At 70.8% G+C, this 56,739-nt stretch carries 46 protein-coding genes and 1 pseudogene (1 of these 47 running past the window's edge); 23 read left to right on the forward strand and 24 right to left on the reverse strand.

All coding sequences use genetic code 11. The features are described 5' to 3' along the window. The first annotated feature begins 132 nt into the window (after window positions 1-132). A complete protein-coding gene (locus tag RTA_RS12960) occupies window positions 133-621 on the forward strand; it encodes an acyl-CoA thioesterase (RefSeq protein ID WP_013901862.1) in 489 nt (162 codons plus the stop codon). Between the two features lie 272 nt (window positions 622-893). Here the strand turns inward: RTA_RS12960 and RTA_RS12965 are convergent, their stop codons facing one another. The 3 genes from RTA_RS12965 to RTA_RS12975 are packed head-to-tail and all read right to left on the reverse strand — an operon-like array spanning window position 894 to window position 5,823. Continuing rightward, entirely contained in the window at window positions 894-1,853 is a 960-nt protein-coding gene (locus tag RTA_RS12965; RefSeq protein WP_013901863.1) for an alpha-E domain-containing protein, read from the reverse strand. A gap of 2 nt (window positions 1,854-1,855) precedes the next feature. Next, window positions 1,856-3,352, reverse strand: a complete 1,497-nt coding sequence (locus tag RTA_RS12970; RefSeq protein WP_013901864.1) for a circularly permuted type 2 ATP-grasp protein — start codon at window positions 3,350-3,352, stop codon at window positions 1,856-1,858. Between the two features lie 50 nt (window positions 3,353-3,402). Continuing rightward, a complete protein-coding gene (locus tag RTA_RS12975; protein ID WP_143762970.1) occupies window positions 3,403-5,823 on the reverse strand; it encodes a DNA internalization-related competence protein ComEC/Rec2 in 2,421 nt (806 codons plus the stop codon). Between the two features lie 74 nt (window positions 5,824-5,897). On the opposite strand from RTA_RS12975, the gene RTA_RS12980 reads away from it, so the two are divergent. The 6 genes from RTA_RS12980 to RTA_RS13005 all read left to right on the forward strand — a co-directional run bounded on the left by RTA_RS12980 (window position 5,898) and on the right by RTA_RS13005 (window position 19,225). Beyond that, window positions 5,898-9,281, forward strand: a complete 3,384-nt coding sequence (locus tag RTA_RS12980; protein ID WP_013901866.1) for a transglutaminase family protein — start codon at window positions 5,898-5,900, stop codon at window positions 9,279-9,281. Window positions 9,282-9,341: 60 nt separating this feature from the next. Beyond that, complete coding sequence (locus tag RTA_RS19830) at window positions 9,342-11,636, forward strand: ATP-binding protein (protein WP_013901867.1); 2,295 nt, start codon at window positions 9,342-9,344, stop codon at window positions 11,634-11,636. A gap of 93 nt (window positions 11,637-11,729) precedes the next feature. After that, window positions 11,730-12,092, forward strand: a complete 363-nt coding sequence (locus RTA_RS12990) for a DUF4148 domain-containing protein (protein ID WP_013901868.1) — start codon at window positions 11,730-11,732, stop codon at window positions 12,090-12,092. Window positions 12,093-12,252: 160 nt separating this feature from the next. Next, window positions 12,253-13,512, forward strand: a complete 1,260-nt coding sequence (cls, locus tag RTA_RS12995) for a cardiolipin synthase (RefSeq protein ID WP_013901869.1) — start codon at window positions 12,253-12,255, stop codon at window positions 13,510-13,512. Between the two features lie 148 nt (window positions 13,513-13,660). Further along, window positions 13,661-15,409: an autotransporter assembly complex protein TamA gene (locus RTA_RS13000; RefSeq protein WP_226986074.1), complete on the forward strand. Its 1,749-nt coding sequence runs from the start codon at window positions 13,661-13,663 to the stop codon at window positions 15,407-15,409. Window positions 15,410-15,418: 9 nt separating this feature from the next. Continuing rightward, entirely contained in the window at window positions 15,419-19,225 is a 3,807-nt protein-coding gene (locus RTA_RS13005) for a translocation/assembly module TamB domain-containing protein (RefSeq protein WP_049871282.1), read from the forward strand. Window positions 19,226-19,349: 124 nt separating this feature from the next. On the opposite strand, the gene RTA_RS13010 is transcribed toward RTA_RS13005, so the two are convergent. Together RTA_RS13010 and RTA_RS13015 are read right to left on the reverse strand one after the other, a co-directional pair. Next, window positions 19,350-21,491 (reverse strand): hybrid sensor histidine kinase/response regulator, encoded by a 2,142-nt coding sequence (locus tag RTA_RS13010; RefSeq protein ID WP_013901872.1) that lies wholly within the window; start codon window positions 21,489-21,491, stop codon window positions 19,350-19,352. A 123-nt stretch (window positions 21,492-21,614) separates the two neighbouring features. Beyond that, complete coding sequence (locus RTA_RS13015; protein ID WP_143762971.1) at window positions 21,615-21,992, reverse strand: hypothetical protein; 378 nt, start codon at window positions 21,990-21,992, stop codon at window positions 21,615-21,617. 303 nt (window positions 21,993-22,295) lie between these two features. Here RTA_RS13015 and RTA_RS21005 point away from each other — a divergent pair, with 303 nt between their 5' ends. The 6 genes from RTA_RS21005 to RTA_RS13045 are packed head-to-tail and all read left to right on the forward strand — an operon-like array spanning window position 22,296 to window position 31,035. Beyond that, a complete protein-coding gene (locus tag RTA_RS21005) occupies window positions 22,296-22,874 on the forward strand; it encodes a biliverdin-producing heme oxygenase (protein WP_049871283.1) in 579 nt (192 codons plus the stop codon). Beyond that, entirely contained in the window at window positions 22,855-25,068 is a 2,214-nt protein-coding gene (locus tag RTA_RS13025) for an ATP-binding protein (protein ID WP_081466274.1), read from the forward strand. The genes RTA_RS21005 and RTA_RS13025 overlap by 20 nt, the downstream gene beginning before the upstream one ends. Then, window positions 25,061-25,519: a response regulator gene (locus RTA_RS13030; protein ID WP_013901876.1), complete on the forward strand. Its 459-nt coding sequence runs from the start codon at window positions 25,061-25,063 to the stop codon at window positions 25,517-25,519. The genes RTA_RS13025 and RTA_RS13030 overlap by 8 nt, the downstream gene beginning before the upstream one ends. 14 nt (window positions 25,520-25,533) lie before the next feature. After that, a complete protein-coding gene (locus RTA_RS13035) occupies window positions 25,534-27,483 on the forward strand; it encodes a hybrid sensor histidine kinase/response regulator (RefSeq protein WP_013901877.1) in 1,950 nt (649 codons plus the stop codon). Window positions 27,484-27,541: 58 nt separating this feature from the next. After that, complete coding sequence (locus RTA_RS13040; RefSeq protein WP_013901878.1) at window positions 27,542-30,127, forward strand: circularly permuted type 2 ATP-grasp protein; 2,586 nt, start codon at window positions 27,542-27,544, stop codon at window positions 30,125-30,127. Further along, window positions 30,127-31,035, forward strand: a complete 909-nt coding sequence (locus tag RTA_RS13045) for a transglutaminase family protein (RefSeq protein ID WP_013901879.1) — start codon at window positions 30,127-30,129, stop codon at window positions 31,033-31,035. The genes RTA_RS13040 and RTA_RS13045 overlap by 1 nt, the downstream gene beginning before the upstream one ends. On the opposite strand, the gene RTA_RS13050 is transcribed toward RTA_RS13045, so the two are convergent. After that, window positions 31,032-32,105, reverse strand: coding sequence for a GNAT family N-acetyltransferase (locus RTA_RS13050; RefSeq protein WP_013901880.1), 1,074 nt, complete (start codon window positions 32,103-32,105; stop codon window positions 31,032-31,034). The genes RTA_RS13045 and RTA_RS13050 overlap by 4 nt on opposite strands. A 199-nt stretch (window positions 32,106-32,304) precedes the next feature. Between RTA_RS13050 and RTA_RS13055 the strand changes: the two genes are divergently transcribed. Then, the gene (locus RTA_RS13055) at window positions 32,305-32,760 is read left to right on the forward strand and encodes a RidA family protein (protein ID WP_013901881.1); all 456 of its coding nucleotides are present in this window, start codon (window positions 32,305-32,307) and stop codon (window positions 32,758-32,760) included. On the opposite strand, the gene RTA_RS13060 is transcribed toward RTA_RS13055, so the two are convergent. The 9 genes from RTA_RS13060 to RTA_RS13085 form a co-directional block, all read right to left on the reverse strand. Next, window positions 32,757-33,911, reverse strand: a complete 1,155-nt coding sequence (locus RTA_RS13060) for an SAM-dependent methyltransferase (RefSeq protein WP_013901882.1) — start codon at window positions 33,909-33,911, stop codon at window positions 32,757-32,759. The genes RTA_RS13055 and RTA_RS13060 overlap by 4 nt on opposite strands. A gap of 40 nt (window positions 33,912-33,951) precedes the next feature. Then, a complete protein-coding gene (locus tag RTA_RS13065; protein ID WP_013901883.1) occupies window positions 33,952-34,806 on the reverse strand; it encodes a DUF1295 domain-containing protein in 855 nt (284 codons plus the stop codon). A 119-nt stretch (window positions 34,807-34,925) separates the two neighbouring features. After that, window positions 34,926-35,222 (reverse strand): YciI family protein, encoded by a 297-nt coding sequence (locus RTA_RS13070; RefSeq protein ID WP_013901884.1) that lies wholly within the window; start codon window positions 35,220-35,222, stop codon window positions 34,926-34,928. A gap of 31 nt (window positions 35,223-35,253) precedes the next feature. Beyond that, the gene (locus tag RTA_RS13075) at window positions 35,254-35,481 is read right to left on the reverse strand and encodes a hypothetical protein (protein WP_041675533.1); all 228 of its coding nucleotides are present in this window, start codon (window positions 35,479-35,481) and stop codon (window positions 35,254-35,256) included. Between the two features lie 61 nt (window positions 35,482-35,542). Beyond that, window positions 35,543-35,911: a hypothetical protein gene (locus RTA_RS20760; protein ID WP_013901886.1), complete on the reverse strand. Its 369-nt coding sequence runs from the start codon at window positions 35,909-35,911 to the stop codon at window positions 35,543-35,545. A 264-nt stretch (window positions 35,912-36,175) separates the two neighbouring features. After that, on the reverse strand, window positions 36,176-36,475 hold the full coding sequence (locus RTA_RS20355; RefSeq protein ID WP_081466275.1) for a helix-turn-helix domain-containing protein: 300 nt from the start codon (window positions 36,473-36,475) through the stop codon (window positions 36,176-36,178). Further along, window positions 36,468-36,782 carry a transcriptional regulator gene (locus RTA_RS20360; protein ID WP_013901887.1) on the reverse strand — a complete coding sequence of 105 codons (315 nt, stop codon included), beginning with the start codon at window positions 36,780-36,782 and terminating at the stop codon, window positions 36,468-36,470. Before RTA_RS20360 ends, RTA_RS20355 begins: the two co-directional genes overlap by 8 nt. 190 nt (window positions 36,783-36,972) lie before the next feature. Continuing rightward, a complete protein-coding gene (locus tag RTA_RS20765) occupies window positions 36,973-37,710 on the reverse strand; it encodes a hypothetical protein (RefSeq protein WP_143762973.1) in 738 nt (245 codons plus the stop codon). 33 nt (window positions 37,711-37,743) lie between these two features. Continuing rightward, complete coding sequence (locus tag RTA_RS13085; protein ID WP_143762974.1) at window positions 37,744-38,172, reverse strand: hypothetical protein; 429 nt, start codon at window positions 38,170-38,172, stop codon at window positions 37,744-37,746. Between the two features lie 532 nt (window positions 38,173-38,704). Between RTA_RS13085 and RTA_RS13090 the strand changes: the two genes are divergently transcribed. After that, window positions 38,705-40,000, forward strand: coding sequence for a hypothetical protein (locus RTA_RS13090; protein WP_013901888.1), 1,296 nt, complete (start codon window positions 38,705-38,707; stop codon window positions 39,998-40,000). A 102-nt stretch (window positions 40,001-40,102) separates the two neighbouring features. Here RTA_RS13090 and RTA_RS13095 read toward each other — a convergent pair whose 3' ends face one another. After that, window positions 40,103-40,495, reverse strand: coding sequence for a hypothetical protein (locus RTA_RS13095; RefSeq protein ID WP_143762975.1), 393 nt, complete (start codon window positions 40,493-40,495; stop codon window positions 40,103-40,105). Between the two features lie 173 nt (window positions 40,496-40,668). On the opposite strand from RTA_RS13095, the pseudogene RTA_RS13100 reads away from it, so the two are divergent. After that, a pseudogene (locus tag RTA_RS13100) lies at window positions 40,669-41,724 on the forward strand (IS110 family RNA-guided transposase). A gap of 270 nt (window positions 41,725-41,994) precedes the next feature. Here RTA_RS13100 and RTA_RS13105 read toward each other — a convergent pair. The 5 genes from RTA_RS13105 to RTA_RS13125 form a co-directional block, all read right to left on the reverse strand. Further along, on the reverse strand, window positions 41,995-42,717 hold the full coding sequence (locus RTA_RS13105; RefSeq protein WP_041675538.1) for a hypothetical protein: 723 nt from the start codon (window positions 42,715-42,717) through the stop codon (window positions 41,995-41,997). A 321-nt stretch (window positions 42,718-43,038) separates the two neighbouring features. After that, window positions 43,039-45,408, reverse strand: coding sequence for a DNA topoisomerase IV subunit A (gene parC, locus RTA_RS13110; RefSeq protein WP_049871284.1), 2,370 nt, complete (start codon window positions 45,406-45,408; stop codon window positions 43,039-43,041). Between the two features lie 28 nt (window positions 45,409-45,436). Beyond that, on the reverse strand, window positions 45,437-46,603 hold the full coding sequence (locus RTA_RS13115) for a GGDEF domain-containing protein (RefSeq protein WP_143762976.1): 1,167 nt from the start codon (window positions 46,601-46,603) through the stop codon (window positions 45,437-45,439). A gap of 18 nt (window positions 46,604-46,621) precedes the next feature. Then, window positions 46,622-47,182 carry a GNAT family N-acetyltransferase gene (locus RTA_RS13120; protein WP_013901894.1) on the reverse strand — a complete coding sequence of 187 codons (561 nt, stop codon included), beginning with the start codon at window positions 47,180-47,182 and terminating at the stop codon, window positions 46,622-46,624. Window positions 47,183-47,189: 7 nt separating this feature from the next. Continuing rightward, window positions 47,190-49,157, reverse strand: coding sequence for a DNA topoisomerase IV subunit B (locus tag RTA_RS13125; RefSeq protein ID WP_041675542.1), 1,968 nt, complete (start codon window positions 49,155-49,157; stop codon window positions 47,190-47,192). Between the two features lie 159 nt (window positions 49,158-49,316). On the opposite strand from RTA_RS13125, the gene RTA_RS13130 reads away from it, so the two are divergent. Genes RTA_RS13130 through RTA_RS13155 form a run of 7 tightly spaced genes read left to right on the forward strand, consistent with a single transcriptional unit; the run spans window position 49,317 to window position 54,940 of the window. Continuing rightward, window positions 49,317-50,534, forward strand: a complete 1,218-nt coding sequence (locus RTA_RS13130; RefSeq protein ID WP_041675544.1) for an MFS transporter — start codon at window positions 49,317-49,319, stop codon at window positions 50,532-50,534. Between the two features lie 58 nt (window positions 50,535-50,592). Then, on the forward strand, window positions 50,593-50,733 hold the full coding sequence (locus RTA_RS21010; RefSeq protein WP_013901897.1) for a hypothetical protein: 141 nt from the start codon (window positions 50,593-50,595) through the stop codon (window positions 50,731-50,733). Between the two features lie 4 nt (window positions 50,734-50,737). Further along, the gene (locus RTA_RS13135; protein WP_013901898.1) at window positions 50,738-51,544 is read left to right on the forward strand and encodes an SDR family oxidoreductase; all 807 of its coding nucleotides are present in this window, start codon (window positions 50,738-50,740) and stop codon (window positions 51,542-51,544) included. Between the two features lie 11 nt (window positions 51,545-51,555). Further along, complete coding sequence (locus RTA_RS13140) at window positions 51,556-52,089, forward strand: class I SAM-dependent methyltransferase (protein WP_013901899.1); 534 nt, start codon at window positions 51,556-51,558, stop codon at window positions 52,087-52,089. A gap of 32 nt (window positions 52,090-52,121) precedes the next feature. Continuing rightward, entirely contained in the window at window positions 52,122-53,009 is an 888-nt protein-coding gene (gene dapA / locus RTA_RS13145) for a 4-hydroxy-tetrahydrodipicolinate synthase (protein ID WP_041675547.1), read from the forward strand. A 29-nt stretch (window positions 53,010-53,038) separates the two neighbouring features. Continuing rightward, complete coding sequence (gene bamC, locus RTA_RS13150) at window positions 53,039-54,115, forward strand: NlpB/DapX family lipoprotein (protein ID WP_013901901.1); 1,077 nt, start codon at window positions 53,039-53,041, stop codon at window positions 54,113-54,115. A gap of 51 nt (window positions 54,116-54,166) precedes the next feature. Continuing rightward, a complete protein-coding gene (locus RTA_RS13155) occupies window positions 54,167-54,940 on the forward strand; it encodes an MBL fold metallo-hydrolase (RefSeq protein ID WP_013901902.1) in 774 nt (257 codons plus the stop codon). Window positions 54,941-55,003: 63 nt separating this feature from the next. Here RTA_RS13155 and RTA_RS20365 read toward each other — a convergent pair whose 3' ends face one another. From RTA_RS20365 to RTA_RS13165, 3 genes are all read right to left on the reverse strand, one after another. Beyond that, on the reverse strand, window positions 55,004-55,267 hold the full coding sequence (locus tag RTA_RS20365; RefSeq protein WP_013901903.1) for a hypothetical protein: 264 nt from the start codon (window positions 55,265-55,267) through the stop codon (window positions 55,004-55,006). 137 nt (window positions 55,268-55,404) lie between these two features. After that, window positions 55,405-55,908 (reverse strand): hypothetical protein, encoded by a 504-nt coding sequence (locus RTA_RS13160; RefSeq protein ID WP_013901904.1) that lies wholly within the window; start codon window positions 55,906-55,908, stop codon window positions 55,405-55,407. Beyond that, window positions 55,908-56,739: the 3' portion of a cupin domain-containing protein gene (locus tag RTA_RS13165; RefSeq protein WP_013901905.1), read on the reverse strand. 296 nt of this gene lie beyond the right edge of the window; 832 of the gene's 1,128 nt are visible here — the last part of the coding sequence; its start codon lies beyond the right edge, outside the window — the gene reads right to left on this strand; it ends in the stop codon at window positions 55,908-55,910. Before RTA_RS13165 ends, RTA_RS13160 begins: the two co-directional genes overlap by 1 nt.

Raw genomic sequence — 56,739 nt, forward strand, 5'->3', positions numbered from 1 at the left:
AGGAAGTGAGCAAGCTGCGCTGCGTTCTGACATGGCATGACCCTCCCGAAGGCGGCCATCCTACCGACGGCTGGATCCGCCCTCAAGCCATGCCGCGCATACCATCGCCCCATCCCACTCCCCTTGTGCCCCATGGACCTCGCCTCGCACCAGCTCAGCATGACCGTGCTCATGACCCCGGACACCGCCAACTTCTCGGGCAACGTCCATGGCGGCACCCTGCTCAAGCTGCTGGACCAGGTGGCCTATGCCTGCGGCAGCCGCTATGCCGGCCGGTACGTGGTGACGGTGTCGGTGGACCAGGTGACCTTCCGCGAGCCGGTCTTCGTGGGCGAGCTGGTCACCTTCCTGGCCAGCGTCAACGACACCGGCACCTCGTCCATGGAAATAGGCATCAAGGTGGTGGCCGAGGACATCCGCCGCCGGTCGGTGCGGCACGTCAACAGCTGCTTCTTCACCATGGTGGCGGTGGATGACGAGCGCAAGCCGGTCCCGGTGCCGCCACTGGAGCCGCGCACGCCCGACGAGGTGCGGCGCCGCGCGGCAGCCAAGCTGCGCAGGTCGCTGCGCCAGGAGATGCGCCAGCGCTTCGACGCGCTGCAGCGGCCGGCCGGCAGCTAGGGAAGCTCTGGACAAGTCGCGCCGTGCGCGACGGGACTTTTCCGGGATGAGCCGCAAGGCGCCGGACCCAGGGCAAGCCTGGACGGCTTGCCTGGTCCGGCAACGCCGCGGATCGCCCGGAAAAGCCCGTCCCCGGAGGGGCTCGGCCCAAAACCGGCGTCTTGCCCACCAAGTTTCTTGCCCGTGCGTGCAGCACGGGCTGCGAAACGTTGGCGGCCAATCCATCCGGTTTTGGGCTCGAGCGCGCATGGCGGGACTTGTCCAGAGCTTCCCTAGGCCGTCGCCGGCACCAGGAAGTCGCGGCTGATGCGCCCGCCCAGGTCGTTCACGCGGTCCAGGAACTGCGTGAGGAAGGCATGCAGGCCGGTGGCCAGGATCTCGTCGATGTGGCCGTACTGCAGCTCGGCGCGCAGCCGGCCGGCCCGGCGCTGCGTCTCGGCCGACTGGTCGTTGCCGACCACGGCCAGGTTGCCCACCACCTCGTTCATGCTGGCGTGCAGCGAGCGCGGCATGTCCGGCCGCAGGATCAGCAGGTCGGCCACGCGCTCGGGCTTGATCACGTCGCGGTACACCTTGCGGTAGATCTCGAAGCCGGAGACGCTGCGCAGGATGGCGCTCCAGTGGTAGAAGTCGTACTCCTGGTCCTGCTCGGTCGCGGTGCCGAAGAAATCGCTCTGCACCGCGTGGAACTTCACGTCCACCAGCCGGGCCGTGTTGTCGGCGCGCTCGAGGAACGTGCCCAGCCGCATGAAGTGCAGCGCCTCGTCCATCAGCATGGTGCCCACGGTCACGCCGCGCGAGAGGTGCGAGCGGAACTTCACCCACTCGAAGAACAGCCCGGGATCGCGCTCGAACTCGCCGCTGCGCAGCATGCGGCCCACCTCCAGCCAGGTCTGGTTCTGCGTCTCCCAGGCCTCGGTGGTCAGCGAGCCGCGCACGGCGCGCGCGTTCTCGCGCGCGGCCTTGAGGCAGGACACGATGGACGAGGGGTTGTTCTCGTCCTTGACCATGAACTCCATCACGCACCTGGCCGTGATCTCGCCGTGCTTGGCGGTGTAGGCCGGCACCAGCTCGCTGATGGACAGCAGGCCCTGCCAGCCCACCTGCGCCACTGCGGCCGACTGCGGCAGCAGCGAGGTCTGGTAGTTCACGTCCAGCATGCGGGCGGTGTTCTCGGCCCGCTCGGTGTAGCGGGCCATCCAGAAAAGATGGTCTGCGGTTCTCGAGAGCATGGTCAGACTTCCAAAATCCAGGTGTCCTTGGTGCCGCCGCCCTGGGACGAATTCACCACCAGCGAGCCCTGCTTGAGCGCCACGCGCGTCAGCCCGCCCGGCACCATCTGCACCTCCTTGCCCGACAGCACGAAGGGCCGCAGGTCGATGTGGCGCGGCGCGATGCCGGCATCCACGAAGGTGGGGCAGCTCGACAGGCTGAGCGTGGGCTGGGCGATGTAGCCGCCGGGATGGGCCTCGACCGCCTTGCGGAAATCCTCGATCTCCTGCTGCGTCGAGGCCGGGCCCACCAGCATGCCGTAGCCGCCCGCGCCGTGCACCTCCTTGACCACCAGGTCCTTCAGGTTGGCCAGGATGTACTTCAGGTCCTCCGGGTCGCGGCCCACGTAGGTCGGCACGTTCTTCAGGATGGGCTGCTCGCCCAGGTAGAACTCGATCATCTTGGGCACATAGGGATAGATGGACTTGTCGTCCGCCACCCCGGTGCCGATGGCATTGCAGATGGTCACGTTGCCGGCGCGGTAGGCATCCACCAGGCCCTTGGTGCCCAGCGTCGAATTGGGCCGAAAGACGTCCGGATCCAGGAAGTCATCGTCCACGCGCCGGTAGATCACGTCTACCCGCTTCGGGCCGCGCGTGGTGCGCATGTAGACGTAGCGGTCCTTGACGAAGAGGTCTTGCCCCTCCACCAGCTCCACGCCCATCTGCTGCGCCAGGAAGGCGTGCTCGAAGTAGGCGCTGTTGTACATGCCGGGCGTGAGCACCACCACCGTCGGGTCGGGCGCGCCGGGCTGGGCCGAGGCGCGCAGCGTCTCCAGCAGCAGGTCGGGGTAGTGCATGACCGGCGCCACCCGGTGCTGGCTGAACAGGTCGGGGAACAGCCGCATCATCATCTTGCGGTCTTCCAGCATGTAGCTCACGCCGCTGGGCACGCGCAGGTTGTCCTCCAGCACGTAGTACTCGCCCTGGCCCTGGGCGTTGGGCGCGCGCACGATGTCGACGCCGGCCACGTGCGAGTAGACGTGGTGCGGCGTGTACACGCCCATCATCTCCTTGCGGTATTGCGCATTGCCCAGCACCTGCTCGGCCGGGATCACGCCGGCCTTGAGGATCTCCTGCCCGTGGTAGACGTCGTGCAGGAAACGGTTGAGCGCGGTCACCCGCTGGACCAGGCCTTTTTCCAGGCTGCGCCACTCGTGCGCGGGGATGATGCGGGGGATCAGGTCGAACGGGATCAGCCGCTCGGTGCCGGCGCCGTCCTCGTCCTTGGCGCCGTAGACGGCGAACGTGATGCCCACGCGGCGGAAGATCATCTCCGCCTCCTCGCGCCGCGCCTTCATGGTTTCCTGCGGTTGGCGTCCCAGCCAGCGGGCATAGCCTTCGTAATGCGGGCGCACGCCTTGCACCTGCACCTGCGACTGCCCGCCTTGCGACTGCCCCTGGAACTGGATGGCACCGGTTGCCGGCAGCTGGGCGAACATCTCGTCGAATTTGTGCATGCGCATCTCCTGCCGACAGGATAGCAACAACCAGGCCTGCGCTGAGGCACTCAAGAGGGCTGGTGGCGCCAATAACGCGGCGTTTGCTGGCGCCGGCAGGCGACCTCCGCCGGCCGCGCCGAGGCCCAGGCCGCCGCGCCGCAGGCCGCCGACTCGACCAGCCGCACCCCCCGGCGGCGGTACCGCTCGGCCACGGCCGCCGCCGGATGGCCGAAGCGGTTGCGGTAACCCGCCTGGACGAGCGCGATGCGCGGCTGCACCGCCTGCAGGAAGGCCTCGCCCGAGGAGGTCTTGCTGCCATGGTGCGGCACCAGCAGCAGGTCGGCGCGCAGCGGCGCCCCCCGCCGCAGCAGCGCCGCCTCCTGCGGCAGTTCGATGTCGCCGGCCAGCAGCGCGGTTGCGGTGCCGTTGGCGATGCGCAGCACGCAGCTGACGGCATTGGGCCGGCGCGCCGCGGCGAAGTCGTCCGGCCTTGGGTGCAGCACCTCGAACGCCACCCCGTCCCAGCTCCAGCGCTGGCCCGCGGTGCAGGGCTCCGGCCGGCGCAGGGCGGCCAGTGCGTGGTCCGCGGCGATGGAGGTCAGCAAGGCCGCCTGCGGCTGCATCGCCAGCACGGCGGCGGCGCCGCCGCTGTGGTCGCTGTCGCGGTGGCTGACCACCAGGGTGTGCACCCGCTCGTCCCAGGCCCGCAGCAGCGGCACCAGCACCCGGTGCCCGGCGTCGGCCTCGGCGCTGTAGCGCGGCCCGGCGTCGTACACCAGGGTGTGGCGGGCGGTGCGCACGATCACGGCATTGCCCTGGCCCACGTCGGCCGCCAGCAGCTCGAACTGGCCGTGCGCCGGCCGCGGCGGCTGCCACAGCAGCGCCGGCAGCAGCAGCGGCAGGCCCAGGGCCCGCAGCGCCGGCGGCAGGCGCATGGCCAGCAGCAGCCCGCCCGCCACGCCGGCGGCGCCGGCCCACGGCGGCGGCGCGGCCGTGGACAGCACCGCCCCCGGCAGCGCCGCCAGGGCCTGCAGCCCGGCCGCCAGGCCCTGCACGGCCCAGGCCGCCGCGTCCCACAGCGGCGGCAGCAGCACACCCGCCAGCGCCAGCGGCGTCACCACCAGCGTGACCCAGGGGATCGCCACCACGTTGGCCGCCAACCCCACCAGCGACACCTGGCCGAACAGCAGCAGCGACAGCGGCGCCAGGGCCAGCGTCACCACCGCCTGCTCGCGCGCCACCGAGGACAGCCAGGCGCCCGGACGCCAGCCCTGGGCGGGCAGGCCGCGATCGGTCGCGAACAGCACGCCGACCGCCACGAAACTCAGCCAGAAGCCGGCCTGCAGCAGGGCCCAGGGATCGACCGCCACCACCACGGCGGCGGCCAGCAGCCACAGCGCCGGCCAGGGCCAGCGCGCCCCGGCCAGGCGCAGCACGGCCACCGCGGCCAGCATCCACACCGTGCGCTGCGCCGGTACGCCCCAGCCGCTGAACACGGCATAGGCCGCCGCCAGCAGCACGCCGCCGGCCAGCGCCGCATGCTGCGCCGGCAGCGCCAGGCACAGGCGCGCGCTGCGCCGCCAGAGCGCGCCCACGGCCCAGGCCGCCGCCCAGGCGAACATGGTCACGTGCAGGCCGGAGATGCTCATCAGGTGCGCCACGCCGGTGGCGCGGAACACGTCCCAGTCGGCCCGCTCGATCGCCTGCTGGTCCCCCACCACCAGGGCCGCAAGGATGCCGGCGACACCGGAGGACGGCACGCGCTCGAAGATCGCCTCGCGCACCCGCTGGCGGGCGAGCTCCACCGGGTGCCGCCAGGTCGCGCCGAGATGCCGCGGCGCCGGGTCGCGCGGCCCGGCCCGCACGTAGCCGGTGGCTTGCAGGCCCTGCTCCCACAGCCACAGCTCGTAGTCGAAGCCGTGCGGGTTCTGGTTGCCATGCGGCGCCTTCAACCGGACGTTGAAGCGCCAGCGGTCGCCGGCGCGCAGCCCCGCGCCGGCGGGGCGCTGCAGCTCCATCCGGTCTTCGGCCACGGGCCAGGGCCCGCCATACCAGCCCAGCAGCAGCCGCGGCGGCAGGCGCACCGGTTGGCCGTCCAGATGCGCCGATTCGACCTGGAAGCGCAGGCGCTGGCCCAGCTCGGTGGGCTGCGGCATGGCCGCGATCACCCCGGTCACGGCGATGTCGCGCCCCTCCAGGGCCGCATCCAGCCCCTGGGCGGCGAAATGCGCGGCGCGCAGGCCGGTGGCGGCGAACGCAAGGATGCCGGCCGCCAGCAGGGCCGACGCCGCGCGCATCCCGCGTCCGAAGGACGCCTTACTGACTGCACGACAACCGGCGGCCGCCAGCGCCAGCACCGCGAGCGCCGCATAGGCCGGCCAGGGCCACAGGGCGGCTTGCTGCAGCTGCAAGGCCGGCCCCAGCACCGCGCCCAGCAGCGCCGGCACCATCCCCGCCCCGCCTTGTCCCTGGTCGTCGTGGTCATCCATGTCGCTGCACAACGGCGCACGCGGGCCGCCCGCCGACACCCGGCGCGGGCCCTGCTCTTGCTAGCATTGCCCGCATGTCCATCCATGCCGCCCTGAGCCACGTCACCCACTACCAGTACGACCGACCGGTGCAGCTGGGGCCGCAGGTGGTGCGCCTGCGGCCGGCGCCGCATTGCCGCAGCAAGGTGGTCTCCTATTCCCTGCGGGTGGAACCGGCCCTGCATTTCATCAACTGGCAGCAGGACCCCTTCGCCAACTACCAGGCGCGCCTGGTGTTCCCGGAGAAGACGCGCGAGTTCAAGGTGACGGTGGACCTGGTGGTCGAGATGGCTGTGTTCAACCCGTTCGACTTCTTCCTGGAGCCCAGCGCCGAGAAATTCCCCTTCGCCTACGAGCCCGCCGTCGCCCAGGAGCTGGCACCTTACCTGGCCACCGAGCCGGCCACGCCGCTGCTGCGGGCCTACCTGGACAGGGTAGACCGCACGCCGCGCGCCACCATCGACTTCCTGGTGGCGCTGAACCAGCAGCTGCAGCGCGACGTGCGTTACCTCATCCGCATGGAGCCCGGCGTGCAGCCGCCGGAAGAGACGCTGCGCCAGGCCAGCGGCTCCTGCCGCGACTCGGGCTGGCTGCTGGTGCAGCTGCTGCGGCACCTGGGCCTGGCCGCCCGCTTCGTCTCGGGCTACCTGATCCAGCTCACGCCCGACGTGAAGTCCCTGGACGGCCCCAGCGGCACCAGCGTGGACTTCACCGACCTGCATGCCTGGTGCGAGGTCTACCTGCCCGGCGCCGGCTGGATCGGCCTGGACCCGACCTCGGGCCTGCTGGCCGGCGAGGGCCACATCCCGCTGGCCTGCACGCCGCAGCCTTCGGGCGCCGCCCCGGTCGAGGGGCTGGTGGACGAGGCCCAGGTGGAGTTCAGCCACCACATGGCGGTCACGCGCATCCACGAATCGCCGCGCGTCACCAGGCCCTACACCGATGACCAGTGGCGCCAGGTGCTGGCACTGGGGCAGGCGGTGGACCTGGAGCTGCAGGCCGGCGACGTGCGCCTGACCATGGGCGGCGAGCCCACCTTCGTCTGCGTGGAGGACCGCGAGGCGCCGGAGTGGAACACCGACGCGCTGGGGCCGACCAAGCGCGGCTACGCCACCGAGCTGGTGCACAGGCTGCGCGCGCGGTATGGGCACGGCGGCTTCCTGCACTTCGGCCAGGGCAAGTGGTACCCGGGCGAGCAGCTGCCGCGCTGGGCGCTGTCCATCTTCTGGCGCGCCGACGGCCAGCCGTGCTGGCGCGACCCCTCCCTGTTCGCCGACGAACGCCAGCCCGCGCACTACACCGGCGAGGACGCGCGCCGCTTCACCCACCGCCTGGCCGCCACGCTGGGCGTGACGGACAGGTACGTGCAGCCCGGCTACGAGGACGTCTTCTACTACCTGTGGCGCGAGCGCCGGCTGCCGGTGAACGTGGACCCGTTCGACGCGCGGCTTGACGACGAACTCGAGCGCGCCCGCCTGCGCCGGGTGTTCGACCGCAAGCTCGATACGGTGGTCGGCTACGCCCTGCCGCTGGCGGCCGGCGAGGAGGCGGCGCAGCAGCCGGCGTGGAGCACGGGCCCCTGGTTCCTGCGCGACCAGCGCCTGTACCTGGTGCCCGGCGATTCGCCCATGGGCTACCGGCTGCCGCTGGACTCGCTGCCCTGGGCCAGCAAGGCCGACCACCCCCACCTGATCGAGCAGGACCCGATGGCGCCGCGCGAGGCCCTGCCGAGGACACCGACGCTGCAGACCCCGGTGGCCGATGCCGAAGGGCCGGCCCCCGCGGCTGTGCGGCAGGTCACGCCGCCGCGCCGCTTCCAGTCGGCCGGCGAGCTGACGCGCACCGCGCTGTGCGTGGAGGTGCGCGACCCCTCGCGGGCCAACGGACCGCAGGCCGAGCAGGTGGGCGAGAAATCGGGCGTGCTCTACGTCTTCATGCCGCCGCTGGCCCGGCTGGAGGACTACCTGCACCTGCTGGCCGCGGTGGAGTCCACGGCGGCCGAGCTGGGCGTGAAGATCGTGCTGGAAGGCTACCCGCCGCCGCGCGACCACCGGCTGCGGGTGCTGCAGGTCACGCCCGACCCGGGCGTGATCGAGGTCAACATCCATCCCGCGCACAGCTGGGGCGAGCTGGTCGAGAACACCGAGTTCCTGTACCAGGCCGCCTTCGAGACGCGCCTGGCGGCCGAGAAGTTCATGACCGACGGGCGCCACACCGGCACCGGCGGCGGCAACCACTTCGTGCTGGGCGGCGCCACGCCGGCCGACTCGCCCTTCCTGCGCAGGCCCGAGCTGCTGGCCAGCCTGCTGCTGTACTGGCACAACCACCCCTCGCTGTCCTACCTGTTCTCCGGCCTGTTCATGGGCCCGACCAGCCAGGCGCCGCGGGTCGACGAGGCGCGCAACGACCAGCTGTACGAGCTGGAGATCGCGCTGCAGGAGATCGAGCGCAACCAGCAGGTGCATGGCCAGGAGGTGCCGCCGTGGCTGGTGGACCGCGTGCTGCGCAACATCCTGGTCGACGTGACGGGCAACACCCACCGCAGCGAGTTCTGCATCGACAAGCTGTACTCGCCCGACACGGCCTCCGGCCGGCTGGGCCTGCTGGAGCTGCGCGCCTTCGAGATGCCGCCGCACGCGCGCATGAGCATCGTGCAGCAGCTGCTGATCCGCGCCCTGGTCGCCCGCTTCTGGAAGCAGCCCTACCGCGCGCCGGTGACCCGCTGGGGCACCGAGCTGCACGACCGTTGGCTGCTGCCCACCTTCGTGCGGATGGACCTGCACGACGTGCTGGCCGAGATGCGCCAGGCGGGCTACGCGTTCGACGCGTCCTGGTTCGCGCCGCACTTCGAGTTCCGCTTCCCGCTGGTCGGCCAGGTGCAGTCGCATGGCATCGAGCTGACCCTGCGCAACGCGCTGGAACCCTGGCACGTGATGGGCGAGGAAGGCGCGATCGGCGGCACGGTGCGCTTCGTCGACTCGTCGCTGGAGCGCATCGAGGTCCAGGTCAGCGGCCTGAACGACAGCCGCCACGTGGTCACCGTCAACGGCCGCGCGCTGCCGCTGCAGCCCACCGGCACCGCGGGCGAATTCGTCGCCGGCGTGCGTTACCGGGCCTGGAACCCGCCCGCGGCGCTGCATCCCACCATAGGCGTGCACGCGCCCCTGACCTTCGACATCGTGGACACCTGGATGAACCGCTCGCTGGGCGGCTGCCAGTACCACGTGGCGCATCCGGGCGGCCGCAACTACGTGACCTTCCCGGTCAATGCCTACGAGGCCGAGAGCCGGCGCCTGGCGCGCTTCTTCCGCATGGGCCACACGCCCGGCACGCTGGCCGTGGCGCCAGCCACCCTGGGGGTGCCGGGCAGCCGAGAATTTCCGTTCACGCTGGATTTGCGACGGCCATCCCGCGCGTGACAGGCCCTGGGCGGCGCGTGTGGTAGAAGGCCGCAGGAACGCAGTTCAAAAGGGGGGGCCATGCATGCAGAAGTCACGTCGCGGGGGCGCCGGCCGGCCTGGAGCCCGCTGCGGGCCATGGCCCGGTCGCTGCGCACGCTGCGCGGGCGCCTGGGCCTGAGCACAGGCCTGCTGACGTTGGCGCTGGCCCTGGGCCTGTCCTGGGCGCTGGCCCAGTACGCCAAGCGCGACCTCGTCATGCTGGCGGGCGCGAATGTGGAAATCCTGGCGCAGCAGATGGCGCGCGAGCTGGCCGGCGGCATGGACGTGGCCGCCCGCGAGATCCAGCTGCAGGCGGGCCGCGCGCTGTTCCGCGATCCTGGCAGCAGCCGAACGGAGCTGCGCGCGGCGGTGGAATCCATCAGGCAGTTCCATCCGCACTTCACCTTCGTGGCGGTCGCGGATGCCGACACCGGGCGGGTGCTGGCCGCCACCGACGGCATCTTCGAAGACGGCAGCGTCCTCGGACGCCCCGTGTTCGACAACGGCAAGAAGGGCCTGTTCCTCGGCGAAGTGCACGATGCCGTGCGCCTGGCGCAGCTGCTGCCGGCGCCGGCCGACGGAAGCCCGCTGCGCTTCGTGGACGTCGGCGCGCCGGTGCTGGACCCCGGCGGCCGCGTCAGCCGCGTGCTGGTGGCCCACATCGGCTGGGACTGGGCGGCGGCGCTGCGCGCCCAGGTGCTGGCCGCGATCGAGGACGAGCGGCAGGTCGAGATCATGGCGGCCGACTCGCAGGGGCGCATCGTGCTGTCCTCCAACCCGCGCCTGGCCTATGGCAGCGACGTGAACGACATGCTGCGGCAGGGCCCCGGCGACGCGCAGCCCTGGTCGGACGGGCAGCGCTACATCACGCGGGTCGTCGATGCGCGCACGCGCGGGCCGTTCCCGGACTTCGGCTGGCGCATCCTCGCGCGCCAGCCCGAGGCCGCCGTGCAGGTCCACACCGACCGGCTCGCCGGGCTGTTCCTGCTGGGCGGGCTGCTGCTCGGCACCCTGGGCTCGGTGGTGGCCTGGCACCTGGCCGGCCGGGTGCTGCGGCCGGTCACCGCCCTGGCCGACCAGGCCGACCAGCTGCGGTCCGGCGGGCAGCCCAGCGCGCCGGACAGCACGCTGCCCACGGAGGTAGCACGGGTTCATCACGCCTTCGCACGGGTGTCCCGCGACGCGGCCGACCACGCCCGCCAGAGCGCGGCGCGGCTGGCCGCCATCAGCAACGCGGTCCCGCAGATGCTGTGGGTCGGCGATGCGCAGGGTTGGATCGTGCATGCGAACGACCGGTTGCTGGCCTACATGGGCGTGGGCGAGGCGGCCTTGCTGTCGCAGCGGTCGCTCATGGCATGCATGCACGAGGAAGATGCGGCACGGTACGGCCAGGACTGGGCGGCCGCGGCGGCGGGCGGCCACGGCTTCGAGCAGGAGGCGCGCATGGGCGACGGCCAGGGCGGCTGGCGCTGGCACCTGCATCGCGCAGTGCCGCAGCACGGAGCCGACGGCGTGGTGCTGGGATGGTTCGGTTCCGTGACGGACATCGACGCGCTCAAGCAGGCCCAGCTCAGGCTGCTGGCCATGGACCGCCGCAAGGACGAGTTCATCGCCACCCTCTCGCACGAGCTGCGCAACCCGCTCGCGCCGGTGGCCAATGCGGTGGCCCTGATGCGCCGGCAGGCGCCCACCGAGGCCCAGTCGAAGCTGCTGGAGATGATGTCGCGCCAGGTCGGCCACCTCGGCCGCCTGGTGGACGACCTGATGGATGCCGCGCGCATCCGCCACCGGCGCGTGGCGTTGAGGATGTCGTCCTGCGAGGTCGCCGTCGCCTGCGAGGACGCCGTCGAGGCCACCCGCGGGCTGGCCGAGGACAAGGGCCACACGCTGGAGGTGCGCCTGCCGGACCAGCTCCCGCCGGTGATGGCCGATCCGACCCGGCTGGCGCAGATGGTCACCAACCTGCTGCACAACGCGTGCAAGTACACCGAGCCGGGCGGGAATATCCTCCTGGAGGCGCGGCCACTGGCCGGCTGCATGGAGATTTCGGTGACGGACAACGGCTGCGGCATCGACCCGCAACTGCTGCCGTGGCTGTTCGAGACCTTCGCCCAGGGCCCGATGCCGCTGGACCGCGCGGCCGGCGGCCTGGGGCTGGGCCTGTCCATCGTGCGCGAGCTCGCGCTGCTGCACGGCGGGCAGGTCCGCGTGGACAGCGACGGGCCGGGCCGTGGCAGCCGGTTCACCCTGAGCCTGCCGCTGGCCGCACACGCGCTTGCGGACGAGGCGGCGTCGGCGCATCCCGGCGGCCGCGGCGGGCTAACCGTCAGCTAAGAAGATCCTCAACGCCAGCTAAGTGCGCTTTCCTACAGTGGCTGCACGGGCCGGGAACGACCCGCCAAGCAACCCCACTGAAAGGAATCCGCCATGAATGCCAAGATCGCCGCCTCCCTCGTCCTCGCAGCCGCCGCCGGTGGCGCCTGGGCCGAAACCCCCACGGTCGTCACCGAGCCTTTCTTCCCCAGCCGCACCCGCGCCGAGGTGCAGGCCGAGCTGGGCACCTACCGCCAGGCCGGCGTAAACCCCTGGTCCACCTCGTACAACCAGCTGCGCGGCTTCCAGCGCAGCGCCAGCCGCGAGGAGGTGGTCGCCGACTACCTGCGTTCGCGCGACGAGGTCGCCGCCCGCACCGGCGAGGACAGCGGCTCGGCCTGGCTCGCCCAGCACCGCAGCCAGCCCGAGCTGGGTGGCACCTTCGCCGGCCAGCCGTCCGAAGCCGGCCGGCAGTAAGCCGGCCCGGCCCGGCCGGCGCGGGAAGGAACGGATGGGCATGACGGTCTTCATGCCGGCACCGTAGGCCGCCGCCGGACTCCGGCCACCCGGACGGGCCCGAGGCAACTGTGGGGGCCGTCCTACGCTGAGCCAGCAGCCGCCCTGCCATGCTCGGCGCGTGCTGCTCATCGCCACCATTTTCGCCGCCGTGCTGATCGCGCTGCTCGTGGTCAATTTCGGCGCGGCCGAGCGCCGCGTGGAACACGAGATCGAGCACCTCTACCCGCTGGACGACCCGCAGTTCTTCCGCGCCATGGGCATGCTGCTGGGCCCGGGCATCGTGCAGGGCAACCGCGCCACCGAGCTGATCAACGGCGACCAGATCTTCCCCGCCATGCTGCAGGCCATCCGCGCGGCGCGCCGCACGGTGCTGTTCGAGACCTTCATCTACTGGTCGGGCGAGATCGGCACCGAGATGGCCGAGGCGCTGTCGGAGCGGGCGCGATCCGGGGTCAAGGTTCACGTGCTGCTGGACTGGGTGGGCAGCACCAAGGTGGACAAGGACCTGGTGCACCGCATGCGCGGCGCCGGCGTGGAGGTGCGCATGTACCACCCGCTGCGCTGGTACAACCTCGGCCGCATGAACAACCGCACCCACCGCAAGCTGCTGATCGTGGACGGCACGGTGGGCTTCACGGGCGGCGTAGGGATCGCGCCCACCTGGACCGGCCACGCCCAGGACCCGGACCACTGGCGCGACTCGCACTACCGCGTCGAGGGGCCCGTGGTGGCGCAGATGCAGAGCGTGATGCTGACCAACTGGAGCAAGACCACCGGCCGCGTGCTGCACGGTGCCGAGTATTTCCCGCCGCTGCAGCCGGCCGGGGACATGCCGGCGCAGATGTTCCACAGCTCGCCCAGCGGCGGCAGCGAATGCATGCTGATGATGTACCTGATCGCCATCACCGCGGCGGTGCGCAGCATCGACCTCGCCAGCGCCTACTTCGTGCCCGACCCGGTGGCGCTGAAGTCGCTGGCTTCGGCGGTCAAGCGCGGCGTGCGGGTGCGCATCATCACCCCCGGGCGCCACACCGACCAGCACACCGTGCGGCGCGCATCGCGCGGCATGTGGGGCCCGCTGCTGGAAGCCGGCGTGGAGATGTACGAGTACCAGCCCACCATGTTCCATTGCAAGATGCTGATCGTCGACCAGCTGCTGACCTCGGTGGGCTCGACCAACTTCGATCCGCGCTCCTTCCACCTCAACGACGAGGCCAACCTCAACATCTACGATGCCGGTTTCGCGCGCCGCATGACCGAGGTGTTCGAGGCCGACCTGGCGCGCAGCCGGCGCATCACCCTCGACCAGTGGCGCCGCCGTCCGGCCGGCGAGAGGGTGCGCGAGCGCGCGGCCAGGCTGCTCGCTCCCATCATGTAGCCGCGCCTGCAGCTGATCCTTTGTCAGCCTCGGCCTACGCGACCGCCGTGCCGGAGATTGCATAGTCATGGGCTTGCGAACAAGCAGCGGTCTCTTCTGCGCGCGGCAGGCGCCGCGCTGGTGCGCGGCCCTGGCTGCCGCGTTGTGCATGGCCACGGCCGGCGCCCAGGCACCCGCTGCCGCGGCTCGCCCCTCCTTCGATCTCGAGGTACGGGCCCCCGACGACGCGCGCGAGCTGCTGGAGCGCCACCTCGAGCTGCGGCGCTACCGCGAGGTCAGCGACCTGGACGAAGCCGAACTCGCGCGGCTGCTGGTGCTGGCCGAGCGCGACGCGCGCGAGCTGCTGGCCACGCAGGGCTGGTTCAACCCTCAGGTCACGCTCACGCTGGAGAACAACCGCCAGCCGCCCCTGGTGGTGGTCGCGGTGGCGCTGGGCGAGCCGGCGCGGGTCAGCGAGGTCGGCATCGCCTTCGAGGGCGACATCGCCAGCCGCACCTCGCGCGGCGCCGCCGCGCAGCGCGAGGCCATCCGCGACAACTGGGGCCTGCCGGCGGGCCAGCGCTTCACCCAGGAAGCCTGGGACGATGCCAAGGACGACGCGGTGCGCCGGCTGACGGCCCGGCGCTACCTGCGCGGCAGGATCAGCTACAGCCTGGCCGATGTCGATGCGGCAACCGGCCAGGCGCGGCTGGGCCTGCGGCTGGACTCCGGGCCGCTGTTCCGCCTGGGGGAGCTGCAGGTCACCGGCGTGGAGCGCTACGACCCGGTGCTGGTGCCGCGCCTGGCGCGCCTGCGGCCGGGCAGCCTGTACGACCAGGACCGCATCCAGCAGGCGCAGCTGCGGCTGGCCAGCAGCGGGTACTTCGATTCGGCCTTCATCTACGTGGACCCGGCCGGCGACCCGGCCGCCGTGCCGGTCCAGGTGACGGTGCGCGAGGCCCCGGTGCAGCGCCTGGTGCTGGGCCTGGGCCTGACCACCGACGCCGGGCCGCGCGCCTCGATCGAGCACCGCCACAACCGCCTGCCCGGCATCGGCTGGCAGGCCGCCACCCGGCTGCAGCTCGACCGCAAGACGCCCTTCCTGGAAACCGAGTGGACCGCCATCCCCGACGAGAAGGGCTGGCGCTGGGGCACGCTGGCGCGCGCCGAGCGGCAGGAGGACGACGACCAGATCACCCACGCGCGCCGGCTGCGCTTCGGCCGCTCGTGGTCGGGCGAGCGCATCGACCGCAACGCCTACCTGCAGTACGACGACGCCAACGTGCAGCTGCGCCCCGGTGCGCCGCCCGCCGCCGACAACGGTGACGGCACGGCGGTGTCGGCCAACTTCGTCTGGACCGGGCGCTACTTCAACCGCGCGCCCGTCGCCACGCGCGGCTTCGGTCTCGGCTTCGAGCTGGGCGGCGGCCTCACCCTCACCGGCAGCAGAAGCCCGTTCCAGCGCACGGTGCTGCGCTGGCTGCAGCTGCGGCCGCTGGAGCGCGGCCGCATCCAGTTGCGCACCGAGGGCGGCGCCGTGCTGGCGGCCGACGATGCGCGGGTACCGGCCACCCAGCTGTTCCGCGCCGGCGGCGACAACAGCGTGCGCGGCTACGGCTATCGCGACATCGGCGTGGAGCTGCCCGGCGGCGTGGTCGGGCCGGGCCGCTACCTCGCGGTGGCCAGCATCGAGTGGCAGCGGCCGGTCCGCCGCAACGGCGTGGACACGCCGCTGGAGCAGACCTTCTTCATCGACAGCGGCGCGGTGGCCGACCGGCCGGAGGATCTGCGGCCGGTGTTCGGCATCGGCACCGGCGTGCGCTTCAACAGCCCGATCGGCCCGCTGCAGGCCGACATCGCCTGGGGCCTCAAGCCGCAGCGGCTGCGCCTGCACCTGAGCGTGGGCGTCACCTTCTAGGACGGCGGCATGCGGATGCTGAAATGGCTTTCCATCGTCCTGGCCGGGCTGCTGCTCCTGATGGTGCTGGGGGCCGTGGCGCTGTGGAGCTGGGCCGGCACCCAGCACTCGCTGGACTGGGCGCTGCGCCGCGCGGCAGCCGCGCTGCCGGCGCTGCAGGTCGAGCAGGCCACCGGCTCGCTGCGCACCGGGCTGCGGGCGGCCCGCCTGGTGTGGCAGCAGGAGGGCCTGCGCGCCGAGCTCACCGGGGTGGACATCGCCTGGGAGCCGGCCGCCCTGCTGCGCCGCACGCTGCGCCTCACGCACGCCCGCGCCGAGTCGGTGCAGGTGCAGGACCGCCGGCCGCCCTCGGGCGAGCCCCCGCGCCCGCCCGCCCAGCTCACGCTGCCGCTGCAGGTGGCGGTCGACGAGCTCCGGGTGGGCCGGCTGCAGTGGGACGGCGCCACCGTGGTGGAGGCCAGTGACCTGGCGGCGCGCTATGTCCATGACGGCGCGCGGCATCGCCTGGACCTCAACAGCCTGAAGGTGCTCGGCGGCAGCTACCGCGGGCGCGCCACGCTGGAGGCGCGTGCGCCCATGGCGCTGGACGCCACGCTGGAGGCCCGGCTCGACGCGCCGGTGCCGGGCAGCGGCGGCCAGACCGTGCCCCTGCGGCTGAATGCCACCGCCCAGGGCCCGCTCACCGAGCTGCAGGCCAGTGCCCTGCTCGAAGCGCAGGAGGCCGGGCGCAGCGGCGAGCTGCCGCGCGCCAGCGCCACGGCGCGCCTGACGCCCTGGGGCGCGTTCCCGGTACCGCAGGCGCAGGTGCAGCTGCGCGAGATCGATGCCGGCGCCTTGTGGCCGCAGGCGCCCGCCACGCGGCTGGGCGGCGAGCTGCGCATCGCGCCGGCCGGTGCCGGCCGCTGGGCGCTGGTGGCCGACCTGCGCAATGGGCTGCCCGGCCCCTGGGACGACGGCCGGCTGCCGCTGGAGCGCCTGCGCACCGAGGCTGAATGGCGCAGCGGCGGCACGGCGCTGGTACGGCAGCTGGACGCCACCCTGGGGGGCGGCCGGCTGCAGGGCCAGGGCGAATGGCGGCAGCAAGGCGGCTGGCGCGCCCAGGCCCAGCTGCGCGGTGTCAACCCCGCGGCCCTGTACAGCGAACTCGCGCCGCTGCCGCTGGGCGGCACGCTGCAGGCCAGCAGCCCGGGCAGCGGTGCGGCCGCTCCGGTGGCCTTCGAGGTGGACCTGCAGGCCCAGGGCGACCCGGCGCGCCCGGCCAGCGGCCCCGTACGCGGCGCGCTGGCCGAGGCGCTGCAGGCGCTGGAGCTGCGCCGGCTGCAGGCGCGGGGCCGCTGGGAAGACGGCCTGCTGTCCCTGCCGCAGCTGCAGCTGCGCACCAGCGACGCAACGCTGGAAGGCAGCGACCTGGAGCTGCGGCCGCGCGCGCCGGCCGGCGGCGGCCGCCTGGGCCTGACGGCGCCCGGCCTGCGCGCGCAGGCCGAGGGCCGGATCGCCGAGACCCGCGGCCAGGGCTCGGCCCAGGTGGTGGTGGCGGACGCCGGCCGCGCGCTGGACTGGGTGAGCCGCCTGCCGCGCGTGCCGGACGCCGTGGGCGAGTGGATCGCGCAGGGCCGCGCCGAGCTGCAGCTGGCCTGGGACGGCGGGTGGCAAGACCCCCAGCTGCGCGCGCGCCTGTCGGTGCCGACGCTGCAGCTGGCGAAAACCGAAACGGCGCCGGGCGCCGGGGCCGGCACTCCCCCGGACGCCGACACCGCCTGGCGCCTGAGCGGGGTGCAGCTGCAGCTGGACGGCCGCCTGCGCGACGCGCAACTGCAGGCGCGCGGCCAGGCGCAGTCGGGCACGCGGCGGCTGGAGCTCGAACTCGCCGGCCGCGGCGGCCGTGCCGGCACGGCCGCCGCCCCCGTGTGGCAGGGCGAGGTCGGCACGCTCGCCGCCACGCTGCGCGACAGCGCGCTCTCGCCCGGCCCGTGGACCCTCGCGCTGCAGCGGCCGCTGTCGCTGCGCTGGTCCGGCGGCCGCCTGGAATCCAGCGCGGGCCAGGCCCTGCTGACGGCGCCGGTGCGGCGCGGGCCGGCGCAGGCGGTGCTGGCCTGGGAGCCGGTGCGCTGGGGCGGCGGCGAGCTGCACACCGCCGGCCGCCTCACCGGCCTGCCGCTGGCCTGGGCCGAGCTGCTGGGCGGGGCGCGGGCCGCCGGCGCCGCGCTGGCCGGGGACCTGGTGTTCGACGCGCAATGGGAGGCGCGCCTGGGCCCGGCGGTGCAGCTGCGCGCCGCGGTGACGCGCAGCCGCGGCGACCTGGCGGTGCGCACCGAGACCGCGGGCGGCGCGCCGGCGCGGGTGCCCGCCGGCGTGCGCGAGGCTGCGCTGACGCTGGAAAGCAATGGCGAGACCGTGACGCTGGCGCTGCGCTGGGACAGCGAGCGCGCCGGCCGCGCCGCCGGCCAGCTGCAGACGCGCCTGTCGCGCGACCCCCGGACCGGCTGGGCCTGGCCGGCCGACGCGCCGCTGTCCGGCGTGCTGCGGGCGCAGCTGCCGCGCGTCGACGTGTGGTCACTGCTGGCGCCGCCCGGATGGCGCCTGCGCGGCTCGCTGGAGGCCGACCTCACGGTGGAGGGCACGCGCGCCGACCCGCGGCTGGAAGGCACGCTGGCCGCCGACGACCTGGGGCTGCGCTCGGTGGTGGACGGGCTGGAGCTGCAGGGCGGCCGGCTGCGCGCGCGGCTGGACGGCCGGCGGCTGCTGATCGACGAGTTCCTGCTGCAGGGGGCCGGTGCGCCGGGCACCGGCGGCACGCTGCGGGCCAGCGGCGAAGGCGCCTGGGTGGAGGGCCAGCCGCAGCTGCGCGTGCAGGCGCAGCTGGACCGCCTGCGCGCCAGCACGCGCAGCGACCGCCAGCTCACGCTCTCGGGCCAGGCCGCGGCCCGGGTGGACGCCGCCGGCACCGAGCTCACCGGCAGCCTGCGCGTGGACCAGGCGCTGATCGTGCTGCCGGAGGAGACTGCGCCGCGGCTGGGTGAGGACGTGGTCGTGCGCAACGCGCCCGGCCTGGCACACCTTCGGCCCGCCCGCGATCCGGACCGGCCGGACGAGCCGCCGCAGGGCGTGGTGCGGCCGGTGCGGCTGAAGGTCGCCATAGCCCTGGGCGACGACTTCCGGCTGCGCGGCCGTGGCATCTCGACCCGGCTGGCGGGCGAGCTGGTGCTCAGCGGCGAGTCGCTCGCGCAGCCGCGGCTGGTGGGGGTGATCCGCACCATCGGCGGCGAGTACAACGCCTACGGCCAGCGCCTGGACATCGAGCGCGGCGTGCTGCGGTTCACCGGCCCGCTGGACAACCCGTCGCTGGACGTGCTGGCCGTCCGTCCGCGCCTGGTGCAGCGGGTGGGGGTGCAGGTCACCGGCACGGCGCAGGCGCCCTTCGTGCGGCTGTACTCCGAGCCGGAGCTGTCCGAAGCCGAGAAGCTGTCCTGGCTGGTGCTGGGCCGGGCTTCCGCCAGCGGCGGCGCCGAGGCCGCGCTGCTGCAGCAGGCCGCGGTCGCGCTGCTGGCCAGCCGCACCGGCAGCGGCGGCGGCCGCGGCATCGCCGGCCGCCTCGGGCTGGACGAGCTGTCGGTGCGACGCGATGGCGAGGATGGGGCGGCGGTGCGGCTGGGCCGGCGCTTCGCGCAGAACTTCTACGCCGCCTACGAGCGCAGCCTGTCGGGCGCCCTGGGCACCCTCTACGTCTTCTACGACCTCTCGCGCCGGCTCACGGTGCGCGCCGAGGCCGGCGACCGCACGGCCATCGACCTGATCTACAGCTTCTCGTTCGACTGACGGGTCTTTTCCCCCCTTCTCCCCCCGCCCCTCTTCGCCCCCGCCGGGGCGAAGAGGGGCGGGGGGGGAGAAGGGGGGGGGAAGGCGAGGAGCTCCTACAGCCCTACAAGCAAGCCGGCACCGGCTAGCCGCCGGCCGCGCCCGACAGGGACAGCCGCGCCAGGCGCGCCACCGCCGACACTACCTCGAACGGGTCCGCCGGCTTGGCCACGTGCACGGCGAAGCCGCTTTGCAGCACGCGCAGCCGGTCGGTCGGCCGCACGAAGGCGGTCAGCGCCACCGCCGGCACCTGGCCGCCGGCCCGGGCGGGACGCTCGCGCAGGCGGCGCAGCAGCTCGTAGCCGTCCACCCCGGGCATGCCGATGTCCGACACCAGCACGTCGAAGGGCTGCTGGGCCAGCATCTGCAGCGCGGCCAGCGCGCCGCCCGCGGTGGACACCTGCGCGCTGCATTCCTCCAGCACGCGCCGCATCAGGTCCAGCGTGTCGGGCTCGTCGTCCACCAGCAGCACGCGCACGCCGGCCAGGCTGATGCCCTCCCCGGCCCGGCGCGCCGGCGGCACGGCCGCCTCGCTGCTCTCGCGCACCGCCCACGCCGGGGCCGGGGACCGCGCCGGCAGGCGCACCGTGAAGCAGGCCCCGGCGCCCTCGCCCGCGCTGTCGGCCTGCACCTCGCCGCCATGCAGCTCCACCAGGTGGCGCACGATGGACAGGCCCAGGCCCAGCCCGCCGAAACGGCGGGTGGTCGAGGCATCGGCCTGGCGGAAGCGGTCGAACAGGTGCGGCAGGAATTCCGGCCGGATGCCCACGCCGGTGTCGCTGACGGCGATCTCCACCCAGCCGGCGTGCTGCGCCAGCCGCACGCGCACCGTGCCGCCGGCCGGCGTGAACTTCACGGCGTTGCCCAGCAGGTTCCAGACCACCTGCTGCAGCCGCGCCGGGTCGCCCGCCACCGGGCCGACCGTGCCATCGAGCTGCACGTCCAGCCACACGCCCGCCGCCGCGGCCTGCGGCCGCACGGTGTCGACGGCGGCCTCGACGAAGGCGACCGGCGCCACCGGCTGCAGGTCCAGCCGCAGCTTGCCCGAGGCGATGCGGCTCATGTCCAGCAGTTCGTCGATCAGCCGGGTCTGGGCGCGCGCGTTGTGCTCGATCACGTCCACGCCCTTGAGCAGCTCGGGCGCGTGCGGCGGCAGCTTGTGCCGCAGGATCTGGGTCCACCCCAGGATGGCGCCCAGCGGCGTGCGCAGCTCGTGCGACAGCGTGGCCAGGAAATCGTTCTTCACCGCATTGGCGCGCTCGGCCTCGCCGCGCGCCGCGCGCTCGCTGTCCAGCAGCAGCAGCTTCTCCTCGGCCTCGCGCTGGCGCCGGCTCACGTCCTGCACCACGCCGGTCATGCCCCGGAAAGCGCTGTCGGCCGTCTGGGTGGGCTTGCCTTGCACCGAGATCCAGCGCCACTGGTCGCCCACCTGCACGCGGCAGGTGATGCTGCAGGGCCGGCCCTGCGCGGCGCAAGCCTCCATGGCCTGGCGGGCGCGCTCGCGGTCGTCCTCGTGCAGCCGCTGGTCCAGGGCGGCCCAGGGGATGGGGGCGCCGTGCGGCAAGCCCAGGATGTCGGCGGCGCGCTCGCCCATGACCAGCTCGTCGGTGCGGGCGTCCCAGCTCCAGTCGCCCAGCTCGCCCGCCTCCAGCGCCAGGCTCAGGCGCTGGTGCGCCTCGCGCAGCTCGCCCTCGGCGCGCAGCCGCTCCAGCGACTCCCAGCAGCGCGCCACCACGCGCTGCACCAGCGCCACCTCGTCCGGCCGCCACCGGCGCGGCACGTCCTGGTGCACCGCCATGCCGGCCACGAAGCGGCCGTCGCGCAGCAGCGGCACGCTGATCACGGCCCGGATCTGCGTCACGCGATAGGCGGTCAGGTCGGTGCCGGCGGTGCGCGGGTCGTTGTCCACGTCGTCGTTGACGTAAGGCTCGCCGCGCCGCATCAGCGCCACGAACGGCCGCCCGAAGTCGGACAACGCATAGCGGCCGAGGATGCTGCGCACCCCTCGCGTGTAGTCGCCGACCAGGTCGAAGTGCTCCCCGTCGTCGCTCACCGGCGCGTAGGCGCAGCGGCTCGCGCCCAGGTGTTCGCCCAGCAGCCGCGCCGTGGTGCGCATGATCTCGGCCGCATCGTGCAGCGGCCAGGTGGCCTCGGCCAGCTGGTCCAGGAAACGCAGGCGCCGCTCGCTGGCGGCGAGATCGGCGGCGTCGGGGGCAGGCGGCATCATGGCGTGGTCGCGCCCATCGTGTTCATGGCGTGGTCAGTCCCGCGGTTGTAGCACGCGGCCGTCCCCTGGCAGAACGCCAAGGCACGACCGCGCCGCAGCAGCGAGGCCACCGGCGCGCTGCTGCTACTGCGGCTTGCTGCGGTGCTGGCGCAGGTGGGGCAGCACGCTGTGCGCGCCGTGCCCCGACAGACCGCCGCCGGCGGGCGCCCGCGCGGACTCGCCCTCCAGGGGCCGGTCACCGTCCACCGTCAGGCTCAGCAGTTCGCAGGCCGAGCCCAGTTCCTCGCTGGCCTCGTGGACCTTGGTCTTGGCCAGGCGGTTGTGCACCAGCACCTCCTGGACCTGCGCAGCGCCCGGGTGCGCCGCCGCCTCCGCCAGCAGTTCGTTGGCCACCCTCAGCTCGGATTCGGCAACACGCAGCCGGCGGCGCGCCTTGAGCGTTTTCTTGCTGGCCGCGACGGCGATGGCGCCGTGCGTCAATGCGGGAGGATGTGGTTTCATGGCGGGCGCGAGCTTAGCGGCGCATTCCGGGGCTTGGCCCATCTGCGCGACGGCCGCTCAACTGTTCAGAACCCCTGTGACAAAATCCCCTGTCGAGCCTTGGCAGAATACAGCCGCAGCCGCTCCACGCAGCATGACAGCAACTTTCGTTGTAAGAACGGCGTCGGATTCTTCCTACGCCGCGTTTGCATGCTATCGGTCATGCTCGCCGGTTCGGCCAAAATGGCCGTTTTCCTGAATTCGATGCAAGCAGTAAGGTCGTTGGAACAACAGCCCCACGGACATGCCTCCGCACTGGCCGCCTTGCGGGAAGCAACGCGCGCCGGCCATGATGCGCTCGAATCCCTGCTGCGCCTGGACGGGGCCTTCGGCCTGGACCACTATGCCGGCGTGCTGTGGGGATTCGCCGCTTTCCTGCCCCCCTGGGAACAGCAGCTGAGGGCGGCGCTGCCTGCGCCGCTGCGCGCCTGGTTCGATGCGCGGCGGCGCGCTCCCCTGGTGCAGCAGGACCTGCGGGCCCTGGGCCTGGAAGCCGCCGGGGCGGCCAAGGTCGCGCCCCTGGTGCCGCTGCCCACCGCGGCGGCGGCCTTCGGATCCCTGTACGTGATGGAGGGCTCGGCCCTGGGCGGCCAGCTGATCTCGCGCGGGCTGGCCGAACGGCACGGCATCGTGCCCACGAACGGGGGCGCCTACTTCTTCGGCGCCGGCCCGGGCACCGGCGCCCTGTGGCGCGAGTTCCGCGGGCTGCTGGAACGCAACGTGACCACGCCCGAGGCGTGCGAGCAGGCGTGCACCGCCGCTGTCCAGACCTTCGACGCCCTGGCCGCCACCTTCCGCCTCCACCTGCCGTCTCCTTTGCCGCATGAACCTTCCGCCGCCTGACCTGGCGCAGTGCGCGGACGAACCGATCCGCGTGCCCGGCGCGATCCAGCCGCACGGCCGGCTGGCCGTGCTGCGGGACGACGGCCGGCTGGTCGCCTACAGCGAGAACTGGGAATCACCCGGCCAGGTGCAGGCCGCCCTGGCCGGGCTGCCGCTGCACGATACCCACTTGGCGGCCGGCGAGTCGCCGGCCGCGCTGGGCACCAGCGCCATCGACGAGCAGCCGTGGGACGCCATCGCGCACCGCAGCGGCCAGCACCTGGTGGTGGAGTTCGAGCCGGCCACACCCGACACCGGGCTGCGCGCGCCCATCTACTCGCTGGCCCGCCATTTCCTGCCGCAGCTGCAGGCGGCCGAGTCGGTGGTGCAGCTGGCCCAGCTGGCCGCCACCGAGATCAAGCGCCTGACGGGCTTCGGCCGCAGCCTGGTCTACCGCTTCGACGGCAACGGGCATGGCGAGGTGCTGGCCGAGGCCATCGACCCGGGCTACGACTCGTACCAGGGCCACCGCTTCCCCGCCGCCGACATCCCGGCGCAGGCGCGCGAGCTGTACCGGCTCAACCACATCCGGCTGATCCCGGATGCCAACTACCAGCCGGTGGGGCTGCGCGGCCTGGATGCGGCCTGGCAGCCGGCCTCGCTGGACCTGTCGTTGGCCAGCCTGCGCAGCGTCTCGCCCATCCACCTGGAGTACATGCGCAACATGCGCACGCTGGCCTCTATGTCGGTGTCCATCGTCGTGGGCGGCCAGCTCTGGGGCCTGATCTCCTGCCACGACCACGAGCCGCGCGGGCTGCCTTTCCAGACCCGCGTGGCCTGCGAGCACCTGGGCCGGCTGCTGTCGATGCAGGTCGAAGCCAAGGAGATGAACGCCGAGGTCGCGACGCGGCTGGAGCTGCGCAAGCTGACGCTGGAGATCGTGTCCCACCTGGCCAACAGCGACGCCACGCTGAAGATGCTGGTGAACGAGCCGGCGCCGCTGCTGCGCCTGGCCAGCGCCGCCGGCGCCGCCGTGGTGCTGGACGACGACTGCTGGAGCGTGGGCGAGGTGCCGCCGCGCGAGCAGATCGCGCAGCTGGCGCAGTGGATCGGCGGCCTCGGCCAGCCGGTGTGGCACTCCGACCAGCTGGCGCAGGACGTGCCGGGTGCCAGCGCCTGGGCCGATGCGCCGGCCGGCGTGGTGGCGGTGTCGATCTCGCAGGTGCACCGCCATGTCATCCTGTGGTTCCGCCCCGAGCTGGTGCGCACCATCCAGTGGGCGGGCGATCCGCGCAAGCAGGTGCAGGCCAGCGACGGGCGCATCCACCCGCGGCGCAGCTTTGCCAGCTGGCAGGAGCAGGAACGCGGCCGCTCCGCGCCCTGGAACGCCGGCGAGCTGGCGGCGGTGGCCGAGCTGCGCCAGGCGCTGATCGGCATCGTGCTGCGGCGCGCCGAGGAGATGGCCGAGGTGGCCACCGAGCTGGGCCGCGTCAACAAGGAGCTGGAAGCCTTCTCCTACACCGTCTCGCACGACCTGCGCGCGCCCATGCGGCACATCGCCGGCTACGTGGACCTGGTGATGGACACCGAGGGCGGCCAGCTGTCGGACCGGGCGCGGCGCTACCTGGCTCACGTGAAGGAGGCCTCGGCCTTCGCCGGCCACCTGGTCGATGCGCTGCTGGATTTCTCCCGCATGGGCCGCTCGGCCATCAAGCGCTCGCCGGTGAACGTGCAGACCCTGGTGGAGGACCTGGTGCACGAGTTCAAGCGCCAGGAGCCCGGGCGCGCCGTCGACTGGCAGGTGGACACGGGCCTGCCGCTGCTGCAGGCCGACCCGTTCCTGCTGCAGGTGGCGGTGCGCAACCTGCTGAGCAACGCGGTGAAGTACACGCGCCAGCGCGAGCGGGCGCGCATCCAGGTCAAGGCGGTGCGCCGGCGCGAGGGCGACGGGCTGGAGGTCCGGGACAACGGCGTGGGCTTCCAGATGAAGTACGTCGGCAAGCTGTTCGGCGTGTTCCAGCGGCTGCACCAGGCCGAGGATTTCGAGGGCACGGGCATCGGCCTGGCCAGCGTGAAGAGGATCGTCGAGCGCCACGGTGGCACGGTGTGGGCGCAGGGCGAGGTGGGCGAAGGAGCGAGCTTCGGCTTCGTCCTGCCCCACGGGCTGAATGGCGCTGTGCCGCCCAAGAGGAAAGAGGACAGGAACCATGCTTAAACCCATCTTGCTTGTCGAGGACGACAAGCGCGATCTGGAACTGACCCTGGTGGCGCTGGAGCGCAGCAAGCTCTCCAACGAGGTGATCGTGGTGCGCGACGGCGCCCAGGCGCTGGACTACCTGAACCGCGAAGGCGACTTCAGGGCCCGCGAGGAAGGCAACCCCGCGGTGATCCTGCTGGACCTGAAGCTGCCCAAGGTCAACGGCCTGGAGGTGCTGCAGCAGGTGCGCTCGAGCACGCAGCTGCGCAGCATCCCGGTGGTGATGCTGACCTCCTCGCAGGAGGAATCGGATGTCGTCAAGAGTTACGAGCTGGGCGTCAACGCCTATGTGGTCAAGCCGGTGGAGTTCAAGCAGTTCGTCGCCGCCATCGCCGACCTGGGCATCTTCTGGGCGGTGCTCAACGAGCCGCCGCCGGGGTCCATGAAGGCCATGCGCCGCTACGAATAAGGGATGAACCCGCTTTGACCCCGCCCGACCACCAGGACCGCCCGCTGGCCGTATTGCTGCTGGAGGATTCGCGCTTCGATGCCGAGCTGCTGCGCGAGGCCTTGCTGGCCGCGTACCCCCAGGCCCGGCTGGAGGTCGTGCGCGACGAGGAAGGGTTCGAGCAGGCCATCGCGCGCGGCGGCTGGGACCTGATCCTGTCCGACTACGAGCTGCCCGGCTTCTCCGGCGCGGCCGCACTGGAGATGGCGCGCCAGCACGCGCCCGAAGTGCCGTTCATCTTCGTCTCGGGCGTGATCGGCGAGGACAACGCGGTCGAGATGCTCAAGCGCGGCGCCACCGACTACGTCAGCAAGAGCCGCATGAACCGGCTATCGCTGGTGGTGGACCGCGCGCTGCGCGAGGTGGCGCAACGCACCGGGCGCGAGTCGGCCGAGACCCGCCTGCGCGAGGCCAACGAGGTCTACGCCCGGGTGGTGGACTCGCTGCGCAACTACGCCGTCATCCTGCTGGACACGCGGGGCATGATCCGTTCCTGGAACGCGGCCGCCCGCGACATCTTCGGCTTCGAGCGCGAAGAGCTGGTCGGGCGGTCGGCCGAGGTGCTGTTCACCCCCGAGGACCGGCAGGCCGGGACTTTCCAGGCCGAACTGCGCGACGCGCTGCGCAAGGGCAAGGCCGACGACAACCGCTGGCTGATGCGCAGCGACGGCCTGCGGCTGTGGGCCGAGGGCGTGGTGATGCCGCTGTACGACGACGCCCGGCACCACAGCGGTTATTGCAAGGTGGTGCGCGACGCCACTGCCGAATACCGCGCCGCCGAGGCGCTGCGCGCGGCCAAGGAGCAGGCCGAGCGCGCCAACCAGGCCAAGGACCGCTTCCTGGCCGTGCTGTCGCACGAGCTGCGCACGCCGCTCACGCCCATCGCCACCGCCGCCAGCCTGCTGGAGCGGACCGCCACGGTGCCGGACAAGTACCGCGAGCTGCTGCCCATGATCCGGCGCAACGTGGCGCTGGAGGCGCGGCTGATCGAGGACCTGCTGGACCTGACGGCGATCTCGGCCGGCAAGGTGAGCCTGCGGCTCGGGCCGGTGGACATGCACCGGCTGGTGCACGGGGTGGTCGACATGGTGTCCGAGCAGATCGCCGAGCGCCAGCTGCGCCTGACGCTGGAGCTGCGCGCGCCCAATCCCATGGTCCAGGCCGACGAGGCGCGCATCCAGCAGGTGGTGTGGAACCTGCTGCGCAACGCCATCAAGTTCACGCCGCACGGCGGGCAGGTGGTCGTGCGCACCGAGTCCGACCGGCGCTGGTTCACCCTCGGCTGCACGGACACGGGCATCGGCATCGACCCCGAGGCGCTGCCGCGGATCTTCCAGGCGTTCGAGCAGGCCGACCAGGAGGTGTCGCAGCACTATGGCGGGCTGGGCCTGGGCCTGGCCATCGCGCGCGGCCTGGTGGCCGAGCACAAGGGCGAACTCTGCGCCAGCAGCCAGGGCCGCGGCCATGGCGCGACGTTCACCCTCAAGCTGCGCACCCTGGCTGCCGCGGATGTCGTCCAGACCGACGCGCCGGGCGAGTCGGATGCCGAGAGCCGCGAGGCCGGCCATCGGCTGCTGCTGGTGGAGGACAACATCGACGCGGCCGAGACCATGATGATGCTGCTGGAGGACTACGGCTACCAGGTCACCCATGCGCCCACCTGCGCCGCCGCCCTGCAGGCCGCGCGCGAGAAGGAGTTCGACGTGGTGCTGACCGACCTGGGGCTGCCCGACGGCAGCGGCATCGAGGTCGGGCGCCAGCTCAGCGCCAGGCTGCCGGTGGTCGCCCTCAGCGGCTATGGCGCCTCGCAGGACCTGCAGCGCTCGGCCATGGCGGGCTTCGCCGGCCACCTGGTCAAGCCGGCCGACCCCGACACCATCCACACCATGCTGCAGAAGGTGCTGGAGGAGCGGTATCTCTCCTGAGGGGTGGTGACCCTGCGGGGCGCCTCGCCTTCCCCGTCAGTGGGACAATCCCGCCGACGTGGACTCCACCCCCATCGATTCGCTGTCCGGTGCCGATGCCCGCCAGGCCCCGGCCGCCCTGGCCGCCGCCCTCGCGCCGCCGGCCGCACCCGGCCACCATGACGAGCTGCGCGGCAGCGCATCGCCCGCGGCGGCTACGCCGGCGGCGGGCCAGCCGCTGACGCCGGCCTGGAGCCGGTTCTTCCAGCACCTGGGAACGGACGGCTTCGCCGACCTGGACCGGCGCACCGCCCACGTGGCGCGCCAGGTGCGCGACAACGGCGTCACCTACAACGTGTATGCCGACGCCAACGGCCCGCAGCGCCCCTGGTCGGTGGACCTGTTCCCGCTGATCGTCACGCCCCAGAGCTGGCAGCAGATCGAGACCGGCGTGCTGCAGCGCGTGCGGCTCATGGAAGGCCTGATGGCCGACGTGTACGGCCCGCAGCGCCTGCTGGCGGCCAACCTGCTGCCGCCGGCGCTGGTGCACGGTCACTCCGGCTACCTGCGGCCGCTGCACGGCGCGCGGCCGGCGGGCGGGCGCTTCCTGCACATCGCCGCGTTCGACCTGGCGCGCGGGCCCGACGGCCAGTGGTGGGTGGTGTCGCAGCGCACCCAGGCGCCCTCCGGCCTGGGCTACCTGCTGGAGAACCGGCTGCTGATCTCGCGCCTGTTCCCCGAAGCCTTCGGCGAGCTCAGGGTGCAGCGCCTGGCAGCCAGCTACCGCGCGCTGGTGGACAGCCTGCGTGCGACAAGCCCGGCCGCGGGCGAGGAGCCGCGCGTGGTGCTGCTCACGCCCGGTCCCTACAACGAGACCTACTTCGAGCATGCCTACCTGGCGCGCTACCTGGGCCTGACCCTGGTGGAAGGCAGCGACCTCACGGTGCGCGGCGAGCGCCTGTACCTCAAGACCCTGCAGGGCCTGGAGCCGGTGCACGGCATCCTCAAGCGCCTGGACGACGAGTTCCTGGACCCGCTGGAGTTGCGCCACGACTCGCGCCTGGGCATGCCCGGGCTGCTGCAGGCGATCCGCGCCGGCCACGTGCTGGTGGCGAACGCGCCCGGCTCGGCCTTCCTGGAGTCCACCGCCCTGCTCGGCTTCCTGCCCGCGCTGTCGCGCGAGCTGCTGGGCGAGGAGCTGCGCCTGCCCTCGCTGGCCACCTGGTGGTGCGGCGAGCAGGCGGCGCTGGAAGCGGCGCTGCCGCAGCTGGCGGCCGGCGTGGTCAAGCCCACCTACCCCGGCGCCGGCGCGGTGCCGGGCCGCTCGCTGTCGCGCAGCGAACTCCAGGAGGTGGCCGACCGCATCGTGCGCCAGCCGGAGGACCACACGGTGCAGGCCTGGATGCCGCTGTCGCAGATGCCCACCTGGAGCGGCGGGCGCCTGGCGCCGCGCTCCCTGGTGCTGCGCGTGTTCGCGGTGGCCGACGGCGACCAGGGCTGGCGCGTGCTGCCGGGCGGCCTGACGCGCATTGCCGGCACCGCCGACGGCGACGTCGCCTCCATGCAGAGCGGCGGCAGCAGCGCCGACACCTGGGTGCTGACCGAAGGCGAGGTGGACACCACCACGCTGCTGCAGTACGAGCAGCCGGCCGCCTCCTTCGCGCACCACCAGCGGGTAGTGACCAGCCGCGCCGGCGAGAACCTGTTCTGGCTGGGCCGCTATACCGAGCGCACCGAGAACACCGCCCGGCTGGCGCGCCTGGCGCTGGAAAGCCTGAACGGCGAGGACCAATCCTCGCTGCCGCTGCTGGCCTGGCTCAGCGATCTGGCGGCCGAGCATGGCTTGGTGCTGCCCGCCGTGCCCCCGGCCACCCAGTCGCGCCGGGTGTTCGAGCGCTCGCTGGTCGCGACCCTGGCCGACACGCGCACCGCCACCAGCGTGGGTTTCAACCTGCGCGCATTGCACCAGGCCGCGGCCGCGGTGCGCGAACGCCTGTCGCTGGAGCAGTGGAACCTGGTCCAGCAGGCCGAACAGGCGTTCTTCCGCGGCTGCGCGCTGTCGGCGGGAGACGGCGACTACTCCTCGGTGGAAGCGCTGCGCGTGCTGGAACAGCTGTCCGGCCACACCGCGGCCATGACCGGCGCGCAGACCGACCGCATGACGCGCGACGACGGCTGGCGGCTGCTGTCCACCGGCCGCCACCTGGAGCGCCTGGGCTTCCTGGCCACGGCCCTGGCCCTGGCCTTCGACCACGGCGCCGTCGCCGACGAAAGCGGCTTCGAGGCGGTGGTGGCGCTGTTCGACAGCACCATCACCTTCCATGCGCGCTACCAGAAGCGCCACGACATCGCCGCCCTGCTGGACCTGCTGGTGCTGGACGGCGAGAACCCGCGCTCGCTGGGCTGGGTCGCCACCAGCCTGCGCGGCCGCCTGGCCCGGCTGGCGGGCTCGGCCCCGGGCGAGCTGCCCGCCATCGCGCACACCGTACCCGACCCGCAGGCCTGGTCGCTGGCCGCCTTGTGCGAGCGCGACGCGGCCGGCCGCCACGCCCGGCTGCTGGAGCTGCTGGGGCGATGCACCGACGCGGCCTACCAGCTGTCGGACGAGCTCACCGCCCGCTACTTCATCCACTCGGCCGACACGCGCCACAGCGTGGGCGCCTGATGCTGCTGCGGGTGGTCCACGAAACGGCGTACGACTACGCCCCGCCGGTGCGCACGGCGCAGCACATGGCGCATCTCAAGCCGGCGCACGACGACCGCCAGCGGCTGCTGCGGCACCGTCTGGAGGTGCTGCCCGCGCCGGCCCAGCTGAGCGAGGCGCTGGACGTGTTCGGCAACACCCGCTCCTTCTTCAGCCTGCAGGCCACGCACGAGCGCCTGGCGGTGCGCGCCGACAGCCTGGTCGCTACGGCGGTGCCGGCCTGGCCGCAGGAAGGGCCGGCCTGGGAAACGGTGCGCGAGCGCTTGCGCTACCGCCGCGGCGGGGGGTTCGACCCGGCGGTGGAGTTCCAGTTCGGCTCGGCCTACGTGCCGCGCCACGAGGACTTCGCCGCCTACGCGCGCCCGAGCTTCACGCCGGGCCGCCCGCTGCTGGAGGCGGCGCGCGAGCTGATGGCGCGCATCCACCAGGACTTCCGCTACGAGGTGCAGGCCACCGACGCCAGCACGCCGGCGCTGCAGGCGCTGGCGCTGCGCAGGGGCGTGTGCCAGGACTTCGCCCACGTGATGCTGGGCTGCCTGCGCAGCCTGGGCCTGCCGGCGCGCTACGTCAGCGGCTACCTGCTCACGGCGCCGCCGCCGGGCCGCACGCGCCTGGTGGGCAGCGACGCCTCGCACGCCTGGGTGTCGCTGTACGTGCCGCAGGAGGACACCGGCAGCGGCGCCTGGGCCGAGCTGGACCCCACCAACAACCGCGCACCGGCCGAGGACTACGTGCGGCTGGCCGTCGGCCGCGACTATGCCGACGTGTCGCCGGTGCGTGGCGTGATCCAAGGCGGCACACGGCACACGCTGCGCGTGGCAGTAACGGTGGAGCCGGTGGAAGCACCGCCGTCCGAGGTGCCGTCCTAGGCCCCCGGCTGGGTATCGGGCGCCAGCGGTGGCCGGCCGCGCAGGCGCCGCACCAGGGGGCGCAGGGGCGACTCGCGCAGCCAGTGGTGGGCGGCCTGCCCGGCGCGCAGCAGCGTCGCCAGTGGCGCCGGCCCGGCCAGGCAGCCTTCGGCCAGGGGCAGCTCGTGGTCGGCGAAGGTGCTCTTGTACGCTTCGTCCCCCTTGCCGAGGTCCAGCAGGGCATGGCCCTGCGCCGCCACGCCCTCGGCCACCCGCATCAGCAGCTGGAGGCCGGGCGAGTGGCGCGCGTGCGCCGTGTCGTACGCCGGGAGCCACCAGTGCCACACCCGGGCCGAGCACATGCCTAGACTGGCCGACACCAGCTGGTCGCCGGCCCACAAGGCGGAGAGCCGTCCGCCGAAGCCGGGGGTGTCGAGCCGCCAGATGTCTTCGAGCATCGCGCGCGCCCACGGCATGGCCAGCACGTCGCGAGCACCGGTGCGCCGGTACTGCTGCGACTTCAGGCGCAGCACCGTGTCAAAGACGGCGCGGCTGCTGCTGTGCAGCTCGAAGCGCAGCGGTCCGACCGCGCGCGCCAGCTTGCACGCCCCGCGATCGAGCTCGCCTATACGCCGAACACCGGCCTGCAGCCGCCTGCGTTTGTACGCCTGGAAGCCTTGCGACAAGTCCAGCGCTGGCGAGGGCACGCGCCGCACCCCAGGGATTGCCGGCGCCTGCGCCGCGCACAGGTGGTCGAAGCGCCAGAACACCAGGCCGGCGGCGCGCAGCAACTCGCCCCAGTCCCAGCGCGTCCCCGGCGCGGCGATCACGCCATGGTGGTCGGAGAACGGCCGGCCCGCGGGCTCGCCCAGCCCGTAGGGGCCCAGCTGGAACGGGAAGAACCCCACAGCGGGTCCGGCGCCCTGCTCCATGACCAGGATGCGGATGTCAGGACGGACCGAGCCCACGGCGCGCGTGAACTCGGGGCAGAAGTAGGGGCTGGCCAGTGCCTGATTACTGAGTTGGAGGTCGCGCCAGCGGGCCTGGGCGGGCGCATCGAGTTCGTGGGGGCGGATGACTGATAGCTTCATCGGTTCACCACTCCATTGTGGTGCGCGCGTGGATGCATCAGACTACACGGCGCGCTCTCGGCAGAGCGCCGGCGGACGCGGTGGCGTCCTACAATTCCGACACGCTCCCCGGCCCGTCAGCTCCTTTCTTGATAGCTGCAGTCCCAGCGTTATCGAGCTTTGCCGGCGGATTTATTTCAAAAGATCGAAAGGGAAAACCATGAGCATCGCCGACAAGCTCAAACAGCTCAATATCACCCTGCCGCCGGTGGCCACGCCCGCCGCCGCCTACGTGCCCTTCGTGCGCACCGGCAACCTGGTCTTCATCAGCGGCCACATCGCCAGGAAGGACGGCAAGCCCTGGGTGGGCCAGCTGGGCAAGACCATGGGGACGGAAGAAGGCAAGGCCGCCGCGCGCGCCATCGCCGTCGACCTCATGGGCACGCTGGCCGCGGCGGTGGGCGACCTGGACAAGGTCAGGCGCATCGTCAAGCTGATGAGCCTGGTGAACTCCACGCCCGACTTCACCGAGCAGCACCTGGTCACCAACGGGGCCAGCGAGCTGTTCGGCCAGGTGTTCGGCGACAAGGGCGCGCATGCGCGCAGCGCCTTCGGCGTTGCGCAGATCCCGATGGGCGCCTGCGTCGAGATCGAGCTGATCGCCGAGGTCGGCTAGCCCCGCTTGTCGAACAGGTAGTGGGCCACGCCCCACTGCCGGCCACCCTCGAAGCCGAACAGCTCGGCGACGGCCATGTAGAACATGCGCCAGCGCTGGAACCAGCGCTCGGCCTGGTCTGCGCCATAGGCCCGGCGGAAGACGGCCAGGATGGCCTCGCGCTCGCGGTCCATGCCCGCCAGCCAGGCGTTGGCGGTGCGCTCGTAGTGCTGGCCGCCGATCCACCAGCGCTGGCGCAGGCACAGGTCCTCCTGGAAGTGCAGGAACAGGTCGCTGCTGGGCATGAGCCCGCCGGTGAAGAAGTGCCGGGCCATCCAGTCACTGGCGTCGCGCGACTCAAAGTGGTAGGCCAGCGTTGGATGCGCGAACACGTGCACCAGCATCTGCCCCTGCGGCGCCATCCACGAGGCCACGCGCTGGAACAGGTGGCGGTAGTTCTTCATGTGCTCGAACATCTCGACCGACACCACGCGGTCGAAGCCGGCGTGCACGCCGCGCAGCGGGAACTGCGCCTGGGCCACGTCGGCCGTGACGATGCGCAGGTTGGTCAGGCCCCGCTGCGCCGCGCGCGCCTCGATGAAGCCGCGCTGGCCGTGGGAGTTGGACAGCCCGACGATCTGCGAATAGGGAAAGCGCTCGGCCAGCCACAGCGACAGTGAGCCCCAGCCGCAGCCCAGGTCCAGGATGCGCTGGCCGTCGCCGAGGCCGGCGCGCTGCGCGTACAGCTCCAGCATCGCCTCCTCCGCCTCGGCCAGCGTCTCGCCGCCGGTGGCGAAGTAGGCCGACGAGTACTTGAGCCGCGGGCCCAGGTGCAGCCGGAAGAACTCGGAGGGCACCTCGTAGTGCTGGGCGTTGGCTGCCTGCGTGTCGCGCGCGATGGGGCTGGCCCGCAGCTCCTCCACCAGCCGCGTGAAGCGGGCGCTGCGGGCCGCCGGGTCGGCCGCGCACTCCTCGGCCAGGCGGCGGCGCATCAGGCCGCGCATCACGGCGCGGATCGCCGTGTCGGGCACCCAGGCCCGCTCGGCCGCCTCGATCATGCCGCCCACCAGCAGGGAGGACAGGCCGGACAGCGGCGCGGGGCCGGGTGGCGCCGGTTCGGCGGCAGCGGCGGCGGCGAATTCGACAGGTCGGGCGGCGATCGTCGGGTCCAAGACAGTTCTCCTCGTCGGTGCTGTCCTGGCCTTACGCGGCCTAGAGCGTTTTGGTTTCGGCGAGGGCCGCGGGGGCACGCGGCGGCCAGGGGATGAGCGCGCTGGTGGTGCGGATGTACTCCGCATAGCCGGGGCGCGTGCGGGCTGCCTGCGCCTCCGTCACCGGCAGGCCGGACAGCTTGAGCAGCAGGAAGGCCATGACCGCCGGTGGCAGCAGGGCCAGCCAGCCCCAGGCCGCGCCGAGGGCCAGCGGGACGTAGGCCGCCCAGTGCAGGCACTCGAAGAAGTAGTTGGGGTGGCGCGAGTAGCGCCACAGGCCGGCGCGGCACACCTGGCCGCGGTGGGCCGGGTCGCGCTTGAAGGCGGCGAGCTGGTGGTCCGCGACGGCCTCGCCGATCACGGCAACGATCCAGATCACGACCGCCAGCACCAGCAGCGCGGCGTGCGGCCGGTCCATCCGCCCCATGGCGACCAGGGGTCCGAGCGACAGCAGCATGGAGAACACCGTCTGCAGCAGGAAGAAGCCCAGCATCCACCCATTGGCCGGCGCGCCGTGCTCCTCGCGCAGGCGGGTGTAGCGCCCGTCCTCCGGCTGCCCCTGCCCGCGGCGGTGGATGTAGGTGCCCAGGCGCAGGCCCCAGACGGCCAGCATGGTGCCGGCGAGAAGGCGCGTGGCCAGGTCACCCGGGCTGGCCCAGGCGTAGAACACGCCGATGCCGCCCAGCGACCAGGCCCACCAGGCATCGATGATGCTGGCGTTGCCGGTGCGCAGCTGCGCCGCCCAGACGGCGGTGAAGAGGAGCGCGAGGGCGAGCCAGGCGAGGAGGAAGGCGTGGGGAGCGGTCACAAGGAGGTGGGTCGGCGGCTCAGCAATGGCTGAGCATCGCACGAACACACGCCAACGCCAAATCAGAACAGCCGTTGCAGACGGCGGCTGTCAGGCATCAAGCGAGTTCGACCTCGCAGTAGCTACCAGACTGCGGCGCGAAAGCCCGTCGGGACACAAACGCTCTTTTAAATTTGAACCTTGCGTCCGGCGTTGGCCTTCGACCAGTGCAGGATTTCGTAGCTTTGCCGGAGACCTGCGACGTAGAACGGATCCGTCTTCAGCAACGCCTCCAGTTGCTCCTTGGACTCCGCCTGCGCGATCCACAGGCCCCCTTTTGGCACCTGCGAAGGCTCGACGCGAAGAGAGCCGCCGATCGGGATGACCTCTCTGTTCTGCTCCAGCCAATCGATGTGGGCCTGCAGATTCGCCGCCCGGACTGCGCCGTGGTTGGGCTTATCCGTGAATATCACTGCGAACAGCATTCTCTCTCTCCTTGGAATGTGCGCCCGGAGCTCATTCCCGTCTCCATTTCTTGAAATGGAACACCAGCAGCACCAGCAGCCACGACCAGGGGATAACAGGGACGGCCATGAGCAGGTTCTCCATGGCGGTAGGCTCCCTGTCGAAGTCGTCGGCCGCCATCGCCACAAGGCCGGCCAGCACATGGCTCGCGGCCAGGAGGACAACACCAGGGATGAAGGCCCATCGGGACAGAAGCGCGCTTCTCAAGCTTGATCGCATGGCCATTCTCCAGGTACGGTCAACGGCGTTGGCAGCGCTACTTGCGCACAAAACAGGTCTGCTAGTTGTCACCTGCGGATGACGATGCAGGCGTGCCAACGACCTTGCCCGAGACACGGCCAGCCGTTCTTGCGGTTGCCTGTGCGGCATGCGTGACGCCGCGCGCCGTTGCGTTGGCTCCGCGTTCGACCCCACCGGCCGCCGCCTTGGCGCCGCGGTCAACGCCGCGGGCCGCTGCCTTGGCCCCATGCTCCACGCCCTTGGCCGCCGCCTTGACGCCGCGCACGACAGCGCCTTGCGTCCGTTCGACCACGCTGGACACACTGCCAGCGCCTGACGACTGGGCAGGCTCCGTTGAACCCGCGCCAGCAACACCCACCAGGAGGAGCATCGACGAAAACAATGTCGCAATCTTGAGAGCCGTACTCATGGAAGATCCCTTAGGTGGAGGTGTTGACTAAAACGATGCCAGCTCCGCGTCCGTGTCGATTGACCGGTTAGACCTCATGCCCGCCACCACTTATCCGTCGGAAGCTCGGAGTGTGCCTCCAGACGAAGCGGGCGGCAATGAGAATGGCGGTCACGATGAGAGCGGTGCCAGGTGAGGTCTAACGTCGGAGATGACCGGCGGACAGTAGGCGGGCAAAGGCACTCGATTGGACGTCCGTGTCGATCGACCTGTTCGACCGGACGCTCACCCGAGCGCCTCCCTTACCACCTCTGGATGGCGCTTGGCGATGCGTATCAGCGTTTGCGCTGCCCCGGAAGGAGAGCGCCGGCCTTGTTCCCACTCTTGGAGCGTGCGCTTGGAGATTCCCAGCGCATCCGCAAACTCAGTCTGCGACAGCCCCGAATTCTGACGAGCTTGCGCGACCTCGTTGGGTTCGACCCTCGTTACGCGAGCTGCCTGCTCGGCTTTCATTTCACGAACCGACTGCAACAGCTTAAATCCCAGCTCCTCGCCGGCGGACTTCTTGGCGGTGCGACTAGCCATTTTCAATCTCCTCACGAACTGCCTTGAGCAGATGACCAGGGATGGTGTCCCGAGCGGACTTGGCGTACACCAGCAGCAGCCAGATTTCTCCCGCAGCAAGCCGCCTGAAGTAGATGACCCGTACTCCGCCCTGCTTTCCCGAGCCTGCACGCGACCAACGTAGCTTGCGACAGCCGCCGCTGCCCGGAATCAAATCCCCAGCGTCGGGGTTGTTCGCCAGCCATTCGAAGAACTCCAGTCGCTCCTCTTCACTCCACAGTCTGTCCGCCTCAGCAACAAAGGTGGGAGTTTCAATGAGCGTGTACACTGCCGCGACTATACGTCAAAGACGGATAGCCAGCAAGGGCTGTTTGCGTAGGGTCTAACGTCGGAGTTGACCGGCACGCACCGGCAAGGCGCCGCGAGACGTATGCTCCCGCGCACGGCTTGCGGCGCCTTGCCGGTGCGTGTCCGTATCGAACGAACTGTTAGACCTCACATCGATTCGGACGCCGTTCTCACTTTCCATAGTCCCTCCAGGTAGCCGCTCTCCCGAGTTCGCGCGCGCGATCTAACGACTGAATATCCGGTCTGAGGACGCTCTCGGGATCACATCGCGCGAAGAACTCGTTCAAGAAGGCTGTCGCAGCTTCCGCGGCCCAAAGGGCGCACCCCGCTCCAAGACACTTCAATGGCCAGAACGGCGCGTCTGGCGTACATAGGGGATTCTCAGCAAACTTCCCGCGCAAGCGCTTCACCAATCGATGCGGTGGGTATTCGCCTGACTCTTCATGAGTTGTGAGTGGCTCCCATGTCGGTTCGTAGTGGACCAGCCAGTTTCTTAGGTCGACGACTAGCCGTGCGCTCTGATACGGCTCCTCTCCTTCGGTCAGAAGGGGCTCACCGGCCAAGGTCAGGCCAACCTGGTACTTCTGCAAGATCTGGAAAGACGCAGTCCTAGGAATTCCCAACCTCCAGAGTTTCTGAATGCGCGACCTTGCAGCTTCGTCGTGTCGCACGTCGATCTCGTCCGAAAATGTGAACCATTCGTTGATCGTTGCCTCAAGGGCGCACGCCGTTGCCAAAAGGCTGCTCGTGACGTGAGAACTGTGGAGTGTGGTGCGCACGAAGCTATTCGCGGGCGGGTCGTCTTCCAAACGCTTCGCCTGTTCCGCAAGAACGAATGCGTTCTTCAGATACCAATGGCCCATCGGGATCGCAAAGGCCGCAGACTTGAACTGCTCAAGTTTGGTCATGAGGTCTAACGTAGAGGTAAACGGCGACCAAGATCAGGAGCCGCGCAGCGGCAGACGCCCTTGGGCGTCCATGTTGACCACCTTGTTAGCGGGCTTCCAACCCGCTACGTAAAGACCAAGCATCGTTTGTGTGCCCTCCAACGTGATGGCGCTTCCCACTTGCAGCCGACCGTACTCTTCCGCCGTCATGCAAATCTCCAGGGAGCTCGGGGAAGGAAGCTGGGGCAGGAGACGATAGTCGCAGAAGCGTCGACTCGGGCTGTAGGCCTTCGATGCGATGACATCGACGGCCACGTTCCCGCCGAAAATTTGGGTAACGAGCGCGCCCATGCCGAATACCACACCTATCCAAGCTAGCCCCGAGAAAAGGGCGGGTAGGACGAGAACGGCAGCTGCCTTCTTGGCGCCTGACACGCCTTTCACGAAGAACCGGTGGCCTCTTGCGTTCGCCCACAGGGCCATTCCAAACGCGATCCCAGTCAAGACAAACGCCGACGTTGACCCGATTCGGTACCAATCTGAGTTCGGCGCGAAGTCGGCCCAGAATCCGTAACACACCAGAGCAAGACCTACAGTTCCGGAATGAACGGCGATACGCCTGAAGCGTGATGGTGCGCTGGTTCCGTAGTAGATGCTCAATAGAGACATGGTCTGACCTTGCCCGCTAACGTGAAGGTGACCGGCACGTTGCGGCAAGGGGCCGCACGGTGCACTGTTTCCAACGGCACTGTGCGGGCCCCTGCCGCAACGTGTCCGTGTCGACCGACCTGTTATGTCTCACCTCACGTTCTCGCACGATACTCCAGACTACCAGTAAGACGGGCAGGATTCCAGCCACCGGAGTGGGCCTGGGGGAAGCGAATGCATGAATACCCGGCCCCGGCCAGATAGCCTCCGTTGGGCTCCTCAGTCGATCTTAGGAAAGCAACTCGAAGTGTCAAGAGAATGAGAGCTTCGCCGGATACCATTGCGAGTGACAATAGGAGGGCTACCAATGGACCCACTGGGTTTGGCGAAGGACATATTTCGCCTTATCGGGCTAGCCTACTGGGGCCTGGCACTGGTGCTTGTCTGCGTCGCGCTCGTCAAGCCCAAACGTTGGGCGGCCAAGCTGGCCTGGGTCGCAGGCGTACTTTTGATCTTCACTTCCCCTCTGTTCCTTCACTGGCGCGACGTCGATGAGGTCAACACGGCGTTCAAGGATTCGTGCAAGAAGGTCCAATCGAACATCGAGCCCGTGGAAACCAACAGCTCCCAGTTCGTCGATATGGAAGTGGTCTATCTGGGTCGCAAGAGCCCGCCTTATGTGGACGCCTTCGTTCGCTACATGCTCGAGAGGAGGCTAGCGACGCTGGAGACCACATTCGATCCACAGTATTGGACGGGCTTGACGACCCGTCGAACGCGCTGGCCTCCCGAGCGTCCCACAGCGAGTGCTTCAAGTCCGAAGCACTGGGGCATTCAGCCCGGCGTGTTCGTTCGTTTGACGCTGCAGGATGTCGGGCATGAATCATGCGACGGCTTCGCCCGCTGGTCCAGAGAATATCCATCTCAGAAATGGCCCTGGATGCAGAAGCTCGGGCTGCGAGTGAATCATTGCATTGGTTATGAACTCGTCGACAACCTCCAGAGCCGGCACGGGATCTCCGTCGAAAGGACCATCGTCCAGCGCAATGGCAACAACGGCGCGCTCGAAATGCACAGCTACCGATTGCAGGAGCTCCCGTCGAACCGCACTCTCGGTATTGCAACGCTGGCGATCGGCTCCGCGTACGAGCACCGCGATGTGCTGTGCGACGGCAACGAGATCGCCAAGAAGATTGGTGAGGCGATCCAGTCCGCGCCGGATCCCCGATACGCGCGCCTGACAGAAGTCCAGGTCGATGAGAAGCCCTTTCCGGCTGCGAAGGTCCTGTCCGTAGAACAACTCCGCGCTCGAGGGATCAGTCTGGAACGACGGGCCATCTCGGACGACAGGAGCGTCTGGTTCGAGAGCCGCTATGAGCGCAAGGACTCCGGGGGGTCAACCAGCATCAGTCTTGTGGGCTACGAATTGATAAGCCTGCAAGAGGACCGGATGTACCGCATTCCCTTGCGCACCGAGCACGCGCCCCGAAATCAGCACCCCACGTCAGTGGGATCGAGTGAGCATGGAGTAATGATCTTCATCCGCTCTGGCTACGGCACGACTGATGGTGGAGTTCTTCTTGAGTTCACCCGGAAAGGTGAACCGATTCGAGAACAGGTCGTCAGCGCGGAGCAAATGCGTGAGCTGGGAGGCGGACGCTAGGCCCCCCTTCACCGTCGCTCTGGTCGTCCAGGATCCGAACTGCCCGCGGCCATCCGGATCAACTCTGAGAAGAGCGGGGACAATGTGGACATAACGTCGGAGTTAACCCGCGCGCGCATTTTGCGCGTCGGCGTTGGACGACTTGTTAGATGCGGCGTTCGCCTTGCGCCGCTGGCGCCAGCCCATGATGCCAACCGGAACGAGGACGAGAATTCCCGGTAAGACGGCATCAGATATGGCCTGACTCTTCACCCGGCTTCGGTCGAAGTCGGAGAGTCGATCAAGCCCCTTAGCGCCCGCAATAGCCTGAAGCGTGACCGCCAGGTAGAAGGCGGTCACGCAAACTACCACCAGCGCACCAATAACTCGACGAGGCAGCAACTCCCGTTTAGCAAAGCGATTCACGCCGGCAGCAATCAGCGACCCTGCGAAGTACGCGAAGGTGTTTATGAAGAGGAGCGCAACGGTCATGCTTTGTTGAGGAGTGTCGTTCATTGGAAGCGTCTAACGTCGGAGTTGACCGGCGACCAAAGAACAGGAGCCGAAAGGCGGACGCCCTTGGGCGTCCGTATCGAATGATGGGATGGACTCCTCTCGTTTTTCGCGCCAGATTGGCGCACTGGTCTTCATTGGCGTGGGGATCAGGTCTTCAACGAAAGGAGTCCGACATGAATGCTACAACCGTTGCCGTTGATCTTGCAAAGTCCGTCTTCCAGGTTGCTGAGGCTGATGCGCAAGGCCGCATCACCAACTCGCACCGGCTCACGCGTACGCAGTTCGAGCGGTTCTTCGCCAACCGCCAGGTCGACCGGGTCGTCATGGAGGCATGCGGCTCGGCGCATCACTGGGCGCGCAGCTTGACCGGTCGGGGCCTGCCGGTGCGGCTGTTGCCGCCGGCACACGTGCGGCGGTACTGCCTGCGCAACAAGACTGACGCGGCCGACTGCGCGGCGCTGCTCGAAGCGCACCGCAATCCCAAGATCCGGGACGTGCGCATCAAGTCCGTCGAGCAGCAAGCCCTGTAGGCCCTGCACCGCACGCGCACCCAGTGGATGGCCACGCGCGTGCAGCGCATCAACGCCCTGCGCGGGTTCTGCCGCGAGTTCGGCCTTGCCGTGACGGTCGGCGCCAGAGCTGGCCTGCACGCGATCTCGCGCCTGGTGGCCGACCCCGCCTCGGCACTGCCCTCCATTCTTCGGCCGGCCATGTCGATGCTGCTGGAGGAGCTCACGCAACTGCACCAACGCATCGCGCAGCTCGAGCGCGAGCTCGCGCAGATCGCGCGCCACAGCCCCGCTTGCCAGCTGCTGCTGTCGATTCCCGGCGTAGGGCTGCTGACCGCCACCGCTCTTGTGGCAGCCATCGGCACTGATGTCGGCCACTTCCGCAATGGGCGCCAGCTGGCCGCGTGGCTTGGCTTGACGCCTAGGGAGCACAGCTCGGGACAGACCCGCCGGCTGGGTGCGATCACGCGTGCGGGCGACCGCTACCTGCGCACCCTGCTCACGCACGGCGCGCGCAGCGTTCTGCAGGCGGCTTCGCGCGCGCAAAGCGCCGGTCGCACCTGCACCGGCTTGCGTGCCTGGGGGCTCGCGGTGCGCCAGCGCACCAACCAGAACAAGGCCACCTGTGCGCTGGCTAACAAGCTGGCGCGCATCTGCTTTGCGACGCTGCGCTCGGGGCAGCCGTTCGACGAGCGTCGAGCCTGCAAGACAGCCGACTGACGCTCCTTCTGACCTCTTCTCGCTTGCCAAGGACTGATTGCCCCTCATGGCCAACAGGGACGAACCCCAGGATGTGTTGACGCCGATAACACGTCCGGCTGCTCGCAAGCCGCTCGATCGTTTGGCGCTGCCTCCTACCACGCGGAACCCATGACGGCACGGGCTCACGCAGCCCACACACGATGCCGGATATACGACCGCAGGCGTTTCCTTCGAAGCCAACAACAGTGATCAGGCCTTGTCGTTGGAGAGGAGTCCATATACGACCTGTTAGACGTGTCGGCCATTGCGCTTCACCTCGTCGTAGGAAGCGATCTCCTTCCAGTAATGGTGTCCGTGTCTCATGTCCTGCTTCACGGCGTAGAAGAGCCGCTCGTACGGCTCTCCGCGATTTGCAAAGTGGCAGAAGATGTGCGGAAGGTAGTAATACTCATCGCCTCTTACGTTCATCGATTCAATGAAGTCGTACGGAATTTCTCCGGTGAGCATCGTGGTGAACTCGCTCTTCTCGCCCTTAGCATAGTCGGCGAGCCGCGGTCCTTGGGGCGTGTCAATCATCCCGTGCCACCCGAGACCAACGATGATGCCCTTGTGGTAGGTATCCAGGAGACCTACCTTGAACCAAGGCGAAATGCCGGGCCGTTCCTTCGCGTTCGGGTAATCGTCGAGTCGATTCACGTGACGGATGATCACGTCTTTCCGGAGATCTTCGGCGCGGCAGCGGTCGATCTCCTCGCGGAATTGCACACGAAGCGCCTCGTGATGGCGAACTCGTTCCGACGGAGTACGTTCAACCCCCTCGGTCTTGAACAAGCGCCCTTCATACCGGCGATAAATCTCCGTAACCGCGAACACCGCGCCGGCGGAAGCCAAGTAGGGTTCGTAAGGACCTTTCGGCTCACGCAGCCAAAGAGCAACAAGGACCAAGGTGGCCAACCCGGCGAGAAGCTCGATCGCGACGACTACGTGCGTACGGATTGGAAGGCGCTGCATCGTCTAACGTGATGTAGCGGTCAAAGCTGACCGATAACATGGCTGCCAATTCACCTGCCGTTCCCTCCCCGCTTGTCTAAGTGCTTGTTCTAGCACAGCAAACCGTCGTGGTCATCCTCTTTCCGCAAAAGACGGCCGCCGGTTACCCAGCAAAACCGACCGATAACATCGGTGCTGTCCATGTATCAGGACTGCGCACAAAGCCGAATCACCAGAGTCGGCGCGGGTTTGCCAGCTGCCGCCCTCGGGCCGCGGCGTTATCAGCCACGACAAAGGCAGCAAGCGTGCCGCCAGCGCCACACGACTGGCGGCGGGTACTCCCTACTCCACCCGCTCCACCCCCAGCGGCTTGAACCCCAGGTCCGCCACCTTCCCCTTGCGCCCGCGGCCCTGCCTGGCATTGTTCAAGCTGCGGATCTCCAGCGTCTCTTCGCGCTCCTTCCCTGTCCGCCCCACCCCGCTGATCTTCACGCTGCGCGTGTAGGCTGCGGCGCCGGCCAGCGTGTCCTTGGGCTCCAGGTCGATCAGCATCAGGCCGCGGCCACCGGCGGCCTGCGCCTTCAGTTCGCCGATTTCAAAGGTCAGGATGCGCCCGGCCGTCGAGGCGCAGGCCACGTGCGTGGCCGGCGCGTACAGGCCCGCGACGGGCTGGCCGCCCGGCGGCGCCACGTTGGCCGGCGACGGCCGGCAGATCATCTCGCCGGCCGCGCAGTTGATGAAGGCCTTGCCGCCGCGCTGGCGCGACATCATGTTCTCCACCGTCGCCAGGAAGCCATAGCCGCCCGAGTTGGACAGCAGCAGCCAGGCGCCCGCGCTGCCCGCGAAGTAGTGGACGATCTGGGTGCCGGACTCCAGGTCGATGTAGCTGGTGACCGGCTGGCCGTCGCCCCGGGCGCCGGGCAGCGTGGCGACTGGGATGGAGTAGATGCGCCCGTTGCTGCCGAAGGCCAGCAGCGCATCCACGGTGCGGCACTCGAAGGTGCCGTACAGGCCGTCGCCGGCCTTGAAGGCGAAGCTGGCGGCCTCGTGGCCGTGGCCCTGGCGCGCGCGCACCCAGCCTTTCTGCGAGACCACCACCGTGACCGGCTCGTCGATCACCCTGACCTCGGCCACGGCGCGCTTCTCGGCCTGGATCAGCGTGCGGCGCGCATCGGCGAACGTCTTGGCGTCGGATTCGATCTCCTTGACCATCAGCCGGCGCAGCGCGGCCGGGCTGCCCAGGATCTCCTCCAGCTTCTTCTGCTCCTCGCGCAGCTCCTTGAGCTCCTGCTCGATCTTGATGGCCTCCAGCCGCGCCAGCTGGCGCAGGCGGATCTCCAGGATGTCCTCGGCCTGGCGCTCGGTGAGCTTGAACCGCGCGATCAGCGCCTGTTTCGGCTCGTCGCTGGCGCGGATGATGGCGATCACCTCGTCGATGTTCAGCAGCACCAGCTGCCGGCCCTCCAGGATGTGGATGCGGTCCAGCACTTTGTCCAGGCGGTGCCGCGAGCGCCGCTCGATGGTGCGCTGGCGGAACGCTATCCACTCGGTGAGCATCTGCCGCAGCGACTTCTGCACCGGCCGGCCGTCCAGGCCCACCATGGTCAGGTTGATCGGCGCCGAGGTCTCCAGGCTGGTGTGCGCCAGCAGCGTGGCGATCAGCTCCTTCTGCTCGATGCGGCTGGTCTTGGGCTCGAACACCAGGCGCACCGGCGCGTCCTTGCTGGACTCGTCGCGCACCGCGTCCAGCACGGCCAGCACGGTCTGCTTGAGCTGCAGCTGCTCCTGCAGCAGCGCCTTCTTGCCGGCCTTGACCTTGGGGTTGGTGAGCTCCTCGATCTCCTCCAGCACGCGCTGGGTGCTCACGCCCGGCGGCAGCTCGTTCACCACCAGCTGCCACTGGCCGCGCGCCAGCTCCTCGATCTTCCAGCGGGCGCGCACCTTGAGCGAGCCGCGGCCGGTGCGGTAGGCCTCGGCGATGTCGGCGGCGCTGCTGATCACCTGGCCGCCGCCGGGGTAGTCCGGGCCGGGCACCAGGGCGAACAGCTCGTCGTCGCCGAGCTGGGCGTTCTTGATCAGCGCCACGCAGGCGTCCGCCACCTCGCGCAGGTTGTGGCTGGGGATCTCGGTGGCCAGGCCGACGGCGATGCCGCTGGCGCCGTTGAGCAGTGTGAACGGCAGCCGCGCCGGCAGCTGGGTCGGCTCCTGGGTGCTGCCGTCGTAGTTGGGCACGAAGTCCACCGTGCCCTCGTCGATCTCGTCCAGCAGCAGGTTGGTGATCTTCGCCAGGCGCGCCTCGGTGTAGCGCATGGCCGCCGCGCCGTCGCCGTCGCGGCTGCCGAAGTTGCCCTGGCCGTCGATCAGCGGGTAGCGCTGGCTGAAGTCCTGCGCCATTCGCACCAGCGCGTCGTAGGCGGCCTGGTCGCCGTGCGGATGGAAGCGGCCCAGCACGTCGCCGACCACGCGCGCGCTCTTGACCGGCTTGGCGCCGCCCGCGCCGGCGAAGCCCAGGCCCATGCGCGCCATCGAGTACAGGATGCGCCGCTGCACCGGCTTCTGGCCGTCGGCCACGTCGGGCAGCGCGCGGCCCTTGACCACGCTGAGCGCGTACTCCAGGTAGGCGCGCTGGGCGTAGGTGGCCAGGTCCAGCTGCGAATCGTCGGGGCCGTCGCCGCCGCTGCCGCTGCCGAGGGTGATGAGGTCTTGTTCCATGGGATCGCGAAAACGGAAAAAAGGAGGTCTATCGCCGCAGCTCTTCCGGGGCCAGCGCATGGATGCGGCGCTCGCCGCCGGCCACCAGCTGCTCGTCCATGCGGCTGGACAGCCGCTGCAGCAGGGTGGCCGCCGGCACGTCCTCCACCGGCACGGCGCACAGCACGATGCGAAAGCGCAGGAACTCGGTCAGCGCCATGCGCAGCGGCTCCTTGAGGCCGGCCACCAGGATGCGGCTGGCGATGTTGGCCGTGGCCTCGGGCACCGAGGCGCCCTCGGCCAGCACGGCGATGCGCACCGGGCCCAGGCGCGCGGCGACGTCTCCATCGCCCATGGCGCCGCGGATGCGCGCCGCAGCCTCCACCACCGCCGACCCGGCCACCTCGGACCCCAGCTCGGTCGCGAGGCGGCTCAGGTCCTCGATGTGCACCAGCAGCAGCACGCTGGGGTGGCGGTAGCGCTTCATCATCAGGCGCGCGGCGTTCACGCGCTCGGCCAGCACCAGCGGGGTGGCCAGTCCGGTCAGCGGGTCCTGCCGGTTGCGCGCGTCCGAACGCACGCGGTTCTCGCCGAACAGCCGGCTGCGCCAGAGCGTGGCCAGGAACACCAGCGCCGACCACAGGGCCAGCCAGCCGCCCAGCGTCAGCACCTCGGTGCCGCGGCCCATGTCGGCGCCGTGCCAGGCGGCCTCGCCGGCGGCCGCCGCCAGCGCGGCCAGGCCGGCGGCCAGCCACCAGATCCAGGGCCGGCTCTGCCGCCAGGCGCGCAGCAGCATCAGCAGGCTCATGCCGCCCGCAGCGGCCAGCGCCGGCGGCCACAGCCACAGCTCCCAGCCCATGGCGCCCATGGCCAGCGCCAGCGCCGGCAGGACCGCGATGCAGATGCCCAGCAGCCAGGGGCGCAATCCCCGCAAGGCCCCCACGTGGTGGGTCAGGTCGCGCAGCTGCAGGCCCGCCACCGCCAGCAGCAGCACCAGGGCGGCCTGGGCGACGTCGCGCTGCCCGCCCACGTACAGCTGCAGGGCCAGCACGCCCAGGGTGGTCGCCGCCGCATGCAGCAGCAGCGGCCGCTCGCGGTAGACGTTGGCCAGCACCACGCTCAGGCAGACCAGCAGCACCAGCGCGCCGGCGAACACGCCCAGCGCCACCCACTGCACCGGCTCGTGCAGGCCCATGGCGCGGGTGACCTCATCCACGGTGCACCACGGCCCGCCTCACGCGGGCAGCTCCAGCGCCTGCGCGCGGCGCGCCAGGAACTCGGGCTGCAGCATGGACATGACGATGAGGGAGGTGAAGCCGTCCTGCGTGCGCACCGATTCGCGCAAGGTGCCCTCGACCACGAAGCCCTCGCTGTCGTACAGCGCCTTGGCTCGCGTGTTGCGAACCTTCACGTCCAGCCAGAAGCGGTGCGCGCCCAGGTCGTCGAAGGCCACCTTCTTGGCGTAGCGCAGGGCGGCACGGCCCACGCCGCCGCCCTGGGCCTGCACCACCATGCGCTTGAGCTCCAGCGACTGGTGCGGGCTCTTGCAGCCGATCAGGATCAGGAAGCCGGCCGAGGCCAGCGCGTCGCCGCTCTCGATGATGAAGTGCCGGAAGTCCGGGAAGCGGATCGCGGCCTCGTGCTGCGTGCGCTCCCAGGGCGTGATGTACGGCAGGTTGGCCGGGTCCTGCTCCAGCGAGACCACGTACTCGAGGTCGCTCTGCATGGTGGGCCGCAGGCGCACGCGGGCAGGCACGGCGTCGCGGGGTACTGATGCGGGGTCGGCCGGTGTCATGCGGGGCCTAGATGTCGATTTCTACCGCGTCGCCGTGCAGCTCCATCAGCTCGCGGCGCGCGGCGGCCTCGCCCTTGCCCATGAGCTTGGTGATCAGGCTCTCGGTGCCGGAGAAGTCGAACCTGCCCAGCTGCACCGGCAGCAAGCGCCGGGTGTCGGGGTTGAGCGTGGTCTCCCACAGCTGCTCGGCGCTCATCTCGCCCAGGCCCTTGAAGCGGCTGATGCTCCAGGCGCCTTCCTTGACGCCCTCCTTGCGCAGCTTGTCCAGGATGGCGGTGAGCTCGCCCTCGTCCAGCGCGTACTGCTTGCCGGCCGGCTTCTTGCCGCGCGCCGGCGTGTCCACCCGGAACAGCGGCGGCCGCGCCACGTACACGTGGCCGGTGTCGATCAGCTTGGGGAAGTGGCGGAAGAACAGCGTCAGCAGCAGCACCTGGATGTGCGAGCCGTCCACGTCGGCATCGGACAGGATGCAGACCTTGCCGTAGCGCAGGCCCGACAGGTCGGGCGTGTCGTTGGGGCCGTGCGGGTCCACGCCGATGGCCACGGCGATGTCGTGGATCTCGGTGTTGGCGAACAGGCGGTCGCGCTCCACCTCCCAGGTGTTGAGCACCTTGCCGCGCAGCGGCAGCACGGCCTGGCACTCCTTGTCGCGGCCCATCTTGGCGCTGCCGCCAGCCGAGTCGCCCTCGACCAGGAACACCTCGTTGTGGCCGATGTCGCGGCTTTCGCAGTCCGTGAGCTTGCCCGGCAGCACGGCCACGCCCGAGCCCTTGCGCTTCTCGACCTTCTGGCCGGCCTTCTGGCGCGTCTGCGCCGCCTTGATCGCCAGTTCGGCCAGCTTCCTGCCGTAGTCCACGTGCTGGTTGAGCCACAGCTCCAGCGCCGGGCGCACGAAGCTGGACACCAGCCGCACCGCGTCGCGCGAATTCAGCCTTTCCTTGATCTGGCCCTGGAACTGCGGGTCCAGCACCTTGGCGCTGAGCACGTAGGAAGCCCGGGCGAACACGTCCTCGGGCAGCAGCTTGACGCCCTTGGGCAGCAGCGAATGCAGCTCGATGAAGCTCTTGACGGCGTTGAACAGCCCGTCGCGCAGGCCGCTGTCGTGCGTGCCGCCGGCGCTGGTCGGGATGAGGTTGACGTAGCTCTCGCGCACCGGCGCGCCGTCCTCGGTGAAGGCCACGCACCACTGGGCGCCCTCGCCCTCGGCGAAGGTCTCGTTGCTGTCGGCGAAGCCCTCGCCCTCGAACAGCGGGATCACCGGGTCGGCCGTCAGCGTCTGCATCAGGTAGTCGCGCAGACCGCCCTTGTACTGCCAGGTCTGGGTTTCCTTGGCCTTCTCGTTGACCAGGGACACGGTGACGCCGGGCATCAGCACGGCCTTGCTGCGCAGCAGGTGGGCCAGCTCGGCCATCGGCAGCTGGGAGGATTCGAAGTACTTGCCGTCGGGCCAGACGCGCACCGTGGTGCCCTGGCGCCGGTCGCCCTCGCCGGCCTTGCGCAGCCTGAGCCGCTCGATCACGTCGCCGCCCGAGAACACCAGCGTCGCGACCTGGCCCTCCCGGTGGCTGGTCACCTCCAGCCGCTTGGCCAGGGCGTTGGTCACCGACACGCCCACGCCGTGCAGGCCGCCGGAGAAGCTGTAGGCGCCGCCCTTGCCCTTGTCGAACTTGCCGCCGGCGTGCAGCCGGGTGAACACCAGCTCGATGACCGGCGCCTTCTCCTCGGGGTGCAGGCCGAACGGGATGCCCCGGCCGTCGTCCTCGACGCTGACCGAGCCGTCGGCATGCAGCGTGACCTTGATGCGCTTGCCGTGCCCGGCCAGGGCCTCGTCGGCGGCGTTGTCCAGCACCTCCTGCACGATGTGCAGGGGGTTGTCGGTGCGCGTGTACATGCCCGGCCGCTGCTTGACGGGCTCCAGGCCCTTGAGCACGCGGATCGAGCCCTCGGAATACTCGGTGGAAGGTTTGGTCGCCATGCGAGCGCGGATTGTAGTCATGGCTCGGCCGGGAAACTGGATGAAATTACAGCATCTGCGGCGTGCATGCCACGGTCTCATCAATCCGTGTCCAAAGTTTCATGAATGCCGCCCCGGGCGCGACAGTCGGTGCGCCGCCGCTTTCGCTACAGTCGCCGGATGTCTTCCGCGCCCAAACTGTCCATGGCCCAGGTGCTCGCCTGCGGCGCCGCCATCGTCACCCTGTCCATGGGCATCCGCCACGGCTTCGGCCTGTGGCTGCAGCCCATCACCCAGGCCCAGGGCTGGACGCGCGAGACCTTCGCCTTCGCCATCGCCATCCAGAACCTGGCCTGGGGCTGCTTCGGCATCTTCGCCGGCATGCTGGCCGACCGCTTCGGCGCCTCCCGCGTGCTGGTCGGCGGCGCCGTGCTGTACGCCCTGGGCCTGGCCGGCATGGCGCTGTCGCCCAACGCGCTGCTGTTCGCGCTGACGGCCGGCGTGCTGATCGGCGCGGCCCAGGCCGGCACGACCTACGCGGTCATCTACGGGATCATCGGCCGGCAGATCGATCCGGCCAAGCGGTCGTGGGCGATGGGCGTGGCGGCGGCCGCCGGCTCGTTCGGCCAGTTCCTCATGGTGCCGGTGGAAGGCTTCCTGATCTCCGGCCTGGGCTGGCAGCAGGCGCTGCTGGTGCTGGCCGCGGCGGTGCTGCTGATCGCCCCCCTCGCCCTGGGCGTGCGCGAGCCGGGCTTCGCCGGCGGCGGCGCCCCGGTGCGCGAGCAGACCATCGCCCAGGCGCTGCGCGAGGCCTTCAGGTACCCCAGCTTCCAGCTGCTGATGGCCGGCTACTTCGTCTGCGGCTTCCAGGTGGTGTTCATCGGCGTGCACATGCCCAGCTACCTCAAGGACAAGGGCCTGTCGCCCCAGGTGGCCAGCTACGCGCTGGCGCTGATCGGCCTGTTCAACGTGTTCGGCACCTACATCGCCGGCTCGCTGGGCCAGAAGCTGGCCAAACGCAAGATCCTGGCGTTCATCTACCTGGCGCGCTCCGTGGCCATTGCCGCCTTCCTGTGGGCGCCGCTGTCGCCGATGTCGGTGTACCTGTTCTCGGCGGTCATGGGACTGCTGTGGCTGTCCACGGTGCCGGTCACCAACGCGGCGGTGGCGGGCATCTTCGGCGTGGCCCACCTGTCCATGCTCAGCGGCTTCGTGTTCTTCAGCCACCAGATCGGCTCCTTCATGGGCGTGTGGCTGGGTGGCCTGCTGTACGACCGCACCGGCAGCTACGACATCGTCTGGTGGCTCGCCATCGCCCTGGGCGTGTTTGCCGCCATCGTCAACCTGCCGGTGCGCGAGGCGCCGATCCGCCGGCAGCCCATGCCCCAGGCGGCATGAGCCGCCCGGCCGTTCCGAAGGCTCATGGCACCGCAGCCCGCAGGGCGGAGGTTGTCCAATGACTCCCATGGCGCCGCGCACCCGCAAGCTGCTGGCCTGGGGCGCGGTCGCGGCCGCCTTGGCGGCGGTGTTTGCCCTGTACACGCAGCCCGCGGTCATGGTGACACTGGCCGACCAGGTCTGGGCCTGCTTCAACTGAACCGATGAAAACCTGCGTGATCACCGGTGCCTCCGACGGCATCGGCGCCGAGATGGCGCGCCAGCTGGCCGCGCGAGGCGGCGTCTCCCTGGTCCTGGCGGCGCGCAATGCCGACAGGCTGGCCGCGGTGGCGGCGCAGTGCGAGCGCGCCGACGCGCCGGTGCTGGCTGTGCCCACCGACGTGGCCCTGGAGGCGCAGTGCCGCGCCCTGATCGACGCGGCGGTGGCGCGCTTCGGCCGGCTCGACGCCCTGGTGAACAATGCCGGCATCTCGGCCCAGGCCCTGCTGGAGCAGGTGCGCGCCGAGGACCTGCACTGGTATGAGGACCTGATGCGCGTCAACCTGTGGGGCAGCGTCTGGTGCACCCACGCGGCGCTGCCGCACCTGAAGGCCGCGCGCGGGCAGCTGGTGGCCGTGTCCTCGCTGGCCGGGCTGGTGGGCGTGCCGGGGCGCACCGCCTACAGCGCCAGCAAGTTCGCCATGACCGGCTTCTTCGAGGCGCTGCGCGCCGAACTCAAGCCGGCCGGGGTGGCGGTCACCATCGCCTACCCCGGCGTGGTGGCCACGCGCATCCGCCACCACGGGCTCAATGCCCGCGGCGAGCCCGCGGGCAGCAGCGGGCTCAAGGAGGACAAGGCCATGAGCGTGGAGGAATGCGCCCGGCTCATCATCCGCGGCATGGACCTCCGCCAGCGCGAGGTGGTGATGACCGCCCAGGGCAGGCTCGGCCGCTGGCTCAAGCTCATCGCGCCGGGCAAGGTGGAAGACCTGGCCCTGGCGGCCCTGAAACACGAAGTCCGGCCCTACTAGGCCCAGGCGCCATGCACGGAACCGAAGCCCCTTCCCCCTGGGTCCAGCGCTGGAGCCACCTGGTGCCGCCGGGCCGGCCGGTGCTGGACGTGGCCTGCGGCCTGGGCCGCCACATGCGCTGGTTCCACGGGCGCGGCCACCCGGTGAGCGGCGTCGACCGGTCGCCCGAGGCGATCGCCGCCGTGGCGCCGCTGGGCGAGGCGGTGCAGGCCGACATCGAGAACGGCCCCTGGCCCTTCGCCAGCCGCCGCTTCGGCGGCGTGGTGGTGACCAACTATCTCTGGCGCGCCCTGCTGCCGGCCATCGTGGACAGCGTGGAGCCCGGCGGCGTGCTGATCTACGAGACCTTCGCGGCCGGCAACGAGACCGTGGGCAAGCCCTCGCGGCCCGACTTCCTGCTGCAGCCGGGCGAGCTGCTGGCGGCCTGCCGCGGCCTGCGCGTCGTGGCCTACGAGGACGGCTTCCTGGCGCCGCCGCGCTTCGTGCAGCGCATCGCCGCCGTGCGGATGGCGGATGAGGAACCCGCGGCCCGGTATGCGCTCTAGTTAGAATCCTGCGTTCCCAACCGTCACCCTCCATGAGACCGATTACTGGCAGCATCGTGGCCCTGGCCACCCCGATGACCGATGACGGCGAGGTGGACTACCCCGGCCTGCGCAAGCTGATCGACTGGCACGTCGCCGAAGGCACCGACTGCATAGGCGTGGTCGGCACCACCGGCGAATCGCCCACCGTCAGCGTCGAGGAGCACCGCGAGATCATCCGCGTGTCGGTCGAGCACGCCGCCGGCCGCGTGCCCATCATGGCCGGCTGCGGCGCCAATTCCACAGCCGAGGCCGTGTCCCTGGCGAAGTTCGCCCGCTCGGTGGGCGCCGACTGCCAGCTGCAGGTCGTGCCCTACTACAACCGGCCCACCCAGCAGGGCCAGTACCTGCACTTCAAGGCGATCGCCGAGGCGGTGGGCGACCTGCCCATCGTGCTGTACAACGTGCCGGGCCGCACCGTGGCCGATCTGCAGCACGACACCGTGCTGCGGCTGGCCGAGGTGCCGGGCATCGTGGGCATCAAGGAGGCCACCGGCAACATCGAGCGAGCGCAGTGGCTGATCCGCGACGTGCCGCGCGGCTTCGCCGTCTACTCCGGCGACGACCCCACCGCCGTCGCGCTGATGCTGTGCGGCGGCCAGGGCAACGTGAGCGTCACCGCCAACGTGGCGCCGCGCCTGATGCACGATCTGTGCGTGGCCGCCATCGCCGGCGACCGCGACCGCGCGATGGAAATCCAGCGCCGGCTGATGCCCCTGCACCGCCACCTGTTCGTCGAGGCCAACCCCATCCCCGTGAAGTGGGCGATGGCGCGCATGGGCCTGTGCGGCCCGGCGCTGCGGCTGCCGATGACGCCGCTGGCGCCGGACCACCAGCCGGTGGTCGAGCAGGCGCTGAAGGCCTGCGGCCTGCTCGGCTGAGCGGCCCAGCTACCAGAGAAACAACCATGATGCATCACGCCAAGTGGGGCCTGCTGGCCCTGTGCGCCGCCCTGGCGGCCTGTTCCGTGCTCGAGGGCGACAGGATCAACTACAAGAGCGCGACCCAGGGTCCCTCGCTGGACGTGCCGCCCGACCTGACCCAGCTGTCGCGCGATTCGCGCTACCAGGTGCCCGGCGGGCCGGTCACGGCCAGCGGCTTCCAGATCGGCCAGGCCGCGCCGTCCATGCCCACCGCGGCCAGCACCGTCGGCGACGTGCGCATCGAGCGCGCCGGCAACCAGCGCTGGCTGGTGATCAACCGCCCGGCCGACCAGCTGTGGAACCCGGTGCGCGAGTTCTGGCAGGAGAACGGCTTCCTGCTCACGCTGGACCAGGCCAACCTGGGCATCATGGAGACCGACTGGGCCGAGAACCGCGCCAAGATCCCGCAGGACTTCATCCGGAACGCGCTGGGCAAGCTGATCGATTCGGTCTACTCCACCTCGGAGCGCGACCGCTTCCGCACCCGCCTCGAGCGCTCGCCCGCCGGCGGCACCGAGATCTACATCTCGCACCGCGGCATGATCGAGGTCTACAACAACCGCGAGCGCGACCAGACCGTCTGGCAGCCGCGCCCCACCGACCCCGAGCTGGAGACCGAGTTCCTGCGCCGCCTGATGGTCAAGCTGGGCGTGCCGCAGGAGCAGAGCAAGGCCCTGGTCGCCACCGCCGCCGCCAAGCCCATCGCCCGCGTGGCCAGCGTCGGCGAGGCGCCCGTAGTGCAGATCGACGAGGGCTTCGACCGCGCCTGGCGCCGCGTCGGCCTGACGCTGGACCGCACCGGCTTCACCGTCGAGGACCGCGACCGCAGCCAGGGCACCTACTTCGTGCGCTACGTGGAACCCAACCCGGACCGGCAGGAGAAGGGCTTCTTCGGCAAGCTGTTCAGCGGCCCGGAGAAGGTGGCCGCGCCGATCAAGTACCGCATCAACCTCAAGAGCGCAGGCGATTCCACCACGGTGTCGGTGCTCAATGCCAACGGCGCGCCCGAGGCCTCGGCCAACGCCCAGCGCATCGTGCAGGTGATCGCCGACGACATCAGGTAAACAGGTGAAACCGGGGCTGGTGGCCGCGCCATCCGCCTCGACCTTGGACGGATGCTTCGTTTCAAAAGCCTGGGCAGCGGCAGCACCGGCAACGCCACCGTCGTGCAGGCGCGCGGCGGCAGCCAGCTGACCCACCTGCTGGTGGACTGCGGGCTGGGCCTCAAGCAGCTGGATGCGCGCCTGGCGGCGGCCGGCATGCTGGCCGAGCAGCTGGACGGCATCTTCGTCACCCACGAGCACGGCGACCACATCGGCTGCGCGCGCCAGTTGGCGCTGCGCGAACGCATCCCCGTCTGGATGAGCCGGGGCACCTACCTGGCGCTGGGCGAACCGGATTTCGGCGGGCTGCTGCGCATCGCGGCGGACGCCGAGCCCATCGACCTGGGGGCGCTGCGGCTGGAGCCCTTCACCGTGCCGCATGACGCGCGCGAACCGCTGCAGCTGTGCTGCAGCGACGGCGCCGTGCGCCTGGGCCTGCTGACCGACCTGGGCCATGCATCGGCCCATGTGATGGACCAGCTGGACGGCTGCCGCACCCTGGTGCTGGAGTGCAACCACGACACCGAGCTGCTGGCCGTGTCGCCCTACCCCGCCTTCCTCAAGCGCCGGGTGGGCGGCGACTGGGGCCATCTGTCCAACGCGGCGGCGGGCGCGATCGCGCAGGCGCTGCACCCGCAGGGCCTGCGCCAGGTGGTGGCAGCGCACCTGAGCGAGCAGAACAACCGGCCCGAGCTGGCGCACCGGGCCATGCTCGATGCGCTGGGCAGCGGCGCCGAGATCCACGTCGCCGACGGCGGCAGCGGCAGCGCCTGGCTGGCGGCCTGACGGCGCGGCGCCACCCAAAGAAAAAGCCACCCTCGGGTGGCTTTTTGCTGGCGCGAGAAGCGCTTACCTTGCGGCGCTGGCGGCGCTGGCAGCCGGAGCGGCGGCCGACGCTGCACCTGCGGGGGCCGAGGCAGCACCCGACGCCGCGCCTGCAGGAGCGGACGCGGCGGCGGCAGCGGAGGCGGCGGCCTCAGGGGCCGGAGCCGGGGCCGGGGCCGGCGCGGCGGCGGGCGCCGGGGCCGGGGCGGGTGCCGGCGCCTCGGTGCGGCCGCAGGCAGCCAGGCCGGCGGCGGCGATCAGCGACGCCAGGAGCAGGGATTTCTTCATGGGGATTCCTTGTGGGGATGCGGTTTTGTCGGAGGGAGCCGGCGGCGCGGACCGCGCGCCGGCTGAACAGGAAGGACGCAGCGCCTCATGCTCAGCCGGAAATTATAGGTGGCGGATGTGTCCTGGCGGCGGCCTGTTCAAAGCCCGAGCGTGCTGGCGGGAAAGGCCGGCGTGCTCTTTTGCAGCCACTCCCGCAACGCCTCGCGCAGCGCCAGGCGCCGCTCCGCCTCGGCACCGCTGTGGCCCACGCAGCGCTCCGGGTCCAGGCGCTGCAGCGCCCAGGCCGGGCTCCAGATGGCGCTGGGCAACTCCAGCACGTCGGCCGAGGGACAGGCCCGCGCCTCGATGATGTGCGACCAGGTGCGACGCCAGGTCACGAAGCGCGCATGCAACCGGATCGCCGGTTCCCAGCGCCGGGCCAGCAGCGTGCAGCGGCGGCCGCTGGCCGACCAGGCCTGCAGCGACTCGGCCACCGCGCGCTCGCCCAGCGGCCAGTCCTCGAACGAGGGATCGCTGAGGATGATCTCGCGCCAGCCTTCGCGCGCCGCGGCGGCCAGCGCGTCGCGCACCTGCTGCTGGAAAGCAATGCGGCCCTCGAAGCGGCCTTGCGGCAGGGGCGGCATCGGCAAGGTGCCCGCCATCACGCCTCCTGCGCCGGGTGCAGCCAGCCGGCTTCGCACCAGCCGCGCAGCAGGTCCTGCGACGCCGCGCTGGCGCGCAGGACCTCGGCCGCGGCCAGGCGGCGGCGGTCGGCCAGCCGGCGCATCAGGGCCGCGTCGGCGCCCGAGGCGCGCCAGCTGTCGCCGTTGACGAAGACATGCCGCGCGTCGTAGAGCATGCGCGTGCGCGCATCCAGCGCGACGGCGCCCAGGCGGCGCGGCGGCCGCTGCGCCTCGAACCAGACCTGGGCCTTGGGCTCGGTGAGGTACTCGCCCAGCGCCCGGTCCAGGGCGGCGGGGGTCTTCAGCGCCGCGGCCACGGCCGCCTGCGCGAAAGCCGCCAGGGCTGGCGGGATGGCGCCCGGCGTGGCGGTCGCCGGCTGCGACGGGTCCCGGTACAGGCCCTGCGGGGCCGCGTCGCCGGGCTCCTCCGCCAGGCGCTGCAGCAGCTCGCGCGCCAGCTCGCCCTGCGCCGGCGAGCGGAAGCCGATCGAGTAGGTCTGGCACTCGCCTTCGGCGATGCCGTCGTGCGCATAGCGCGGCGGCAGGTACAGCATGTCGCCCGGCTCCAGCACCCACTCCTGCTCGGGTTCGAAGCGGGCCAGGATCTTCAGCGGCGCGCCGGGCTGCAGCGCCAGGTCGCGCTGGCGGCCGATGCGCCAGCGCCGCCGCCCCTGGGCCTGCAGCAGGAACACGTCGTAGCTGTCGAAATGCGGGCCCACGCCGCCGCCGTCGGTGGCGTAGCTGATCATCAGGTCGTCCAGCCGCGCCTCGGGCACGAAGCGGAACTGCTGCAAAAGCGCGTGCACGCCC

Source organism: Ramlibacter tataouinensis TTB310 (genome assembly GCF_000215705.1).
Taxonomy (GTDB): domain Bacteria; phylum Pseudomonadota; class Gammaproteobacteria; order Burkholderiales; family Burkholderiaceae_C; genus Ramlibacter; species Ramlibacter tataouinensis.

What these genes read in the sequence shown, in the direction of transcription:
- RTA_RS12960 (WP_013901862.1), top strand. Translation starts at nt 133, where the DNA reads ATGGACCTCGCCTCGCACCAGCTCAGCATGACCGTGCTCATGACCCCG.
- RTA_RS12965 (WP_013901863.1), bottom strand. Translation starts at nt 1,853, where the DNA reads ATGCTCTCGAGAACCGCAGACCATCTTTTCTGGATGGCCCGCTACACC.
- RTA_RS12970 (WP_013901864.1), bottom strand. Translation starts at nt 3,352, where the DNA reads ATGCACAAATTCGACGAGATGTTCGCCCAGCTGCCGGCAACCGGTGCC.
- RTA_RS12975 (WP_143762970.1), bottom strand. Translation starts at nt 5,823, where the DNA reads ATGGATGACCACGACGACCAGGGACAAGGCGGGGCGGGGATGGTGCCG.
- RTA_RS12980 (WP_013901866.1), top strand. Translation starts at nt 5,898, where the DNA reads ATGTCCATCCATGCCGCCCTGAGCCACGTCACCCACTACCAGTACGAC.
- RTA_RS19830 (WP_013901867.1), top strand. Translation starts at nt 9,342, where the DNA reads ATGCATGCAGAAGTCACGTCGCGGGGGCGCCGGCCGGCCTGGAGCCCG.
- RTA_RS12990 (WP_013901868.1), top strand. Translation starts at nt 11,730, where the DNA reads ATGAATGCCAAGATCGCCGCCTCCCTCGTCCTCGCAGCCGCCGCCGGT.
- RTA_RS13000 (WP_226986074.1), top strand. Translation starts at nt 13,661, where the DNA reads ATGGCCACGGCCGGCGCCCAGGCACCCGCTGCCGCGGCTCGCCCCTCC.
- RTA_RS13005 (WP_049871282.1), top strand. Translation starts at nt 15,419, where the DNA reads ATGCGGATGCTGAAATGGCTTTCCATCGTCCTGGCCGGGCTGCTGCTC.
- RTA_RS13010 (WP_013901872.1), bottom strand. Translation starts at nt 21,491, where the DNA reads ATGATGCCGCCTGCCCCCGACGCCGCCGATCTCGCCGCCAGCGAGCGG.
- RTA_RS13015 (WP_143762971.1), bottom strand. Translation starts at nt 21,992, where the DNA reads ATGAAACCACATCCTCCCGCATTGACGCACGGCGCCATCGCCGTCGCG.
- RTA_RS13025 (WP_081466274.1), top strand. Translation starts at nt 22,855, where the DNA reads ATGAACCTTCCGCCGCCTGACCTGGCGCAGTGCGCGGACGAACCGATC.
- RTA_RS13030 (WP_013901876.1), top strand. Translation starts at nt 25,061, where the DNA reads ATGCTTAAACCCATCTTGCTTGTCGAGGACGACAAGCGCGATCTGGAA.
- RTA_RS13045 (WP_013901879.1), top strand. Translation starts at nt 30,127, where the DNA reads ATGCTGCTGCGGGTGGTCCACGAAACGGCGTACGACTACGCCCCGCCG.
- RTA_RS13050 (WP_013901880.1), bottom strand. Translation starts at nt 32,105, where the DNA reads ATGAAGCTATCAGTCATCCGCCCCCACGAACTCGATGCGCCCGCCCAG.
- RTA_RS13055 (WP_013901881.1), top strand. Translation starts at nt 32,305, where the DNA reads ATGAGCATCGCCGACAAGCTCAAACAGCTCAATATCACCCTGCCGCCG.
- RTA_RS13070 (WP_013901884.1), bottom strand. Translation starts at nt 35,222, where the DNA reads ATGCTGTTCGCAGTGATATTCACGGATAAGCCCAACCACGGCGCAGTC.
- RTA_RS13075 (WP_041675533.1), bottom strand. Translation starts at nt 35,481, where the DNA reads ATGCGATCAAGCTTGAGAAGCGCGCTTCTGTCCCGATGGGCCTTCATC.
- RTA_RS20760 (WP_013901886.1), bottom strand. Translation starts at nt 35,911, where the DNA reads ATGAGTACGGCTCTCAAGATTGCGACATTGTTTTCGTCGATGCTCCTC.
- RTA_RS20355 (WP_081466275.1), bottom strand. Translation starts at nt 36,475, where the DNA reads ATGGCTAGTCGCACCGCCAAGAAGTCCGCCGGCGAGGAGCTGGGATTT.
- RTA_RS20765 (WP_143762973.1), bottom strand. Translation starts at nt 37,710, where the DNA reads ATGACCAAACTTGAGCAGTTCAAGTCTGCGGCCTTTGCGATCCCGATG.
- RTA_RS13085 (WP_143762974.1), bottom strand. Translation starts at nt 38,172, where the DNA reads ATGGCCCTGTGGGCGAACGCAAGAGGCCACCGGTTCTTCGTGAAAGGC.
- RTA_RS13090 (WP_013901888.1), top strand. Translation starts at nt 38,705, where the DNA reads ATGGACCCACTGGGTTTGGCGAAGGACATATTTCGCCTTATCGGGCTA.
- RTA_RS13095 (WP_143762975.1), bottom strand. Translation starts at nt 40,495, where the DNA reads ATGAACGACACTCCTCAACAAAGCATGACCGTTGCGCTCCTCTTCATA.
- RTA_RS13105 (WP_041675538.1), bottom strand. Translation starts at nt 42,717, where the DNA reads ATGCAGCGCCTTCCAATCCGTACGCACGTAGTCGTCGCGATCGAGCTT.
- parC (WP_049871284.1), bottom strand. Translation starts at nt 45,408, where the DNA reads ATGGAACAAGACCTCATCACCCTCGGCAGCGGCAGCGGCGGCGACGGC.
- RTA_RS13120 (WP_013901894.1), bottom strand. Translation starts at nt 47,182, where the DNA reads ATGACACCGGCCGACCCCGCATCAGTACCCCGCGACGCCGTGCCTGCC.
- RTA_RS13125 (WP_041675542.1), bottom strand. Translation starts at nt 49,157, where the DNA reads ATGGCGACCAAACCTTCCACCGAGTATTCCGAGGGCTCGATCCGCGTG.
- RTA_RS13130 (WP_041675544.1), top strand. Translation starts at nt 49,317, where the DNA reads ATGTCTTCCGCGCCCAAACTGTCCATGGCCCAGGTGCTCGCCTGCGGC.
- RTA_RS21010 (WP_013901897.1), top strand. Translation starts at nt 50,593, where the DNA reads ATGACTCCCATGGCGCCGCGCACCCGCAAGCTGCTGGCCTGGGGCGCG.
- RTA_RS13135 (WP_013901898.1), top strand. Translation starts at nt 50,738, where the DNA reads ATGAAAACCTGCGTGATCACCGGTGCCTCCGACGGCATCGGCGCCGAG.
- RTA_RS13140 (WP_013901899.1), top strand. Translation starts at nt 51,556, where the DNA reads ATGCACGGAACCGAAGCCCCTTCCCCCTGGGTCCAGCGCTGGAGCCAC.
- dapA (WP_041675547.1), top strand. Translation starts at nt 52,122, where the DNA reads ATGAGACCGATTACTGGCAGCATCGTGGCCCTGGCCACCCCGATGACC.
- bamC (WP_013901901.1), top strand. Translation starts at nt 53,039, where the DNA reads ATGCATCACGCCAAGTGGGGCCTGCTGGCCCTGTGCGCCGCCCTGGCG.
- RTA_RS13155 (WP_013901902.1), top strand. Translation starts at nt 54,167, where the DNA reads ATGCTTCGTTTCAAAAGCCTGGGCAGCGGCAGCACCGGCAACGCCACC.
- RTA_RS20365 (WP_013901903.1), bottom strand. Translation starts at nt 55,267, where the DNA reads ATGAAGAAATCCCTGCTCCTGGCGTCGCTGATCGCCGCCGCCGGCCTG.
- RTA_RS13160 (WP_013901904.1), bottom strand. Translation starts at nt 55,908, where the DNA reads ATGGCGGGCACCTTGCCGATGCCGCCCCTGCCGCAAGGCCGCTTCGAG.